Below are 48,625 nucleotides of genomic sequence, written 5' to 3'. Positions count from 1 at the left end.
GCCGCTTCGCGCCACAGCGCACCGCACCCGCGACACCGCACACGTCAGGCGGGTTGGACCAGTTCGATCAGGACGCCGCCGGCGTCCTTGGGGTGGACGAAGTTGATCCGGGAGTCGGCGGTGCCGCGCCGGGGCGTCTCGTACAGCAGGCGTACGCCGCGCTCGCGCAGCGCCGCACAGGCCACGTCGATGTCCGCCACGGTGTACGCGACCTGCTGCACGCCCGGTCCGTTGCGGTCGAGGAACTTCCCGATGGTCGACTCCGGCGTCAGCGGGGCGAGCAGTTGCACGCAGCCGCCCTCGGCGGTCGGCCCGACCGTCAGCATCGCCTCGCGGACCCCCTGCTCGGCGTTGACCTCGGTGTGCACGCACCGCATGCCGAAGGTCCGTTGGTAGAAGTCGATCGCGGCATCGAGGTCGGCGACCGCGATCCCGACATGGTCGATGCGGCGTAGACCGATGTCTGTGACATAGTCGGCAGCGGGCTCGACGGGGGAGTTCTCAGGCATGACGCTAGTCTGGCCGAACGATAGTTAAGGCGTACAGGTCGGCACCCCCTCGGAGGCAGTCATGGCTTCGGTGATCGTCAGTGGCGCGCGTACCCCGATGGGGCGTCTGCTGGGCAACCTGAAGGACCTACCGGCGACCAAACTCGGCGGTATCGCCATCTCCGCGGCACTGGAACGTGCCGGCGTGGCCCCCGACCAGGTCCAGTACGTGATCATGGGGCAGGTGCTCCAGGCCGGTACCGGTCAGATCCCGGCCCGCCAGGCGGCGGTGGAGGCGGGCATCCCGATGTCGGTGCCCGCGCTGACCATCAACAAGGTCTGCCTCTCCGGGCTGGACGCGATCGCGTTGGCCGACCAGTTGATCCGGGCCGGCGAGTTCGACGTGGTGGTGGCCGGCGGCATGGAGTCGATGACCAACGCCCCGCACCTGCTGCTCGGTCAGCGGAGCGGCTACAAGTACGGCGACGTGGTGGTCAAGGACCACATGGCGCTCGACGGGCTGACCGACGCGTGGGACTGCTGCTCGATGGGCGAGTCCACCGAGCGCCACGGCGCCGAGCGGGGGATCAGCCGCGAGGAGCAGGACGCCTTCGCCGCCGCCAGCCACCAGCGGGCCGCCGCCGCGCAGAAGAACGGCCACTTCGCCGACGAGATCACCCCGGTGGTCATCCCGCAGCGCAAGGGTGACCCGCTGGTGGTCAGCGAGGACGAGGGCATCCGCCCGGACACCACCGCCGAGACGCTGGCCAAGCTCCGTCCGGCCTTCGCCAAGGACGGCACCATCACCGCCGGCAGCTCGTCGCCGATCTCCGACGGTGCGGCCGCGGTGGTCGTGATGAGCAAGGCGAAGGCCAAGGAACTCGGGCTGACCTGGCTGGCCGAGGTGGGCGCGCACGGCAACGTGGCGGGCCCGGACAACTCCCTGCACTCGCAGCCGTCCAACGCCATCCAGCATGCCCTGCGCAAGGGTGGGCTGAGCATCTCCGACCTTGACCTGATCGAGGTCAACGAGGCGTTCGCCCAGGTCGGCATCCAGTCCACCCGTGACCTCGGGATCAGCCCGGACAAGGTGAACGTGAACGGTGGCGCGATCGCGCTGGGGCACCCGATCGGCATGTCCGGCGCCCGGCTGGTGCTGACCCTGGCGATGGAGCTCAAGCGGCGCGGCGGCGGCACCGGCGCGGCGGCGCTCTGCGGCGGCGGTGGTCAGGGCGACGCGCTGATCATCCACGTCCCGGCCCCGGCCGAGACCGACCTGTGAGCACGAGGAACGAGCCGATCGTGCGAGCCCCGCTGTCGGGCCCGACGCGCAGCACGGTGAGCGAGCGAGCCCGGCCGTCGGGCACGACGCGCAGCGTGCGAGCGTCGCGGTCGAGGGCGGCGGTATGAGCGAGACGAGGGGGAGCGCGCCGGCTGCGGCCGGTTCGGTACGGCGTAGTCGGGACGTACCGATGCTCGTCGAGCGGGCCCGCGAGGGTGACCCGCGCGCGGTGGCCCGGCTGATCACCCTGGTCGAGTCGGGTGACGAGACGCTGCCGCGCATCGCGGCGGCGCTCGCGCCGCACACCGGACGGGCCCAGGTGGTCGGGCTGACCGGTTCGCCGGGGGTGGGCAAGTCGACCACCACCAACGAGCTGGTCCGCGCGCTGCGGGCGCGGGGACACCGGGTCGGTGTGCTGGCGATCGACCCGTCCAGTCCGTTCACCGGCGGGGCGATCCTCGGTGACCGGGTGCGGATGCAGGACCACGCCACCGACCCCGGTGTGTACATCCGGTCGATGTCCAGCCGGGGGCACCTGGGCGGGCTGTCGGCGGCCACCCCGCAGGCGGTGCGGGTGCTGGAGGGTGCCGGCTGCGACGTGGTGCTGGTGGAGACCGTCGGGGTCGGGCAGGCCGAGGTCGAGGTGGCCTCGCTCGCCGACACCACGTTGGTGCTGCTCGCGCCGGGCATGGGCGACGCGATCCAGGCGGTGAAGGCCGGCATCCTGGAGATCGCCGACATCTTCGTGGTGAACAAGGCCGACCGGGACGGCGCCGACGCGACGGTCCGGGACATCCAGGGCATGATCGCGCTCGGCGAGCGCGGACCGGGGCAGTGGCGGCCACAGGTGGTGCGGGCCGTCGCCGTCCGGGGCGAGGGGATCGACGACGTCGCCGCCGCCGTCGACAAGCACCGGGGCTGGCTGGTCGAGCACGACGAGCTGCGCCGTCGCCGGGAGGCGCGGGCCGCCGCCGAGATCGAGGCGATCGCGCTGGGTGCGCTGCGCGCCCGGATCGGTTCGCTGCGCGACGGTACGCAGTTGCCGGCACTCGCCGCCGAGGTCGCTGCCGGTGCGATCGATCCGTACGCCGCCGCGGATACCCTGCTGGCCCAGCTCTCCGGCTGAAATCCAGTCCACTGCGGACCGTCTCGGACGGTTACGCTCGCACCGCCTTCGCAGAGCGCGTGGGGTGGTGTGACGGCTGCTGGAGAGAGATGGACCACGAGATGACGCAGGAGTTGCCGATGACGCCGGACGCGGTGGCGGGTGGTCGCACCGACATCTCGGACGAGGTGGTGGAGAAGATCGCGGTGGCCGCGGCGAAGGCCGTACCCGGTGTGGTCGAGTTGGGCGGTGACATCGCGCGGTTCTTCAACGCGGTGCTCGACCGGGTCGGGCTGGACCAGGTGGGTGACGCCCGACGCGGGTGCTCGGCGCACGTCACCAACGGCGCGGCAGTGGTCAACCTGGTGATCGTGATCGACGCCGGGCACGCGGTGCCCGAGGTGACCTCGGCGGTACGCACCGGCGTGACCCAGGCGATCGAGGCGTACGGGCTGCGGGTCGACGAGATCAACATCCGGGTGGACGACGTCGCCATCGGTGGTCCCGCCGCCTGAGGGGCCGGTCGACATTACCGGCCGGTAGGAGTTTCCTTAGCGATCGTTCAGGTAAGGGCTCTACACTCGACGTGCAGTCGAGGACTCGAGGAGGAGCCCGGGGATGAACGCCGACGAGATCGCCGCCGGACGGGCCCGCTGGCAGGCCCGGTACGACGCCGCGCGCAAGCGGGACGCGGACTTCACCACGCTCTCCGGGCTGCCCGTCGAGCCGGTCTACGGGCCCCCGGAGGGTGCCGCGTACCCGGGCTTCGACCGGATCGGCTGGCCGGGCGAGTTCCCGTACACCCGGGGCCTGCACCCGACCGGCTATCGCGGGCGGACCTGGACCATCCGGCAGTTCGCCGGGTTCGGCAACGCCGCCCAGACCAACGAGCGCTACAAGATGATCCTCGGCGCCGGCGGCGGCGGTCTCTCGGTCGCGTTCGACATGCCCACCCTGATGGGCCGCGACTCCGACGACCCGCAGTCGCTCGGCGAGGTGGGCCACTGCGGGGTGGCGGTGGACAGCGCCGTCGACATGGAGGCGCTCTTCGACGGCATCGACCTGGCGGCGGTCACCACCAGCATGACCATCTCCGGCCCGGCGGTGCCGGTGTTCTGCATGTACCTGGTCGCCGCCGAGCGGCAGGGCGCCGACCTGTCGACGCTCAACGGCACCCTGCAGACGGACATCTTCAAGGAGTACATCGCGCAGAAGGAGTGGCTGTTCGACCCCGAGCCGCACCTGCGCCTGATCGGCGACCTGATGGAGTACTGCGCCCGGGAGATCCCGCGCTACAAGCCGCTCTCCGTCTCCGGCTACCACATCCGCGAGGCCGGCTCGACCGCCGCGCAGGAGCTGGCGTACACGCTCGCCGACGGGTTCGGCTACGTCGAGCTGGGGCTCTCGCGCGGGTTGGACGTCAACGTCTTCGCCCCCGGGCTGAGCTTCTTCTTCGACTCGCACGTCGACTTCTTCGAGGAGATCGCCAAGTTCCGCGCCGCCCGCCGGATCTGGGCCCGCTGGCTGCGCGACGTGTACGGCGCCACCAGCGAAAAGGCGCTCTGGCTGCGCTTCCACACGCAGACCGCCGGAGTGTCGCTGACCGCCCAGCAGCCGGTCAACAACGTGGTGCGTACGGCCGTCGAGGCGCTCGCCGCGGTGCTCGGTGGCACCAACTCACTGCACACCAACGCGCTGGACGAGACCCTGGCGCTGCCCACCGACTCCTCCGCCGAGATCGCCCTGCGGACGCAGCAGGTGCTGATGGAGGAGATCGGGGTGACCAACGTGGCCGACCCGCTCGGCGGCTCGTGGTACGTCGAGGCGCTGACCGACCGGATCGAGGCGGAGGCGGAGGAGATCTTCGCCCGGATCCGCGCGCTGGGCGGCGAGGGCCCGCACACCATCGGCCCGATGACCTCCGGCATCCTGCGCGGCATCGAGGACGGCTGGTTCACCGGCCAGATCGCCGAGTCGGCCTTCGTTTACCAGCAGGCACTGGAGAAGGGCGACAAGAAGATCGTCGGCGTCAACTGCCACACCGGCACGGTCGCCAAGGAGCTGGAGATCCTGCGCATCTCGCACGAGGTGGAGCTGGAGCAGCGCCGGTTGCTGGCCGAGCGCAAGACCGCCCGGGACGCCGCCCGGGTCCGGGCGGCGGTCGAGGCGATGGTGGCGGTGAGCCGTACCGGGGAGAACATGATCCCGGCGATGCTCGACGCCGTCCGGGCCGAGGCCACGCTCGGCGAGATCTGCGACGCGATGCGCGCGGAATGGGGCGTTTACCGCGAGCCCGCCCGGTTCTGACACCCGCTCCGGCGCGGGTGTCTGGGCAGCGGTGACAGTGGCAACTGCGCGGGCGGCGCTTGATCTGAGTTCGGCAAATCGCGTGCGAGACTAGGTAACCATGAGCGACCCACGGATCACCTCGTCGATCTTCACCCGCGGCGCGGTCGACCTCAGCGCGTTGCGCCCCGCCGCGCCCAGTCCCACCCCGGCACCGGCCCAGTCCGGCCCGCCCGCCGCCGTGCCCGGCGGCTCCGTCGGCGGTGGCGTCACCGTCATCGACGTGACGGAGGCGACCTTCCAGTCCGAGGTGCTGGAGCGCTCGCTGACCACACCCGTGGTGGTGGACTTCTGGGCCGAGTGGTGCGAGCCGTGCAAGCAGCTCTCCCCGGTGCTGGAGCGGCTGGCGGCGGAGGGCGGCGGCGCCTGGGTGCTCGCCAAGGTCGATGTGGACGCCAACCCTCGGCTGGCGCAGATGTTCCGGGTGCAGGGCATCCCGATGGTGTACGCGGTGGTCGGCGGGCAGCCGGTCGACGCCTTCTCCGGCGTGGTCCCCGAGGCGCAGCTCCGCCAGTGGATCCAGGCGGTGCTCAAGGCCGGTGGCGTGGCCGTGGCCGAGCCGGAGGACCCGCGCCTGGACGAGGCGGACGACGCCCTGATGACCGGTGACCTGGACGCGGCCGAGCGGGCGTACCGCAAGATCCTGGCGGAGACCCCGGCGGACGCGGCGGCGGAGGCCGGGCTGGCCCAGGTCGGGCTGGCCCGCCGGGTGGCCGGCGCTGACCCGCAGGCGGCGCTCGCCGCCGCGGCGGCCGACCCGGACGACGTCGGCGCGCAACTGCTGGCCGCCGACATCGAGGTGCTCAGTGGTCTGGCCGAACAGGCGTACCAGCGGCTGGTGTCGGTGGTCCGCCGGACCGCCGGGGAGGACCGGGAGAAGGTACGCCAGCACCTGGTCGGCCTCTTCACCATCGCCGGTCCGGAGGATCCGGCGGTCGCGTCGGCGCGTCGGGCCCTGGCCAGCGCTCTGTTCTGAGTCACTTACCACGCCAGCGCGGGCCGGCGTGATGCCGGCCCGCCCGACATCAGAGGACGGGAGCCCATGTGAGCGCGAGGAGTGAGCTTGCGAGCCCCGCAGCCGCGAACGAAAGCGGTCGGTGATGCGCCGGATCGCCGTCCTCGACGCGCCGAGCAACCTCGGCCTGCGTCCACCCACGCCCACCTCGGTGCCGGGCTGCGGCAAGGCCCCGGGCGCACTGCGTGACCAGGGTCTGCTGCCCCGGCTGCGGGCTCGCGACGCCGGTCACCTGACCCCGCCCCGGTATGACGCCGGGGACTGGCGGCCGGGTGACGGGGTGTGCCATGCGCGGGAGATCGCCGACTACTCGGTGGGGCTGGCGGACCGGATCGGCGCGATCATCGACCGGGGCGAGTTCCCGGTGATCCTCGGCGGCGACTGCTCGATCCTGCTCGGCTCGGCCCTGGCCATGCACCGGCTCGGCGAGGCGGTGGGCGGCCGGATCGGCCTGGTCTTCGTGGACGGGCACTCCGACTTCCGGCACCCGGGCAACGCCTCGTACGTGGGCGCGGCGGCCGGTGAGGACCTCGCCCTGGTGACCGGCCGGGGCCAGGCCGACCTGGCCGCCATCGAGGGGCGACGCCCGTACTTCCGGGACATCGACGTGGTGGTGCTCGGCATCCGCGCCCAGGACGAGTACCGGCTGGACCTCCAGGCCGCCGGGATCCTGACCCGGCCGGTCCCGGCGCTGCGGGCCGAGGGCGCCGCCCGGACCGCCCAGTGGGCGCATGAGCAGCTCGCGGACTGCGCCGGCTACTGGGTGCACGTGGACGTGGACGTCCTCGACCCGGCCGTGATGCCGGCGGTCGACGCCCCCGACCCGGGCGGGATCGCCTTCGCCGAGCTGGAGATCCTGCTCGCCGGGCTGGTCGACACCCCGCACTGCCTCGGCGTCGAGCTGACCGTCTTCGACCCCGACTACGACCCGGACGGCGCGTACGCGGCCGAGATCGTCAACACGTTGGTGGCCGGGCTGCGCCCGGTGACCGCCCCCGGCTCGATGCCGCCCCGGCTGCGTCCGGAGACCGTCGAACGTCCCGCTCCGGCACCGCGCCGGGGCGTCGACCCGGCCGACGTGCCGTCGGCCGGACCGCGCTTGCTGGCGGCGGCACCGGTCTCCGTCGGCCCGTCGACCGCCGCGCGTCCGGGCGGCCCGGAGGAGGACGCCCGGACCGACCGGGAACCGGAACCGGACGTCGCCGACTGGGCGCCCGAGTCGGACGCGGCCTACCAGGAGCCGGACCCGGACGCCGCCGATCCCGACGAGGACGGGTTCGACGACGTCGACCCGGCCGGCGACGTCGCCCGGCCCACGTCCGCGCCGGGCGGCCTGACCGCCTGAGCGGTCAGCGGGACAGGGCGCGCAGGAAACGCTCGGCGATCGGCACGGCGGTGCCGCTGCCCGAGCCGCCCTTCTCCACGAAGACGGCGAAGGCGACGTCGCCCTGCCACCCGACGAACCAGGCGTGGGTGTTCTCCGGGTTGTCGTCGTACTCGGCGGTGCCGGTCTTGCCGTGTACCGGCCCGCCCGGGGCGTCCTTCAAGGCGGTGCCGGTGCCGCTGGTCACGACCTCGCGCATCATCTCGCGGACCGCCGTCACCGCCTCGGCGTTCAGCTCCGGGCCCGGCTCGGTCGCCCCCTCCGGGGCGGGGTCGAGCACCAGCTTCGGCGGGGTGAAGCCGCCCTTGGCCACCGCCGCGGTCGCCGCCGCCATGGCCAACGGGCTGACCAGGGTGGTGCCCTGGCCGATCGCGGCGGCGGCCTGTTCGGTGGCGCCACCGTTCGCGGAGACCTTGCCGGTGAAGGCGTCGAGCCCGACCGTCCACTGGCCCTCCAGGCCGAGCGTCTTGCCGGCGGCGGCCAGCCCGTCGCCGCCGAGCTGCGGTGCCAGGGCGGCGAACGTGGTGTTGCAGGACCGGGCGAAGACGGTGCGGAAGGGCACCTCGCCGAGGGCGAAGTCGTTGGAGTTCTTGAACGATCGGCCGTCGACGACCTGGGTCTTGGGGCAGTCGACCCGGGTGTCCGGGGTCACCGCGCCGCGTTCCACCAGCCCGAGCGCGCTGACCATCTTGAACGTGGAGCCTGGCGGCACCTGGGCGGTGAAGGCCAGGTTCTCCCCGGCGGCGCCGGGACCGTTGGCGGCGGCGAGCACCGCGCCGTCGCCGATCCGGACGGCGACCAGGGCGGAACGTCGCCGCTCGCCGCGCAGTGCCTGGTCCGCCGCGTTCTGGGTGGCCACGTCGAGGCTGGTCCGCACCGGCTCGCCGGGCCGTGGGTCGTGCTGGAACAGTTCGGTGCCGGTGGGCTCCACCGTGCCGGCTCCGGACGCCCGCTTGACCACCACGGTGAGGCCCGGCGCGCCACGGAGCCGTTCGTCCCAGCGTCCCTGCACCCCGCCGTGCCCGACCAGGTCACCAGGGGAGTAACGGTCGGGGAAATTCTTCAGGTCGTCGGCCTGGGCCGGACCGACCGTGCCGAGCACCGCCCGGGCGAACTCGCGGGTGGGGGCGAGGTCCAGCTCGTCGGTGGAGAAGACGGCCCCCGGCAGGTCCTTGATCCGGGACCTGATCTGCCGGTACGCCTCGTCGCGCAGCGTGACGACCTCGACGAACGCGTCCGGCTTCGCCTCGTCCAGCCGCTTGGCCAGACCGGACAGGTCGACCGGTGGGGTGATCGCCGGCCGGATCGCCCGGAACGCCGCGTCCAGTTCGCGGGTGACGGCCTTCACGTCGGTCACCGCGCGGGGCTCCAGCCCGACCCGGACCACCGCGCGCGGGGCCACCAGCGGCGCGCCCGCACCGTCGAGCACGCCGGCGCGCGGCGCCGGGTCACGCCGCAGACCGAGCCGGTCGCCACGGGTGAGCTGCTCGGCGAGGACCTGCGGCTCCCAGATCACCTGCCAGTCGTCGTCGCGTCCCTTGACCAGCCGAACCGGCCGGTCGTACGTCCAGGTGACGTCGCCGGGCAGCGTCCACTCGACGCGGATCGTGCTGGTCGCGGTGTCCTGTTCCACCGTGGGCTTGCCCTGCCGGCTCAGCTTGGGCGGCGTCTCGACCAGCTCGCCGGAGAGCTCCCTGATCTCCCGCGCGACGTCGGCGGCGGGCAGCCGGCTGCCGGTCGGGTCGACGAAACCGACCGCCTGGAGATCACCTGTGGGCCAGCCGGCGAGGAAGGCGTCCACGCTGCGCTCCGGGCCGTCCTCACCGGAGCAGGCGACCAGAGTGGCCGAGATCACCAGGCAGGCGGCAAGGGCGGCCAATCGTGACGAGATGTGACGGTTGCGGTACGCGCGGTGCATCGGGCTGGTGTCCTCCTGCTCGGGCTGCCCTGCACGCTAGTACGCCCTGACACCTGGGGCTGCCCCGCCGTACCCCGTTCGGCGAAAGACGGGACCGCGCTCGTGTGATGAACAACATCTGGCGGGGTACTCCTGATCCGGCCGAACCTCGTACCGCAACGTGCGAAAGGACGACGTCACGCACCGGAAGTCCGGCTGGTGGTACGCCGACGGGTCGACCGGTCGGTCTGGCCTAGGCTGGGCGGCGAGAGTGACCCACAACGCGGTGGGTCGAGGGGAGTGGCACCGAATGGACCGGCGTCCGGCGATCAAACCGGGACCCGACCTCCGGCAGGATGACACCGGCCGGGACGACAGCTTCGACACGGCGACCGACGGAGACGGCTACGGCCGACTCGACACAGGAACGACCGGGATGACCGGTTCGAGCATCGACACCCTCTACGACCTGGGCCTGCCACCAGAGGCGTTGGCGGACGACGTGGAGGACGCCGAACTCGACGAGCCGGTGCCCAACGCCGAGCGGTTGGTGGCCCATGCGGTCGCCCTGGCCGGCGACGACCACGACGCGGCGACCCTGGTGGGTCGGTTCTGGCGGTTCGCGCCGGACGAGGAGCTGATCGGCTTCACCGCCGAGGAGATGCTCGACGCCGCACGCGCCCACCGCCAGCTCGCCGAGCAGCGGGTGCCGGGCGAGTTGAAGCTGCGGATCCACTCACCCGACGCCGAGCAGCATCACAGCGTCGTCGAGATCGTCACCGACGACATGCCGTTCCTGGTCGACTCGGTGACCGCCCTGCTCAACAGCCACCACCTGGACGTGCACCTGCTGGTGCACCCGCTGGTCGTGGTGCGCCGGGAGCCGCTGGGACGACTGGTCGAGGTCGCCGCCGACGTGGAGCCGGACGACGCGATCGACGGCGACCTGGTCGAGAGCTGGATGCGGATCGAGATCGACCCGGTCCGCGACCCGGAGGTGCGCGACAAGCTGCGCCGCGAGTTGCAGCGGGTGCTCACCGACGTGCGCGAGGCCGTCGAGGACTGGCCCAAGATGCGCCAGCGGGCCCTCGCCCTCGCCGACGAGCTGGCCGCCGCGCGGACCAGCGACAACCGGCCGCCGGTGCCGGAGAAGGACATCACCGACTCGGTCGAGCTGTTGCGCTGGCTGGCCCACGACCACTTCACCTTCCTCGGCTACCGCGAGTACCGGCTGGTGCAGGACTCGACTGAGGGCGGGCCGGCGCTGGAGGCGGTGCTCGGCACCGGGCTGGGCATCCTGCGGCAGGACTCGCCGGAGGCGCGGGCGCTGTCGTCGATGACGCCCGAGGCGCACGAGAAGGTCACCGAGAAGCGCCTGCTGATCATCACCAAGGCGAACTCGCGGGCCACCGTGCACCGCTCGGCGTACCTCGACTACATCGGCTTCAAGATCTTCGACGCCGACGGTCGGGTGGTGGGCGAGCGGCGGTTCCTCGGCCTGTTCTCCACCGCCGCGTACCGGACCAGCGTGCAGGAACTGCCGGTGGTCCGACGCAAGGTCGCCGAGGTGCTGGACCGCTCCGGGCTGAGCCAGCGCAGCCACTCCGGCAAGGACCTGTTGCAGATCCTGGAGACGTACCCGCGCGACGAGCTGTTCCAGATCAAGACCGACGACCTCTACCACGCGGTGATCGGCGTACTGCGGATGGCGGGTCGCCGGCAACTGCGGGTGTTCCTGCGCCGGGACGCGTACGGGCGGTTCATCTCCTGCCTGATCTATCTGCCCCGGGACCGGTTCACCACGCAGAACCGGCTGCGCATGCAGGACATCCTGTTGCGCGAGCTGAACGGTGTCGGGGTGGACTACACCACCCGGGTCACCGAGTCGATGCTGGCCCGGGTGCACTTCATCGTGCGCACCGACCCGGGCAGCCCGCCCGGAGACATCGACGCCGACCTGCTCGCCGAGGAGCTGGCCGACGCCACCCGGCTCTGGGACGACGACTACCGGCTGGTGCTGGAGCGCAAGCTCGGCGACGAGCAGGCCAAGCACCTGTTCGCCCGGTACGCCGACGCGTTCCCGGAGGGCTACAAGGACGGGCACACGCCGTACGAGGCGATGAAGGACCTGGCCAAGCTGGAGCTGCTGGAGGAGTCCGGCCAGCTTGAGATGCACCTGTTCCGCAAGCAGCCGTTGCCGCGTGCGGTCGTCCGGTCCGATGTCGACGAGTCGATGGACGTCCGGTTCAAGGTCTACCGCTACGGCGAGCCGATGATGCTCTCCGCGGTGCTGCCGGTGCTGCACTCGCTCGGCGTCAAGGTGGTCGACGAGCACCCGTACGAGGTGGAGCGCGTCGACGGCCGGATCTGGCTGTACGACTTCGGGCTGCGTCTGCCCGAGGGCCACCAGGAGCTGGCCGAGGTCCGCCCGCACGTGGAGAACGCCTTCGCGGCGGCGTGGCGGGGCGAGGCCGAGGTGGACGGCTTCAACGAGCTGGTGCTGCGCGCCGGGCTCACCTGGCGGCAGGTGGTGGTGCTGCGGGCGTACGCGAAGTACCTGCGCCAGACCGGCACCGTCTTCTCCCAGGACTACATGGAGTCCACGTTCATCGCGTACCCGGGGATGGCCACGCTGCTGGTGCGCCTCTTCGAGGCGCGGTTCGAACCGGGGACGCTCACCGCCGAGCAGCGGGAGCAGCGGGCCGCGGAGTTGGTCTCCGAGATCGACGCCGCGCTCGACGACGTGGCCAGCCTGGACCAGGACCGCATCCTGCGGGCGTACCTGAACCTGATCCAGGCCACCCTGCGGACCAGCTTCTACCAGAAGCCGATCGGCGGGCGGCCCAAGTCGTACGTGGCGTTCAAGCTGGACCCGCAGGCCATCCCGGACCTGCCGGCGCCCCGGCCGAAGTTCGAGATCTTCGTCTACTCGCCCCGGTTCGAGGGTGTGCACCTGCGGTTCGGGCCGGTGGCCCGGGGCGGGCTGCGCTGGTCCGACCGGCGGGAGGACTTCCGGACCGAGGTGCTCGGCCTGGTCAAGGCGCAGATGGTCAAGAACGCGGTGATCGTGCCGGTGGGTGCCAAGGGCGGCTTCGTGCTGAAGCAGAAGCCGGGCGACCGGGACGAGGCCGTGGTCTGCTACAAGGAGTTCATCTCCGCGCTGCTGGACGTCACCGACAACATCGTGGCCGGTGACATCGTGCCGCCCGACGACGTGGTCCGGCACGACGGCGACGACCCGTACATGGTGGTGGCGGCGGACAAGGGCACCGCGACCTTCTCCGACATCGCCAACGAGATCTCCGTCGCGCACAACTTCTGGATGGGCGACGCGTTCGCCTCCGGCGGTTCGGCGGGCTACGACCACAAGAAGATGGGCATCACCGCCCGGGGCGCGTGGGAGTCGGTCAAGCGGCACTTCCGCGAGCTGGGCCACGACACCCAGAGCCAGGACTTCACCGTGGTCGGCGTCGGCGACATGTCCGGCGACGTGTTCGGCAACGGGATGCTGCTCTCCGAGCACATCCGGCTGGTGGCCGCCTTCGACCACCGGCACATCTTCCTGGACCCGAACCCGGACGCTTCCACCTCGTTCGTCGAGCGCAAGCGGTTGTTCGAGATGTCTCGTTCGACCTGGGAGGACTACCACGCCGAGCTGATCTCGGCCGGCGGTGGCGTCTACCCGCGTACCGCGAAGTCGGTGCCGGTGTCGCCGCAGGTCCGCGCGGTGCTCGGGCTGCCCGACGACGTGACGCAGATCAGCCCGCAGGAGTTGATGAAGGCGATCGTCACCGCGCCGGTCGACCTGTTCTGGAACGGCGGCATCGGCACCTACGTCAAGGCCTCCACCCAGACCAACGGCGAGGTGGGCGACAAGTCCAACGACGCGATCCGGGTGGACGGTCGCAACCTGCGCTGCCGGGTGGTCGGCGAGGGCGGCAACCTGGGCTTCACCCAGCAGGGCCGGATCGAGTACGCCCAGTCGGGCGGCCGGATGTACACCGACTTCATCGACAACGCGGCCGGGGTGGACTGCTCCGACCACGAGGTGAACATCAAGATCCTGCTGAACACGGCGGTCGCCGACGGCGAGCTGTCCGTTCCCGAGCGGGACGACCTGCTCGCCCGGATGACCGACGAGGTCGCCGAGCTGGTCCTGCGGGACAACTACGACCAGGCCCGTGCGATCAACAACGCCCAGGCACAGGCCGCGTCGCTGCTGCCGGTACACCGCCGGATGATCACCGATCTGGAGCGCTCCGGCGAGCTGAACCGGGCGCTGGAGGCGTTGCCGCCGGACGAGGAGCTGGCGGTACGCGCCGAGTCCGGGCTGACCGCGCCGGAGTTCGCGGTGCTGCTGGCGTACGTGAAGATCGCCCTGGAGAAGGAGATCATCGCCGAGGGGTTGGCCGACGAGAAGTGGACCAACGAGGTGTTGGTCAACTACTTCCCGACCCCGATGCGGGAGCGGTTCGCCGACCGGATGGACCGGCACCGGCTGCGTCGCGACATCGTGACCACGGTGCTGGTCAACGAGGCGATCAACCGGGGCGGCATCTCGTTCGTCTACCGGGTGGTCGAGGAGACCGCCGCCACCGCCGCAGACGTGATCCGGGCGTACGTGGTGGTCCGCGAGGTGTTCGGGCTGCGGGAGGTCTGGGACGCCATCGAGGCGCTGGACAACCGCGTCGACCCGGGGTTGCAGACCAGCGCCTACCTGGACACCCGGCGGCTGCTCGACCGGGCGGTGCGCTGGCTGGTCACCAACCGGCGCTCGCCGCTGGACGTGCCGGCGGAGATCGCCCGGTTGCGGGAGGGCGTGTCGGAGCTGCTGCCGAAGCTGGAGACGCTCTTCTACGGCACCGAGCGGGAGGGCATCGCGGCGCACATCGACTCGATGACCGAGCGGGGCGTGCCGCGTGAGCTGGCCGAGCGCAACACCCGCCTGATGTACAGCTTCGGTCTGCTGGACGTGGTGGAGACCGCGGCCGGCAGCGGGCGGAACGTGAGCGAGGTGGCCTCGGTCTACTTCGTGCTCTCGAACCGGTTCCGGGTCGACTCGCTGCTGTCGAAGATCTCCCTGCTGCCCCGGGAGGACCGCTGGCAGACGCTGGCCCGGATGGCGCTGCGCTACGACCTGTACGCCGCGCTGGCCGCGCTCACCGGGGAGGTGCTCGACTCCACGCCGGGTGATCTTCCGCCGTCGGAGCGGGTGCAGCAGTGGGAACAGTCGAACGCCACCTCGATCCACCGCGCCGAGCGGGCGATGGGGGAGTTCGACGAGTCCCGCGCCGACCTGGCCGCGCTCTCGGTGCTGCTGCGCCAGATCCGCACGCTGGTCCGCACCTCCTCAGCGAGCTGAGATGTAAGGAAGGGCCCCTTTCTAACGCCTCGTGCATAGGAAGGGGCCCTTCCTAACGTTCCGGTCAGCTCGCCAGCGAGGCGAAGACGATCACGTTGTCCGGGTAGTCGCGCTTGGCCTCGTCGAACTGTCCGCCGCAGGTGATCACGCGCAGCCCGGGCCGGTCGGACGGGCCGTACACCTGCTCGGTGGGGAAGGCGTTCTTGGGGTGGGCGGCCACCGAGTCCACCCGGAAGTCGACCGAGCCGCCGTCGGCCCGGCTGACCGTGATGACGTCGCCGGGTTGCAACGCACCGAGGGAGAAGAAGACGGCCGCGCCGATCGCGGCGGAGTCCACGTGTCCGACGATCACCGAGTTACCCACCTCGCCCGGGCTGGGACCCGGCTCGTACCAGCCGGCGAGCATGGCCTGGTCCAGCGGGGGGACCTCCACCGTGCCGTCGGGGTTGGTGCCGAGCATCATGATCTTCGCGTCGACGCCGATGCGGGGGATGGTGATCGTGGTCGGGGCGGACCGGGGCAGCCCGGTCGCGGGGCGGGCCGCGCCGGAGTCACCGTCGTCGAGATCCGCGTCGTCGACCGGTACGGACGCGCGGGGCTCGGGGGTGCTCGGCCCGGCCTGCGCCAGGGGCTGCGGTGGGCGTACCGGCTCGACGGGCCGCAGTGCCGCGCCGACCAGCCCGGAACCCACCATGGCCAGCAGCACGACGACGGCGGCGCCGACGGCGCGCCACGGAGAACCGTGACGGCCGCCGGCCCGTCTCGCCGTCGCGTCAGGCCGCGAACTCATCGGCCCGGCGCCGACGCATCAGCACGAGGCCACCGAGGGCCGCCGCACCGACCATGCCCGCTCCGGCGGTGGCCAGGCCACCGTTGGCGCCGGTGGCGATCCCACCGTCACCGCCGTCGACCCCACCGTGCGGCAGGACCACCAGCTCGCCGACGCCGCAGGAGCCCTTCAGCTCGTACGTGCCGGGCTTGGCGTCCTTGGCGACGCGGGCTTCGCCGTAGTAGACGAAGTCCTTCTCGTGCTCCCAGCGGTCACCCGAGTCGTCCTTGCCGTACTCGCCCGAGTCCTTGCCGTACTCGCCCGAGTCCTTGCCGTGCTCGCTCGACCGCTCCCACTCGCGCTCGCCCTCGGCCTTGCCCTCGCTCGACCAGTCCTTCTCGCCCTCGCGAGACCAGTCCTTCTCGTCGGACGACTCGTGCTCGCTCTTGCTCGACCATTCGTGCTCGGACTTGGCGCCGCGCTCCTCCTCGGCGGACGGGGCCTTGTGGTCCCGCGCCCCCTCCGCGTCCTGGCCGTGCTCCTCGGCCTTCCAGTCGCGGTCCTTGCCACTCTCGTCGGCCGCGTCGGCCGCACCGCCGCCGGTGCCCTTGGACTCCGGCGCCGACTCGGCCTCGCCCGACCAGTCCTTGCCCTCCGAGCGGTCCTTGCCCTCCGACGAGTCCTTGCCCTCCGAGCGGTCCTCGCCGCCGGACTGCCAGTCCTTGCCGTCCTGCGAGTCCTTGCCGTCCTGCGAGTCCTTCTTGCCCTCCCAGTCCTTCTTGTCCTGCGGGTCCTTGTTGTCCTCCCAGTCCTTGCGGTCCTGTTTCCAGTCCCGGTCGTCACCCTTGTCGCCCCGGTCGTCACCCTTGTGGGCCGCTTCGAGCTCGACCTTGCCGGTGACCTTGGACCAGACGAAGGGGTGCTCCTGCGCCTCTTCGCAGACCTGCACCAGCTTGACCTCGTCGCCGGGCTTCACCGCGTGCGGCTTGGCGAAGACCTTGCCCTCGTCCTCGGGAGCGTGGCCGTCGGCGAGCGCGACCCCGGGCGCGAACACCAGCAGGGAAGCACCGCCGAGGGCGGCACCCGCAACGACCTTCCCCAGCATCTTCTTAGCCATGACCTGTGTCACTCCATCCCTGTTGTCCTGCGGCTCGTACAACCGAGCCAGAACTGACGTTAGACCGTTTCACGACCTATGCAGGGAAAGATTCGTTTTCTGGCATTCGTACGATTTACCCGATCGATCAGGCGCTGCTGAGGGAGGCGTGCCGGGGTGTCCCCGGTGGGGTGGTTCCACGCTTCGTGACCGGCGGGCGGCCGTTCGGTGGCGGTGTGTCACGTGGTGCGCCAGTCGAGCCCGGGTAGGGTTTCGAAAATATCGAACCATTGCCATGGAAGCGCTCCCATGCAAGAATCGCTGCACGCGGTGATCGGAGCCACACCGCACAGGCAGTTGTCGAGGGCATCCGGTGTCACCGGACGACCACTTGCCGTCGACCGGGCATGCCGGTCGTGCACCACCACCAACGCCCGCCCGGGTCGGGCGCTCCCGAAGAATCCCGTTGGCATCGGCGGTCGTCCGTGCAGGACGTCCCTCGGACGCCACGTGCCGGGCCGTACGCGGATCCGGTCTCGCCCAAGGAGATCAGTGGCATGAATGTGTGGAGAAGGCTGTCCAGTCGACGGCGAGCTGTCGCGCTGGCCGGCGCGAGCGCGCTGGTCGCGGGCGGTTTGGTGACCATTCCGGTCACCGCGGCGCACGCCGCGACGCAGTGCGACGTCGCGTACACGACCAACGACTGGCAGGGCGGCTTCACCGCCAACATCACCATCCGGAACATCGGTGACCGGCTCACCAGCTGGACCCTCGGCTTCACGTTCCCCGACGCCAACCAGCGCGTCCAGCAGGGCTGGTCGGCCCGCTGGAGCCAGTCGGGCCGGAACGTGACCGCGCAGAACGAGTCCTACAACGGCAACCTGGCCACCGGCGCCAGCACCAGCATCGGCTTCAACGGTGCCTGGAGCGGCAGCAACCCGAAGCCCACCTCGTTCACGGTCAACGGGGTCTCCTGCAACGGCGGCACCACGCCGACCACGCCGCCGCCCACCACCCCGCCGCCGACCACGCCCCCGCCCACGACGCCGCCGCCCACCACCCCGCCGCCCACGACGCCTCCGCCCACGACGCCTCCGCCCGGCACCAAGGTGGACAACCCGTACCTGAACGCCCGGGGCTACGTGAACCCGGAGTGGAAGGCCAAGGCCGAGTCGGTCAGCGGTGGTAACCGGATCTCGAACACCCCGACGGGTGTCTGGCTGGACCGGATCGCGGCGATCGAGGGCACCGACAACAGCCAGTCCAACGGTCCGATGGGTCTGCGTGACCACCTGGACGAGGCGCTGCGGCAGAACGCCCAGTACATCCAGGTCGTCATCTACAACCTGCCCGGCCGGGACTGTTCGGCGCTGGCCTCCAACGGTGAGCTGAAGGCCGACGAACTGCCCAAGTACAAGGCGCAGTACATCGACCCGATCGCGGCGATCCAGGGTGACGCGAAGTACCGCAACCTGCGGATCATCAACATCATCGAGATCGACTCGCTGCCGAACCTGGTCACCAACACCACCGACCGAGACGGTGGCGTCCCGCTGTGCGACACCATGAAGGCCAACGGCGGGTACGTCCAGGGTGTCGGCTACGCCCTCGCCAAGCTGGGCGCGATCCCGAACGTCTACAACTACATCGACGCCGGCCACCACGGCTGGCTCGGCTGGGACACCAACCTCGTCCCGAGCGCGCAGATCCTGCGGGAGGCCTCGCGTGCCTCCGGCGCCACCACCGCCCACGTGCACGGCTTCATCGTCAACACCGCGAACTACTCGGCGCTGCGTGAGCCGTACGCCCGGGTCACCGACACGGTGAACGGCCAGACGGTGCGGCAGGCGAAGTGGATCGACTGGAACCAGTACAACGACGAGCTGTCCTTCGCCCAGGCGTTCCGGCAGGAACTGGTCCGGCAGGGCTTCGACAGCGGCATCGGCATGCTGATCGACACCTCCCGCAACGGCTGGGGCGGCAGCGCCCGGCCCACCGCCGCGGGCCCGACGACCAGCGTTGACGCCTACGTGGACGGTGGCCGGGTCGACCGTCGTATCCACAAGGGCAACTGGTGCAACCAGGCCGGTGCGGGTCTGGGCGAGCGCCCGAAGGCCGCGCCGGAGCCGGGTATCGACGCGTACGTCTGGATCAAGCCCCCGGGTGAGTCGGACGGCTCCAGCCGCGAGATCCCGAACAACGACGGCAAGGGCTTCGACCGGATGTGCGACCCGACCTACACCGGCAACGTCCGCAACGGCAACAGCCGCAGCGGTGCCCTGGCCGACGCCCCGATCTCGGGCGCCTGGTTCCCGGCGCAGCTCTCCGAGCTGATGCGCAACGCCTACCCGCCGTTGTCCTGACGGTCAGGCATACCGGCCGCCGGCAGTAGGTGAGGCGCTGCGGCGGCAGGTTCCCCGGGCCCCTGGTCCGACCGCACCGGTCGGACCAGGGGCCCCTCTCACCGCACGGGCGGGTCCACTCGAACCGGGTGGACCCGCCCCGTGCTCAGGGCACCGTCTTCTCGATCGCGGCCCGGCCGGTCTCGGCCAGCTCACGCCGGGCCCGCTCGATGTTCTCGGGGGTGAGGTCCTGGCCCCGGGCCATCACCAGGTCCTCCGGGTCCCACGGCTGCTCGGCGCCGGTCCGGATGTCGTCCCGGGCGGCTCCGGTGCCGGTGCCGGTCGCGCCGGTGCCCGCCGCGTACGGGTCGGCGATGACGTCCTCGGTGGGCGCGTCGAGGTCGATCCGCTCGCCCGGCCCGGCGAAGGCGGGGGTGTCCCGGTCGGCCCCACCGCCGGTCATCAGCTCGGGCACGCCGCTGTCGTCGTCCACCGCCGCGGCCACCTCGGGGCGCTCCTCCAGCGGTCGGTCACGATCCGTCATCCTGCCGCCCTCCTGTCCGCCACACGGTTCCTCCGGCCCCCTGCGGGTACCCGCCGGTCACCTGGCCATGCCTGCGACGGCACGACGAAGGCGGGCGTCCCGTTCGGGGACACCCGCCTTCGACGGTGATCAGCGGCCGAGCACCCGATCCAGGAAGTCGCGGTAACCGCGCACCGCCACCCGGAGCTGTTCGGTGTCGGGCGAGCCCGCCTCCTGCCACCCGCCGAGCTTGTCCTTGTGCTCCGCCAGCGCCGCGGACAGCGCCTGCATGGCCTCGTCGACGAGCGACTGCGCCTGACCGGCAGCGGCCTGCGGGTCGTCCACGAAGCGGAGCTGGACGTCACGCCAGCGGTCCCGGAAGCCCTGTGCGGTCGTCTCGTCGAAGAGGGTCGCCGCGCTGGCCGGAACCGTCGAGCCGGCGTCGGTGTCACCGGTCGGCGACGGCCCGTCCGGGTCGACCATCGTCGGGGCGGCGCTGCCGTAGCCGGGGCCGCCGGCCGCCGCCACGTCGGTGGTGTCGACCGTCGACGCGTCACCGGGCAGGTCCCGCGACGCGATCCGCCCGTCGAGGTCGTCGGCCCGGTGGCCGCCCGTCCCACGCTGCGCGGCCGTGTCCGGGTCGTCCAGGTCGAGATCGGTGCGGTCCACATCGTCGCCGGTCCGGTCGAACTCGGCCGTCGGGTCGGCCCGCAGCCCCTCCCGCTCGCCGTCGACCGCGCCGTCGCCCGGCGCCGCGGTGCGCTCCTCGCGCGGGTCGATCTCGTCCTCCGGACGCCGGCTGGCCAGCGCGGACGCGGCCACCGCGCCACCGACCGAGGTGGCGCCGAAAGCGGTCGGCACCGGAGCGGGATCGGTTACCTCGGCATCCCGGTCGTCGTCGCCCGGCCGGCCGTCCCAGGGGCGGTTGCGGTCGGCGGACTCCACCCGGTCGCGGTCCGTCGGCTCGTCAGCGCGGTCGAGGTCGTCCGGTACGTCCCGGTGGGCACCGTTCGGCGGCACTGCCACCGGGGCAGACCGGACGGCCTCGGGGTGGTCGTTGTTGAGCTGCTGCTCTTCTTGCCGCATAGTGCTCTCCTCAGCGGTTCGTGGCGTCATGGGCGGCCTCGGGGTGGCGCTGTTCGGGCGTGGTGGCGGCCGCGACCGGTTCCTCGCCCAGCAGGTCGGCGAAGAGGGCGCGGTAGTGCACGACGGCCTGGCGGAGGTCCTCGGTGCTGGCCTCGCCCCGCGAGTTACGCAGGTGGATCTCGTGCGCGTCCCGGTAGTGGCTGAGCGTCCGGGCGTGCTCGACGGACAGGTGGGCGATCTGGTCCGAGAAGTCACCGGTGGGGTAGCCCCGCTCGGCGACGAGCCGCGTGACCAGTTCGTCGGCCTGGCCGACGGTCTCGGCGGGGGAGTCGATGAAACGCACCTGGAGTTCCTCCCAGGCGGCGGCGTACCGGGCGCGGGACTCCGGGTCCAGCGGGACGAGTTCGAGTTCGGCGTGCCGGCGTTCCCGGTCCCGCAGCTCCCGCTCGGCGGCGCTGCGGCTGTCCCGCTCGGCGACGACATGGTCGTACTCCGGGCCGAACCGTTGCCGTAGCGACCGACGGCGGCCGGCCACGACGACGGCCGCGGCCACGGCGGCGACCACCAGGATGACGAGGACGGTGACGACTATCTGCGTGGGCGACATGGCTCCTCCTTCGCCTTGAGGTATTCCCTCCGGGCACTGATCGCCAATCCCGTTCCGGAGCACTTTCCTCATCCGGATCGGCGGTGGGCAGGGCGGAGACCCGTGGAGGAGGGGACGAGCGGCGATTCGGAGCATCGGCCGAGGCCGGGAACCGGACGAGCGCCGTGTGATCGCCCGTTCCGGGCGACAGGGGCGTCCTCGGGACGTCCGGCACCGTATAGGTAGTCTCGACAGACGGTAGTGCGTCCGGCGCGGATTACGTATCCTGCCCAAGGCGCCCGAACCCCGGCGTCCCGGCGGACAGCCGGGGCGCGTGTCGGCGACGGTGCTGCCCGGCCGTGCCGGAGCCCTTCCAGCCACCCTCCCGGGCGAGGTCCGATTGAACACCCGCGACTGGCCGATCCGCTCCAAGCTGACCGCGCTGGTGGTCGTGCCGGTGACCGCGTTGCTGGCCCTGTGGATCTTCGCGACCACGCTCACCTTCGGCCCGGCACTGGATCTGCTCGCCGCCCGGACCCTTCTGTACGACCTGGGCCGGCCGGGCGAGACGGTGGTGGCCGAGCTGCAACGGGAGCGGCGGCTCTCGGTGGTGCATCTCGGCTCGCCCCGTACGGTCTGCGGTCAACCGCCGGCCAACTGCGTACTGCCGGAACTGGTCGCACAGCGGGGCCGCACCGACACCGCGATCGCCGAACTCCAGCGTCGGGTCTCCGGGGAGCAACTGCGCGACGCCGCCGGTGAGCTGCTGGAGACCCGGCTGGACCGACTCCTCGGCGAACTCGAGGCGCTGCCGTCGGGGCGGGAGTTCATCGATCGCCGCGACCTCGACCGGGCCGGGGTGATCGGCCTCTACAGTGGCATGATCTCGTCGGCGTTCCACACCTTCTCCGCCCTGGCGAACCTGCCGGACCAGGACCTCAACCGGGAAGCGCGGGCGTTGACCGACATCGGTCGCTCGCGCGAGCTGCTCGGTCAGACCGACGCGCTGCTGGCCGGCGCGCTGATCGGCGGCCGACTCGCCGAGGGCGAGCACACGCTGCTCGTGCAGGGCATCGCCAACCAGCGCTTCCTGGCCGAGAGCGCGGTGGCCGACCTGCCGGAGCCGGACCGGGCGGCGTACCAACGGTTGACCGAGCAGGACGAGTTCACGCAGTTGCGGCAGATGCAGGACGAGCTGGTCGCCGCCGACCCCTCGGCCCGGCTCCGGCTCGATCAGCAGGCCTGGCAGAACAGCTACGACACGGTGCAGCGGTCGCTGCGCGACTTCGAGCTGACCCAGGCCGACGGCCTGGCCGACCGCTCGGTGCCGATGGCGGTGCGGACCCTGGTCCGGCTGGCCGCCGCCGGACTGCTCGGCCTGGTCGCCGTCGTGCTCTCGCTGGTCGTCGCGCTGCGGGTCGGCCGATCGCTGGCGCAGCGGCTGACCCAGGTACGCGGCACCGTCAAGGAGGCCGAGGAACGCCTGCCCGAGGTGGTGGACCGGTTGCGCCGGGGCGAGCAGGTGGACGTGACCGGCGAGGCACCGTTGGCCGACCGGGGTGCGGACGAGATCGGCCAGGTGGCCCAGGCGTTCACCGAGGTGCACAAGGCCGCGATCCGGTCCGCCATGGTCGAGGTGAGCCTGCGTCGCGGCCTCAACGAGGTCTTCCTGAACATCGCCCGACGCAGCCAGGGCCTGGTACACCGGCAGCTCACCGTGCTCGACCGGATGGAACGCGACGCCGAGGACCCGGACCACCTGGCCGAGCTGTTCCGGGTGGACCACCTCGCCACCCGGTTGCGGCGGCACGCCGAGGACCTGGTCATCCTCGCCGGTGCGGCGCCGGGTCGGGGCTGGCGCAACCCGGTCGCGATGGTGGACCTGATCCGGGGTGCCATCTCCGAGGTCGAGTCGTACGACCGGGTGGACATCGTCAACGTCCAGGCCGCCGGCACCGTGGGCCGGGTGGTCGGCGACATCATCCACCTGCTCGCCGAACTGATCGAGAACGCCACCGCGTACTCACCGCCGGACTCCCGGGTGGAGATCTCGGGCGAGCACGTCGCGCACGGGTACGCCCTCTCGGTCACCGACCACGGGCTCGGTATGACGGCCGCCGCCATCGAGGAGGCCAACCGGAAGCTCGCCCGGTCACCGGACTTCGACCCGGCCGAGACCGCGCGGCTGGGGCTGTTCGTGGTCGCGCGGCTCGCCGCCCGGCACGACGTACGGGTGCGGTTGCGGGAGTCGGACGGGACCGGGCTGACCGCCGTGGTGCTGATCCCGGCGGCACTCATCACCGCCGAGCCGTCGCCCCTGCCCGACCTGGACACTCCCGCCGGGGACGACCAGGCCGCCACCCCGGAACAGCGCCGGCTGGCCCGGGCCACCCGGCTGACCACAGTGCCCCGACAGAGCACCCGATCGCAGGCCGAGCCGGAGAAGCTGGCCGCCACCGAGCCGGTGCCGGCCAGCACGAGCGGCAATCGGGGCGGCCCCACCGTCGGCTCCACGGTCGGCCCGGCCGAGGCCGACGGCCTGCCCCGCCGCATCCGCCAGCGGGGCCCGGCCGCCGCCACCACACCGCCGGCCGCCACCAGCCCTTCTGCCGGCACCGCATCGCCGGACACCGCTGTGCCGTCGGCCGCCGCTGCGGCGTCCGGCTCCGTGACGCCGGCCGCGGACGGCGACGCCGCACCGGCACCGCAGACCGTCGGACCGGCACCGGTCGGGTCGCCTCCGGTGTCGCCCACCGTCTCGACGGAGGTCGCGCCGACCGCCGCGACGACGGCGGTGCCCGGAAACGGAGCGTCCGGCACTGGAGCGTCCGGCAACGGAGCGTCCGGCCCGACCGGGCACCGGACGGCACCCGGCCGGGCGCAGGACGGCGTCGACGCGCCGACGGTGCAGATGCCGGCGGTGTCCTCGGCGATCGACGGGCCGACCGTACGGCAATCGGTGGTGGTCCCGCGCGGACCGATCCGGCCGCTCGGCGAACCGACCCCACGCAGCCCGGAGGAGGCCCGCCGGTTCATGTCGGCGCTCCAGGCCGGCACCGCGCGGGGCCGACGCGCCGCCGTCGCGCCGAACGACGACGCGGGGCACGCCGGACCGCCCTCGCCGGGCCGATCCGGTGCGGCCTCCGCCGACCAGGAGCAGGACCGACGCACCGAGCCGGCAGGGCCGCCGGCCGGTGACCCGGCGACTGTGCAATCCCCGACCGCGACTGAGAGGGACGTCTGATGCATTCGACGAGGCAGAGTGCCGATCTCGGCTGGTTGCTGGACGACCTGTTGGAGCGGGTACCGACCGCGCGGCAGGCGGTGGTGCTCTCGGCGGACGGGCTGCTGCTCGGCTGCTCCACCGGGATGGACAAGGCCGATGCCGAGCACCTCTGTGCGCTGGCCTCCGGGCTGTCCAGCCTGGCCCGGGGCGCGAGCCGCCACCTCACCGGTGGGCCGGTGCGCCAGACGGTGGTGGAGATGGAGTCCGCGTACCTCTTCGTGACGGCGGCGGGGCAGGGTGCCTGCCTCGCGGTCGCCAGTGACGCGGACGCCGACATCGGCCTGGTGGCGTACGAGATGGCGATGCTGGTGACCCGGGTGGGCGAGAATCTCGGGACACCCACCCGGGCGTCGGTGGGTGCCGCCGATGCGCACTGACTTACCGGGGAACCAGCACGAATGGCTCGACGCCGACGCCGGGCCGGTGGTCCGGCCGTACACGCTGACCGGTGGCCGGGTACGGGCCAGCGCGGACGCCTTCGACCTGGTGGCGTATGTGCTGGCGAAGCCGGACCCGGACCTCGGCGCCTATCCGGAGCTGTACCCGGAGCACCGGCTGCTGGTGGAACTGGCCGGTCGGGGAACGCCGGTGGTGGAACTCGCCGCCGATCTCAATCTGGCCATCGGTGTGGTCCGGGTGCTGCTCGGCGATCTACTCTCCCGGGGACTGGTCGCCGTGCACCAGCCGCCGCGTGCCACGTACCTGCCCGACAACGACATCCTCAAGGCGGTGGTCGATGGACTCCGTGCGTTATGACGGCGAGCAACGGGGACAGCGGATCCCGATCGCGCTGAAGATCCTCGTCGCCGGCGGCTTCGGCGCTGGCAAGACGACGCTGGTCAGCGCGTTGAGTGAGGTCCGGCCGTTGCAGACCGAGGAGATCCTGACCGGGGCGGGCATCGAGACCGACGACCTCTCCGGTGTGGAGACCAAGTCGACCACCACGGTGGCGATGGACTTCGGCCGGATCACCATCAACGACGATCTCCAGCTCTATCTGTTCGGTACGCCCGGGCAGGACCGGTTCTGGTTCCTCTGGGACGAGCTGGCGTTCGGGGCGCTCGGCGCGGTGGTGCTCGCGGACACCCGTCGGCTGGCCGACTGCTTCCCGTCGATCGACTACTTCGAGCAGCGCGGCATCCCGTTCGTGGTCGGCGTCAACTGCTTCGACAACTCGCAGCGGTTCAGCCTGGAGGCGGTACGTCGCGCCCTCGACCTCGACGGCAACGTGCCGATGGTGCTCTGCGACGCCCGCGACCGGCAGTCCGGCAAGACGGTGTTGATCTCCCTGGTCGAGCACGTGGCCCGGCAGCGGGGCGAGCCGGTGCCGGCGGCCTGACCCGGGTGCCGGACGCGGGCCGGGACCGGGCGGATCGCAGGTCCGTCGGCGATTCCAGGTCTAACCGGCCGGCATCGGGGCAAGGCTTCTGGTGAGATCGACGCAGGATTCGGCAGGGAGGCGGAACACGGTGGCGGTTCAGGGCGAGATCGTGCACATCGGCGGCTACACGGCGTCCAGCGGCGGCCGGGCCACCGGCATCGTCGCGGCCCGCCGGGATCCGTACACCGGTGAGCTGACCTCGCTGGGTACGGTCGCGGTCACCGCGTCGCCGTCCTTCCTCGCCCGCCACCCCCGCCTACCGATGCTGTACGCGGTCAACGAGCTGCCCACCGGTGAGATCAGTGCCTGGCGGGTGGGGGCCGACGGGGAGCTGGACGCGGCCGGCACCCAGGCGACCGGGGGCGCGGAGCCGTGCCACCTGGCGGTCACGCCGGACGGCGGACACCTCGTGGTGGCCAACTACGGCAGCGGCAGCGTGACCGTGTTCCCGCTCGACGCCGACGGTGTCCCGGGTGCGCGTACCGACGTGGTGGCCCACCAGGGGCACGGGCCGAACCCCGAGCGGCAGGAGCAGGCGCACGCTCACATGGTCTCGCCGGGCCGGGACGGCGCGCCGCTGCTCGCCGTCGACCTGGGCACCGACTCGATCTACCGGTACGACCTCGACGCGGCGGGCGCGCTGGCACCCCGGGGCGCCCGGGTGCGCACCGCCCCGGGGGTGGGTCCCCGGCACGTGGCCCGGCACCCGGACGGCCGGCGCTGCTACGTCGCCGGCGAGTTGGACGGCTCGGTCCTCGCCTACGAGGTGCTCGACGACGGCGGGCTCCAGGAGATCGGGCGGGTCGAGGCCAGCGGCCGGGCCGGGCACGTGCAGCCGTCGGAGATCGCCGTGGGTGCCGACGGGCGTTTCCTCTACGTCGCCAACCGGGGAGTGGGCACGATCACCGTCTTCTCCCTCGGCGCGAAACTGCCGGAGCAGGTGGCCGAGGTGGACACCGGCGGCGAGTGGCCGCGCCACTTCGTCGTCATCGGTGAGCACCTGTACGTCGCCGACGAGCGGGCGGACATGGTACGCACTTTTCTCGTCGATCGGGAGACCGGCGTTCCGGCGCCACTGGGCGAGCCGCTCGTGGTCGCCAGCCCGACCTGTGTTCTGCCCTGATCGTGGGCCTGAGACATAGATGTATCCACATTGCGCCGTTGCGTCGTCACATAAAGTTACCAATTCGGGGGAAACTGTTTCTCCTCTGTAACTTTCGACCGAACGGCCATGGCAGTCCCCCGGCGGGATACGCAAGATGGTCTGCGTGTCAGCAGGCCGCCATCGCATGCGTTCAGGTATTCACGGCGCCGCCGCCGCGGCGGCGGTCGGCGTACTCGTCGTCACGGCCGGGGGGTGGGTCGGCTATCGCCAACTCGCCGGTCAGGACTGCTCGGGCAAGATCGAGCTGTCCGTCGCCGTGGCAAGCGAGCTCGCTCCTGCGGTGGACCAGGCCGCCTCCGAGTGGGAGGAGAAGGGTGCCGCCGTCGAGGGGACCTGCATCGACGTGACGGTCTCGGCGGCCGACCCGGTCGAGGTGGCGGCGGTGGTGGCGGCCAAGCACGGCGCGACCCTGGCCGGTGTCGGCCAGGCCAGCGGCACCGCGGTGAGCCCCGACGTCTGGATCCCGGACTCCTCCACCTGGCTGCTGCGACTCAAGACCGGTGGCGCGGCGGCCTTCGAGCCGGGCAACGGTGCGTCGATCGCCAGCAGCCCGGTGGTCGTCGCGATGCCCGAGCCGATCGCCGCCCGGCTGGGCTGGCCGCAGAAGGAACTCGACTGGACCCAGTTGCTGGCCCGGGTCAACAGCGACCGGCCGCTGCGGACCGGGATCGTCGAGCCGACCAGGGACGCCGCCGGCCTGTCCGGCCTGCTGTCGCTGATGACCGCGGCCTCGTCCACCGGTGGTGCCACCGCCGAGCAGGACCGGGTCGGCGCGTTGCGGGCGCTGGCGTCGGGTGCCTCGGCGCTGCGCCAGGACCTGCTGGCGAAGTTCCCGACCGCGGCGGACAACACCACGCTGGCCAGTGCGCTCGGCGCGGCGGCCCTCTCCGAAGAGGACGTCATCCAGTACAACGCCCGCAAGCCTCCGGTGCCGCTGGCGGCGCTGTACCTCAAACCAGCACCGCTGCCGCTGGACTACCCGTACGCGGTGCTGCCCGGCATCGACCCGGCCAAGGCGTCGGCCGCCCGGGTGCTGTTCGAGGCGCTGACCACCTCGTCGTTCAGGGACAAGCTGGCCGAGCAGTCGCTGCGTGGGCCGGACGGGAACTGGGGGAGCGGCTTCGCCGCACCGCAGGGTGCACCCAGCCCGGCGGGTGGCGACTCCTCCGCCGCGCCGCCGCAGGGCGGGGTGGCCGCCGGTGGGCTGGCGCCGGATGCGGTGGAGCGGGCGGTGTCGAGCTGGTCGATCGCCACCCTGTCCGGTCGGATGCTCTGCATCATCGACGTCTCCGGCTCGATGAAGAAGACCGTGCCGACGGCCAACGGGGCGACCCGGCAGCAGGTCACCATCGAGGCGGCCCGACGCGGTCTGAACCTGTTCGACGACTCGTGGTCGATCGGGTTGTGGGTGTTCTCCACCAAGCTGGCGGGGACGCGGGACTACCGCGAGGTGGTGCCGATCGCGCCGCTGTCGCGGCAGCGTAGCGCCCTGGAGCGGGGACTGGACACGGTCACCTCGTCCAGCGGCGACACCGGCCTGTACGACACGCTGTTGGCCGCCTACAAGGACGTCCAGCGCAACTGGGAACCCGGCAAGGTCAACTCGATCGTGCTCTTCACCGACGGCAAGAACGAGAACCCGGACGGCATCTCGCAGCGCGAACTGCTCGCGGAGCTGGAGCGGATCAAGGACCCGGAGCAGCCGATCCAGGTCATCATCGTGGGCATCGGCACCGAGGTGAGCAAAGCTGAGCTGGACACCATCGCCGGGGCGGCCGGTGGCGGAGCGTTCATCGCCGCCGACCCCACCAAGATCAGTGACATCTTCCTCAGGGCGATCGCCCTGAGGAAGGCACCGGCCTGAGCGTAGGCGCAGGAACGGGGTCTGCGGTACCGGAGAAAGCGGTACGACAGGCCCCTTTCCGGTCGTCCTCCACACCGGAAAGTGACGGCAATACGTCCGAAGCAATCGGCCGCCATAGTTATCAAGGCAGGATGTCCTCGTGCACCGGCAGATCCGGCCTCCGTCCCGGCCGGTCCCGGGCCGTCGGCGAGCGAAGTGTGGGAGGGCTGGTGACCTCGGCGACGCTGTTGACCCCCGCCAGATCGTCATCGCGATCGGGTGAGGCTCCGCCATCGAGCGGGTCGGTGCGTGGCGACCAGCGGACGTACGTCCGTTCCCTGGTCGTGCTGGACGCCACCGTACTCTCCGTGGCGGTGCTCATCGGTTACGCGGCGCGATTCGGTGAATCCGTGCCACGTGGTACCCACGTGCCCTACGTCCTGTTCGCGCCGGCACTCGTGCTGGCCTGGTTGGTCTCCCTGAAGGCCCTGCGCTGTTACGACGACCGGGTGGTCGGCTACGGCGCGGACGAGTACCGGCGGGTGAGCATGGCCAGCCTCCGGTTGGCCGGCGCCGTCGCGATTCTCGGGTACGTCGCCGACGTCGGCGTGTCCCGTGGCTTCCTGGCGATCTCGTTCGCGGTGGGCATGATCGGGCTCGAAGTGGCCCGGTTCGCCGCGCGCAAGCGTCTGCACCGAGCCCGGTCGCGGGGGACGGGCTGGTCTCGGCGGGTGCTGGTGGTCGGCGACACCGCACACGTGTTGGAGCTGGTGCACACGCTGCGCCGCGAGCCGTACGCCGGCTACCAGGTGGTCGGCGCCTGCATCCCGGACGCGCTGCTGGCCCCGGTGGCGCAGCGGCTCGGTGACGTGCCGGTGGTCGGCTCGTTCCGGGGCATCCCGGAGGCCGCTGACGCCATCGGCGCGGACACGGTCGCGGTCACCGCCTGCGGTGAGCTGACCGCCACCCGGCTGCGTCGGCTCGGGTGGCAACTGGAGGGCACCGGCATCGACCTGGTGCTGGCCCCGGCGTTGACCGACGTCGCGGGCCCGCGTATCCACACCCGTCCGGTCGCCGGGCTGCCTCTGATCCACGTGGAGGCACCCGAGTTCCGTGGGGTGCGCAAGCTGGTCAAGGGGCTGGTCGACCGCTCGGTCGCGCTGGTGGCGCTGACCCTGCTGCTCCCGCTGCTGGCGACCATCGCGCTGGCGGTGAAGGTGAACAGCCGGGGACCGGTGCTGTTCAGGCAGACCCGGGTGGGGCAGGGCGGGCGCGAGTTCGGCGTCTTCAAGTTCCGCACCATGGTAGTGAACGCGGACGCCCTGCTGGCGGAGTTGACCGCCCGCAACGAGACCGACGGTCTGATGTTCAAGATGCGGGACGACCCTCGGGTGACCAGGGTCGGCCGGATGCTGCGCAAGTGGTCCCTGGACGAGCTTCCCCAGTTGGTCAACGTGCTGTTCGGGCAGATGAGCCTGGTCGGGCCCCGGCCGCCGTTGCCGTCCGAGGTGGCCCGCTACGACGGCGACGTGGCCCGGCGCCTGCTGGTCAAGCCCGGGATGACCGGTCTCTGGCAGGTCAGCGGCCGGTCCGACCTGAGTTGGGAGGACGGCATCCGGCTGGACCTCTACTACGTGGAGAACTGGTCACTCGCGGCCGACCTGACCATCCTCTGGAAGACCTTCGGTGCGGTGATCAACAGTCGGGGCGCGTACTAGAACGGGCCTCAGGGCTGCGGGCCGGTCCAGTCCAGGCAGACCACGACCGCGTCGTCGGTCAGGTCACCGGCGACGAAGGCCCGCAGGTCGCCGAGGAGGGAACGGACCGCGTCGAGCGGGGTCATCGGCGTGGTTCGGCGCAACATCCGGTCCAGCGCGGTCTCGCCGTAGCGGATGTTGCGCCCGGTCGCGTCGATCACCCCGTCGCTGAGCATGAAGAGACGGTCGCCGCGCTGGAGCTGGATGTACTGCTCGTGGTAGTTCGTCCCCTCGAACATGCCGAGCGGGAACTGCGCCTCCAGCGGCTGCACGGTGACCTGCCCGGCCCGCAGCAGCACCAGCCGGGGCGACCCGGCGTCGACGGCGGTGAGCAGGCCGGTACGCAGGTCGAGTTCGAGCAGCAGGGTGGAGAGATGTTGCTCACCCCGGTGCAGGTCGTAGATCGCCTGGTCGGCCAGGGTGGCCTGGTCGGCCAGCGGGATGCCGGCCCGGCGGGCGTTGCGCAGCGCGCAGGTGGCCAGCGTGGTGAGCATCGAGGCGGCCACCCCCTCGCCCATCCCGTTGATCGTGGCGGTCCAGACCCGTTCGCCGTCGTCGGACCAGTCGAAGCTGTCGCCGCGCACCGCGTACGCGGGTTCGAGCTGGCCGGCCAGGCTGAACGAGGGCCGGGTCCGGCTGCGCCCGGGCAGGAGTTCCCACTGCACCTCGGCCGCGAGCGTGAGCCGTCGGGTACGCCGGGCGATGCGGTAAACGTCGGTGCCGGGGTCGACCGCGGTCAGCTCGTGGGCCATCGCGGTGGCGATCTCCAGCAGCTCGCTCAGCAGCCCGTCGTCGCCCAGCGGTGCGACCCGGAGCACACCACGCCGTTCGCCGCGCATGTTGACCGGCAGGTAACCGGTGCCGTCCGCGTACACCGGGGTCTCGTGGTCGAAGCAGCGCCAGGCGGGGTGACCCGGGCTGGTCACCTCGTCACCGCCGGTGAGCGGGAGCAGCGCGGCCAGGCGGTAGTCGACCTGGAGCAGCTCGGTCTCGGTGATGCCGTACTCCCGCTCCAGCAGCTCCGCGATCCGCCGGACGAGCAGGTCTGCGGGGGCCGCCGTGAGTGTGGCACGGGCCTCATCGACCGGCTCGCTCATCGTCTCTCCTTGATCACAAGCCCATTCGCCGACAGAATCGGAGTACGCTCAGGCCCACCATGGCGGAACTGCATGGTCCACCGGGACCCGAGATGAGTATGGCTGCCGAGCTGGATACCGCGGCAGGCGCCCTGCTGACCGTCTGGGACGGTGCACGGGAACGCACGGCCAACCGGATCTCCACCGCCCAGCTACGGGCCGTCATGCTCGTCGAACGGCAGGACGGCATCAACCTGCGCCGGTTGGCCGCCGGGCTGGACATGCTGCTCTCCTCGGCCAGCCGGCTCTGCGACCGGCTGGTCGCCGCCGGGATGCTGGAACGCGAGCCGGGACGCGCCGACCGCCGGGAGATCTCGCTGCACCTCACCGCCGAGGCCCGCCGGCTCCTCGCCGAGCTGCGCGAGGACCGCCGCCAGCATCTGGCCACGATCCTCGCCGCGATGACACCGGAGGCCCGGGAGGCGCTGCTGCACGGGCTGCGGGAGTTCGACGCGGCAGCTCGGGCGCGGGTGATGCGGCAGGTGTCGCCGCTGGTGCCGCAGCAGGAGGCACACCCGGAGCAGCTACCGGCGGGTCGGCCGGCGGCGGAGCACGGTGCCGAGCCGCAGTCACTTAGCTGGTCGGCGGGGGAGACCTCGGTCTCACGTACCGCCTGACCGACCGACGGTCAGCCGGGTGCGGCCGGGCCCACCGCCAGCATCGCCACGTCGTCGTGCCGGTGCCCACCGCACCACTCGTCGACCAGGTGGAGCACGCGGTCGACAAGCGTCGCCGGTGCGGATCCGGCGGCCTCGACCAGGGCCCGGTGCAGCCGCCGCTCACCGAACATCTCGGTGCCGTGCGGCCCGCCCCGGGCCTCGGTCACCCCGTCGGTGCGGGCCAGCAACAGCTCACCCGGCCGCAGCCGGACCTCGGCCTCGTCGAACCGTGCCCCAGGCACCGCGCCCACCGGTATGCCGCCCACCTGGACCGGGGTCACCGTCCCGGCGCCGTCGACCAGCAGGGGGACCGGATGTCCGCCGCCGGCCACCCGGACCCGCAGCCCGCCGTCCGGCTCGGGATGCAGCGTGCCCAGCAGCAGGGTGGTGAACTGGCCGCGACGGGCCGCGTCCGGGATGTCCAGCAGGGCCTGATCGAGCAGCCCGAGCAGTTCCCGGGGGCGGTGCTCGACCAGCCGCAGCGTCTGCAACGACTGGCGGACCCGGCCGGTCAGCACGGCCGCGCCGACGCCCTTGCCGCTGACGTCGCCGAGGGCGAACAGCGCGCCGCCGTCGGTCGGGAGCACGTCGTAGAAGTCACCGCCGATGCGCAGGCTGTCGCCGGCCGCGCGGTACCCGCCGGCGAGCCGTACGCCGTCGACGGCGGGCAGGTCCGGCGGGAGCAGACTGTTCTGCAGTACCCGGGCCAGGTGGGTCTGCTCGTCGTAGAGCTGGGCGGTGGCCATGGCGGCACCGGCCCGGGCGGCGAACTCCCGGACCAGCTCGACGTCGCGCCGGTCGAACCCGTCGCCCGCCCCGGCCCGCACCAGCACCAGCGCGCCCGCCGTCCGGCCGGCCCCCGGCATCGGGCTGACCAGCAGCGTCGCCGCCGGATCGAGGTCGTCGGGGATCAGCGGCCCGACGCCGTCGCGCTCCGCAGCGGGCCAGGGCCGTGGCACGCCGGCCTCTCCGTCGAGCGCCTCGACCAGCCCGGGTACGGCGCTGACCGTGTCCCAGTCGATGGCACCGAGGGCCGGCGTCGACTGGTGACCGGTGTACCGGATCCACTGCGGCTGGTACTCGACCGCCCCGGTCGGCAGGTACACGACCAGGGCCAGGTCGGCGAGGTACGGCACGGGCAGCGTCGCGGCGGCCTGGAGCGCCTGGTCGCGGTGCAGCGCCAGGCCGAGTCGACGGCCGGCCTGGGCCAGGAAGTCGGTCCGTCCCCGCTCGGTGCGCAGTGCCTCGGCGCGCTGGTGGTCGTCGGTGACGTCCCGCACGTACCAGGCCGACCGGTCACCGGCCAGCGGGCGGCGGATGCCCCGGAGCCGCCGGTCCCGGTGTTCGCCCTCGACGTCGTCCGCCCCGGTCGTGTACGCCTCGGCCAGCATCGCCACCGGGGAACCGGGCAGGCCGACGCCCGGGTGCAGTTCCGGCAGCAGGGCGGTGGCGGTGGCGTTGACCAGCACGACCTGCCCGACACTGTCGGTGATCAGCACCGCCTCGGCGAGCCCGTCGAGGAGTTCCCGCGTGAGATCGGGGTCCACCGAGCCACCGGAGCCCGGGCGGCCGGTTCGCCCACGGCCGGTGGAGCCGGCGGCCGGGCCCCGTCGGGTCCTGGTCACCGGCGGTCGTCCCGCGCGCTGCGCTGTCGACCTGTACGCATGCCGGTGCTGTGCTCCTCGGGTTCACGGGGTTTATTGCCTCGGGACAAGGGTACCGAGGCCATCCGAGGGCTGCCTGTGCAGGAACGCCAGAGGTCTAGAGCCGGGCCAGCCAACCGGCCGGGCGGGCGATGATCCGGCGTACCACCGAGCCTGCCGCGCCCACCGCGGCGGCGGTGGCGCCGAGGGTCGCCGGTCGTACGGTCACCGGTGACCAGGCGGCGGTGAGCACCCGGCGTTCGATCTCGGCGAGCACCGGTGGCCGGATCCAGGGGGCGAGCGGGGCGTAACCGCCACCGAGGACCACGGTGTCCAGATCCAGCAGGTTGATCACGCTCGACACGGTGATGCCGATGGCTGTACCCGCCTCGTGCAGGGCGTGCCGGGCGGCGGGCTCGCCGGCTTCGGCGAGCTGGGCCAGCCGCATCGGCGCGGTGTCGGCCGGCAGGTCGGCCCCGGCCAGGCCGGCGGCGGCGAGGATCGCCTCCTGTCCGGCGTAGCGTTCCAGGCAACCCCGGCCGCCGCACCGGCACGGCGGCCCGTCCGGCCGCACCGGGATGTGCCCGATCTCGCCGCTCCAGCCCCGGACGCCCCGGAACAACGCGCCGTCGAGCACGATCCCGGCACCGATGCCGACCTCACCCGAGAGGTGCAGGAAGCTGCCCGGTCCGGCACCGGCGTGCAGTTCGCTGAGCGCGGCGAGGTTGGCCTCGTTGTCCACCACCAGCGCCGGTACGCCCTCCACGGTCTCGGTGAGCGGCGGGTGCGCGGCCAGCAGCTCCGGCACCGGTACGTCCCGCCAGCTCAGGTTCGGCGCGAGGCGGACCCGGCCGGTGTCGTCGACCAGCCCGGGTACGCCGAGGGCCGCGCCGGCCAGGGTGAGGCCCTGCGCGTCGGCGTCGGCGCGGGCGCGGGCGGCGAGCCGGGCCAGCCGGGCCAGCGCGTCGGTGGGGGAGACCGGACGCAGGTCGGCCCGGTGCACGGTGTGGTGCCGGACCTCGCCGGAGAGGTCGACCACGCAGGCGGCCAGGTAGTCGACGTTGATCTCCAGCCCGAGCCCGGCCGGGCCGTCACCGGCGAGCACCAGACCCCGGGCGGGTCGACCGGCACCGGCGCGCGGAGTCGGCTCGGCCTCGGTGACCAGTCGACCGGCGACGAGGTCCTCCACCACGGCCGAGACGGTGGCCCGGGTCAGGCCGGTCTCGGCCGCCAGCGCGGCCCGGGAGGGCGGGCGGTCGGCCGCGGCGATCCGGCCGAGGACGAGGGCGAGGTTCAGCTCACGCAGGCTGCCCTGGCGTACGCCGCCGGCCGGGGCTGCGAGTCGGGTCACCCCTTGACACTGCCACATCGCGGCCATTTAATTCAACCACTGAACAAATAGCGGACGACACCACCGGAGGTCTGTAATGGCATCCCGTCCCACCCCCGCCGACAAGTTCTCCTTCGGCCTCTGGACGGTCGGCTGGCAGGGCCGAGACCCGTTCGGTCACGCCACCCGCCCCGCGCTGGACCCGGTGGAGTCGGTGCACCGGCTCGCCGAGCTGGGCGCGTACGGCGTCACCTTCCACGACGACGACCTCGTGCCGTTCGGTGCGGACGCCGCCACCCGCGACGGCCAGATCGCCCGGTTCCGCAAGGCGCTCGACGAGACCGGCCTGGTGGTGCCGATGGTCACCACCGACCTCTTCCAGCAGCCCGTCTTCAAGGACGGCGGCTTCACCAGCAACGACCGCGACGTCCGGCGGTACGCGTTGCGCAAGGTGCTGCGCAACATCGACCTCGCCGCCGAGCTGGGCGCCCAGACCTTCGTCATGTGGGGCGGCCGCGAAGGCGGCGAGTACGACGTGGCCAAGGACGTGCAGGCCGCGCTGGCGCGCTACCGCGAGGCGGTCGACCTGCTCTGCCAGTACGTCGTCGACCGCGGCTACGACCTGCGCTTCGCGCTGGAGCCCAAGCCGAACGAGCCGCGCGGCGACATCCTGCTGCCCACCGTCGGGCACGCCCTGGCCTTCATCTCCACGCTCGCCCACCCCGACCGGGTCGGCGTCAACCCGGAGGTCGGCCACGAGCAGATGGCCGGGCTGAACTTCGTGCACGGCATCGCCCAGGCGCTCTGGCAGGGCAAGCTGTTCCACATCGACCTCAACGGCCAGCGCGGCATCAAGTACGACCAGGACCTGGTCTTCGGCCACGGTGACCTGCTCAACGCGTTCGCGCTGGTGGACCTGCTGGAGCACGGCGCGCCGGGCGGCGGCCCCGGGTACGACGGACCCCGCCACTTCGACTACAAGCCCTCCCGCACCGAGGACATGGACGGGGTGTGGGTCTCCGCCGCCGCGAACATGCGGACCTACCTGCTGCTCAAGGAGCGGGCCGCGGCGTTCCGGGCCGACCCCGAGGTGGTCGAGGCGCTGGCCGCCAGCAAGGTCGGCGAGCTGGGCGTACCGACCCTGGGCGAGGGTGAGGGCTACGCCGAGCTGCTCGCCGACACCAGCGCGTTCGAGGGCTACGACGTCGAGGCGGCCGGTGCCAAGGGCTTCGGCTTCATCCGGCTCAACCAGCTCGCCGTCGAGCACGTGCTCGGCGCGCGCTGAGGCGGACGGCATGCCGCTCGTCGCGGGGGTGGACTCCTCCACCCAGTCCTGCAAGGTGGTCGTCCGGGACGCGGAGACCGGTGACCTGGTCCGCCAGGGCCGGGCGCCGCACCCGGACGGCACCGAGGTCGACCCCTCGGCCTGGTGGTCGGCCCTCCAGACGGCGATCGACGCCGCCGGCGGGCTGGACGACGTCGCCGCCGTCTCCGTCGCCGGCCAGCAGCACGGCATGGTCTGCCTGGGCGACTCCGGCGAGGTGGTGCGGCCGGCGCTGCTGTGGAACGACACCCGCTCCGCACAGGCCGCCGCCGACCTGGTCGAGGAGGCCGGTGCCGGTACGGCGGGACGGCAGTTCTGGGCCGACGCGGTGGGCAGCGTGCCGGTGGCCAGCTTCACCGTCACCAAGCTGCGCTGGCTGGCCCGGCACGAGCCGGCCAACGCCGACCGGGTGGCTGCCGTCTGCCTGCCGCACGACTGGTTGACCTGGCGGCTGTCCGGATCGTCCGACCTGGCGGCGCTGCGCACCGACCGCAGTGACGCCAGCGGCACCGGCTACTGGTCGCCGGCCACCGGCGAGTACCGTCCCGACCTGCTGGAACGGGCGCTCGGTCGGACGGTGCGGGTGCCGACCGTGTTGGGTGCGTCCGAGGCGGCCGGCACGCTGCCCGGCGGCGCGCTGCTCGGGCCCGGCGCGGGGGACAACGCCGCCGCCGGGTTCGGGGTGGGCGCCGGCCCCGGCGACGTGGTCGTCTCGATCGGCACCTCCGGCACCGTGTTCAGCGTCGCCGACGCGCCGGCCGCCGACCCGACCGGGATCGTCGCCGGCTTCGCCGACGCCAGTGGCCGGTTCCTGCCGCTGGTCTGCACGCTCAACGCGGCCCGGGTACTGGACGCCGCAGCCGGGATGCTGCGGGTCGGGCTGGACGAGTTGGCCGAGCTGGCGCTGACCGCGCCGCCCGGCGCTGACGGGCTGGTCCTGGTGCCGTACCTGGAGGGTGAGCGGACACCGAACCGACCGCTGGCCACCGGGGCGGTGCACGGGCTGACCCTGGGCACCTCGACCCCGGCCCACCTGGCCCGGGCGGCCGTCGAGGGCATGCTCTGCGCGCTCGCCGACGGGCTGGACGCGCTGGCCGCCCAGGGGGCGACCGTCCGCCGGGTGATCCTGGTCGGTGGCGGGGCCCGCTCCGCCGCCGTCCGCCGGATCGCCGCCCAGGTCTTCGGCAGCCCGGTGGTCGTCCCGCCACCCGGCGAGTACGTCGCCGACGGCGCCGCCCGCCAGGCCGCCTGGCTGGCCCTCGGCGGCGCGGAACCACCATCGTGGTCGCCGTCCGGCACCGAGGAGTACGCCGCCGAGCCGGTACCGGCCATCCGGGAGCGTTACGCCGAGGCCCGGGAGCGCCACCTGGACCGTTCGACGACCGGATAGCGCACGCGGGTCCGGGCCGGGGCGCGACATCGCTCCCGGCCCGGCCCACGCCCGGCACCCACCGGACCCTCGGTCTCGTCGGTCTCGTCGGTCCGTCGGTCTCGTCGGTCCGTCGGTCTCGTCGGTCTCGTCGGTCCGTCGGTCTCGTCGGTCCGTCGGTCTCGTCGGTCTCGTCGGTCCGTCGGTCTCGTCGGTCCGTCGGTCTCGTCGGTCCGTCGGCCCCGTCGCGCCATGACGGGGCATCGGCCGTGCCGGGCCGGGCCGGGCCGGGCCGTGCCGAGGTGCCGGGTCGTGCCGGGGTGCCGGGTCGTGCCGGGGTGCCGGGTCGTGCCGGGGTGCCGGGTCGTGCCGGGGTGCCGGGTCGTGCCGAGGTGCCGGGTCGTGCCGGGTCGTGCCGAGGTGCCGGGTCGTGCCGAGGTGCCGGGTCGTGCCGGGCCGTGCCGAGGTGCCGGGTCGTGCCGGGCCGTGCCGAGGTGCCGGGTCGTGCCGGGCCGTGCCGAGGTGCCGGGTCGTTTGGCCGTGTCGCATTTCGGGCATCGCATCGGCTTCCCGCCGGCCCACTCGCTTGCTGACCTCAAGGTCGTGCTCGATCCTGGATCGAGTGGTCACTGCGGCGCTGCGATGCCACTCGATCCAGGATCGAGCGTGATCTTGGCAGCGCGGGCCGCACGATCATCGGGGCCTATGAGGGCGTCGGGCCCCGTCGGGTCGTCGGGCCTCGTCGGGTCGTCGCGCCTCGTCGGGTTGTCGGGCCTCGTCGGGTTGTCGGGCCTTGTGGGGTCGTCGGGCCTCGTCGGGTCGTCGGGCCTCGTCGGGTCGTCGCGCCTCGGTGGGGTCGTCGGGCCTTGTGGGGGTCGTCGGCCTCGTCGCCCCCGTCGCGCCGTGACGGGGCATCGGCCGTGTCGGGCCGTCGGCCTTCGTCGGCCTTCGTCGGCCTCGTCGGCCTGGTCGGGGCCAAGGTCGTCGGGGTGCGCGGATCGGTGGCGCCGGGTGGGGCCGTCCGCTGTCGTGGGGACGGCGTGGGTGGACCCGGTGACCGGGCCGTTCTCCGGTCCTGGTTGGCTGCCGGCATGACCTTGCGCACGGGCCGATCCGCGCGGGTGTGGGGCGGGAGCGCCACGCACCGGATCTACAGCGTCGTGGTCTTCGTGCTGCTCGCCTCGCTGGACAACGTGGCGATCGGTCTGGTGCCGCCGCTCTACGGCGCGATCGCCGACTCCTTCGCGGTGCCGCAGCGCCTGCTCGGCCTGGTTACCGCGATCAGTTTCCTGGTCAGCGCTGTGGCAGCGGTCGGCTGGGCGTACTTCGGAGACCGCACCAACCGTAAGCCGCTGCTCATGATCGGCACGCTGATCTGGGCGGTCGGCACCGGCGGCAGCGGCCTGGCCGGCGACTACCCGACGTTCCTGGCCGCGCAGTTGCTGGCGGCGATCGGGCTCGGTGCGGTCGGGTCGGTCGGCTTCTCGGTCGTCACCGACCTGATCTCGCCCCGCCGCCGGGGCCTGGTGATGAGCTTCTGGGGACTCTCCCAGGGCATCGGCACGCTGGCCGGCACGCTGGTCGGCGGGCTGCTCGGCGCGACCGACTGGCGCCGCCCATTCCTGCTGCTCACCGTCGTCGGCCTGGCCGCCACCGCGGCGTACCTGTTCACGTACGACATCCGGCGCGGGCAGAGCGAACCGGAACTGGCCGCCGCGCTGGCCGCCGGCGCCGAGTACGACCACCGGATCAGCCGCTCCGACCTGCCGGTCATCCTGGGCCGGCGGACCAACCGGTGGCTCGTCCTGCAGGGCCTCACCGCACAGGCCGCGTTCGGCTCGCTGGTCTGGCTGCCGGTGCTCTTCACCGAGCGGGCCCGGGAACAGGGCTACTCACCGGCGACGGCGATCGTGGTGGGCAGCGTCTTCGCCACCCTGTTCCAGCTCGGCGGCGTGTTCTCCATCGTCGGCGGTCTGATCGGCGATGCGCTGCAACGGCGTACGCCCTCCGGCCGTGCCCTGGTCGCCGCGGTCGGCATCCTCGCCGCGGTCCCGCTCTATCTCGTGTTGTTCTTCGTGCCGATCCGCATCGACGTGCCCGACGGTGCCGGCACCGGCGCGGTGGTGGCGGCCGTGGTGGGCAGCGTGTTCACCGAGCCGACGGTCGGGCTGAGCCTGCTCACTGCGCTACTGGCGTTGGCGTTGACCTCGGCGAACTCACCGAACTGGTTCGCGTTGATCGCCGACGCCAACCCGCCCGAGCACCGGGGCACCGTCTACAGCCTCGGCAACCTGGTCAACGGGGTGGGCCGGGCGGCCGGCAACGGGCTGGTCGGCGTGGTCTTCCACGCCCTGCGGGGGGCCTTCCCGCCGCCGCTGAACTACGCCGTCGGGCTGGCCGCGTTCCAGCTCTTCTTCATCCCCACCGGGATCATGTACTGGCTCGCCGCCCGGACGTCCCCCAAGGACATCGCCGACGTCCGCGACCTGCTGCACTCTCGCGCCGAAAAGCTGTGACAGATGTAAGGAAGGGCACCTTGTTAACGCCTCGTGCATAGCAAGGGCCCCCTGTTAACAGCAGCCACCCGTACCCGAGCATCCCTGGGACGGCGGCCCCGGTCTGCCGCAGTCCGCGACGGGCGGTGTTAACAAGGGGCCCTTCCTCTACCTGAGGCGTTAATAAGGTGCCCTTCCTTACACCCATACCGCCTGATCAGGGGGAGTGGAGCCAGACGGTTGCGTCGGTGGGGAGGGAACCGTCCTCGTTCAGCGGAGCGCTGCTGTGCACCAGTTTGCCGTCGGGCAGCGGAATCGCCTCCGGGCCGAAGTTGGTCGACACGACCAGGTCGCCGTTGCGGAAGGTCAGCACGTCGTCGTCGGAGGCGAGCCACTCCAGGGTGCCTCGACCCAACCCGTGGGTACGCCGTAGCCGCAACGCCGTCCGGTACATCTCGTACGTCGAGCCGGGCACGTCGCGCTGGCGGTCCCGGGCGTACTCGGCCCAGACCGGCGGCTGTGGCAGCCAGCTCGCGTCGGTGGGCCCGAAGCCGTACGACGGCGCGTCGGCCTCCCACGGGATCGGCACCCGGCAGCCGTCGCGGCCCCGCTGGGTGTGCCCACTGCGTTCCCAGGTCGGGTCCTGTCGCGCCTCGTCGGGCAGGCTGGTGTGCTCCGGCAGCCCCAACTCCTCGCCCTGATAGAGGTAGGCCGAACCGGGCAGGGCGAGCATCAGCAGGGTGGCCGCCCGGGCCCGGCGCAGCCCGAGCGCCGCGTCCGGCTGCTCGTCGCCGACGCCGATGCCGTTGGGTCGGGCGGTGCCCACCGGCAGCCCGAGCCGGGAGGCGTGCCGGACCACGTCGTGGTTGGAGAGCACCCAGGTGGTGGGCGCGCCGACCGCGTCGGTGGCCTCCAGCGACCGGGTGATGACGGCGTACTGGGCCGGGGCGGTCCAGGAGGCGACCAGGTACTCGAAGTTGAACGCCTGGTGCATCTCGTCGGGGCGGACGTACCGGGCCAGCCGCTCGGCCGGCTCCACCCACGCCTCGGCGACCAGGACACGTTCCCCGGGGTAGCCGTCCAGCAGCCGCCGCCAGTCGCGGTAGATCTCGTGTACGCCGTCCTGGTCCCACATCGGCGGGCGGGGCTTGTCGGCCTCCTGCCCGGAGAGGATCTCCTGCGGCTCCCGCCAGTCGGCCAGATCGGCCTGCTTGACCAGCCCGTGCGCCACGTCGACCCGGAAGCCGTCCACGCCCCGGTCCAGCCAGAACCGCAGCACGTCCAGGAACTCGGCGCGTACCTCCGGGTCGTCCCAGTTCAGGTCGGGCTGGGCGGTGTCGAACAGGTGCAGGTACCACTGCCCGTCGGGGACCCGGGTCCAGGCCGGTCCGCCGAAGACGCTCTGCCAGTCGTTGGGCGGCTCGACGCCGTCCGGGCCCCGGCCGTCACGGAAGACGTACCGCTGCCGCTCGGGGCTGCCCGGCGCGGCGGCCAGGGCGGCCTGGAACCACCGGTGTGCCGACGAGGTGTGGTTGGGGACCAGGTCGACGATCACCCGCAGCCCTCGGGCGCGGGCCTGCGCGATCAGCTCGTCGGCGTCGGCGAGCGTGCCGAACAGCGGCTCCACGTCCCGGTAGTCGGCCACGTCGTAGCCGGCGTCGGCCTGCGGCGACGGATAGAACGGGGAGAGCCAGACCGCGTCCACCCCCAGCTCGGCGAGGTGTTCCAGGCGGGCGGTGATCCCCGGCAGGTCCCCGATGCCGTCGCCGTTGGAGTCGGCGAACGAGCGCGGGTAGATCTGATAGATCACCGCCTCGGTCCACCAACCGGTGATCGGGGCGGAGGGCGCGGTCTGCTGCGTCGCGTTGTCGTTCAGGACGGACTCCCGTGGTCGAGCCGGCCCGGCGGGTCGCCGGACGACGAGGTGATCGGGTCAGTGTGCCCGCGCCGGCGCGGTCGATTCACGCACGACCAATCGAGTGTTCAGGATCACCGGCGACGCCGCACGGTGCGGCCCGGGTTGCGGGGACTGCCCGGCGAGCGGGTCGAGCAGTAGCTTCGCGGCCAACCGGCCCTGCTCGGCGGCGGGCTGGGCGATGGTGCTCAGCCCGAGCACACCGGCGAGCGCGTGGTCGTCGATGCCGATCACGCTGACGTCCTGGGGTACCCGCAGGCCGGCGTCGCGCAGCGCGGTCAGCGCGCCCATCGCCATCTCGTCGCAGGCGGCGAAGATCGCCGTGGGCGGATCACCCCGGCGCAGCAGTTCCTCGGTGGCCCGGGTGCCACCGGCGATGTCGAACCGGGACTCCACGTCGAGGCTCGGGTCGGGAGACAACCCGGCGGCGCGCAGCGCCTCCTGGTAGCCCCGGCGTCGGTCCAGGTGCGCGGTGAAGGCCAGCTCGTCGTCGGGGTCGCCGGAGATGTGGGCGATGCGTCGGTGGCCGAGGTCCAGCAGATGTCGGGTGGCGGTCCGCGCGGCGACCACGTCGTCGATGCGTACGCAGGGCCAGCCCGGCACGTCGGTGCCGGAGCTGACGGTCACCCCGGGCAGGTCGAGCGCGGCCAGGGCGGTCAGTTCGGGTGCCCGCAGCGGCGTGGCGACCAGCATCACCGCGTCCACCCGCTTGTGCAGGTTGGCGGGATGCAGCAGCCGTTGCCGGTTCTGCTCCCGGCCGCCGAGGTTGTGCAGCAGCAGGTCGTAGCCGGCCTGGTGCAGGAAGTCCTCGACCGCTTCGACGACGACGCCGAAGAACCACCGGGTGATCCGGGGGACCACCACCGCCACCGTGCCGGTACGACCGCCGGCCAGCCGGGAGGCGCTCGGCGACACGGCGTACTGCAACTGCTCGGCGGCGGCCAGCACCCGGTGGCGGGTGGCGGCCGACACGGTCGGCAGTCCGCGTAGCGCCCGGGAGACGGTGGCCGTGGAGACTCCGGCCAGCCGGGCGACGTCGTCGATCCTGGTCACGCTTACCCCGCTCGTGTCCCGGGTGGTGCCGCCGTCACCGTCGGCGGCGGCACCACCCGGGGTATCAGCCCTTGACGCTGCCGGCGAGCAGCCCTCGAACGAAGTAGCGCTGCAACGACAGGAACACGATCAGCGGTACGACGATCGAGACGAACGCCCCGGCGGTCAGCCGTTGCCACTCGTTGCCCCGGGTGCCGGCCAGTTCGGCCAGCCGGACGGTGAGCGGCGCGGTGACGTCGCTGCCCCCGGCGAAGATGAGCGCGACCAGCAGGTCGTTCCAGACCCAGAGGAACTGGAAGATGCCGAACGCGGCCAGCGCGGGAGCGACCAGTGGCAGCACGATGGTGCGGAAGATCCTGGGGTGGGTCGCCCCGTCGACCCGGGCCGCCTCCATCAGGTCCTTCGGTAGCTGCGAGATGAAGTTGTGCAGCAGGAACACGGCGAACGGCAACGCGAAGCAGGTGTGCGCGAACCACACCTGGGCGAAGTTCTGCGCGCCGTCGAGGTTCCAGGCGGGCATCAGGGTGACGCCGCCGATGCTGACTCCCCGCGAGAAGAAGCTCAGCAGCGGCACCAGCGCCATCTGCAACGGCACGATCTGGAGCGCGAAGATGCCGATGTAGACCCAGTCCCGGCCGCGGAAGTTGATCCACGCCAGCGCGTACGCGGCCAGGGCGGCGAACGCGAGCGGGAACAGCACCGACGGCAGGGTGATGACCAGCGAGTTGACGAAGTAGTTGGCGAGCTGTCCCGAGCCGGACGCCTGCCCGAACAGCACGTCCTGGTAGTTCTGCAGGGTGAACTGCGGGTCCCGGAAGAACGTCCACCAGCCGGTGGTCTTGAGCTGGGGCTCCGGCCGGAACGAGGAGACGAACAGGCCGAACGTCGGGATGGTCCAGACGACCGCGATGACGATCGCGACGATCGTCGCGGTACGGCTGTTCAGCCGCTTGCGTACCCGGGACGCCCGCGTCGACGTGCCACTGGTGTCCTGGGCGCCGGCGGCGACCGGGGGAGTGGTGGTGGTCATCTCAGCCCTCCCGTCGCTGCTGACGCAGGTTCCGGATCTGGAAGATCACGATCGGCAGCACCAGGACGAAGAGGAAGACCGCCAGGGCGGACCCCTGACCGTTCTGGCCGTACCGGAACGCCTGGTTGTACATCTCGTTCGCGATCACGCTGGTGTCGTAGTTGCCGTTGGTCGTGGTGCGGACGATGTCGAAGACCTTCAGCGTGGCGATCGAGATGGTGACCACGACGACGATCATGGCTGGCCGGATGCTGGGCACGGTGATCTGCCGGAACATCTGCCAGGGGGTGACCCCGTCGAGGCGGGCCGCCTCCACGATGTCGGCCGGAATGGACTTGATCGCCGCGGAGAGCACCACCATGGCGAATCCGGCCTGGATCCAGACCATGATCACGATGAGCAGCAGCGTGTTCAGTGGCGAGTCGAGCAGCCACTGTCGCGGCTCGCCACCGAGGCTGACCACGATCTGGTTGAGCAGACCGATCTGTTCCTGGTCCTCACCCCGGTAGGCGTAGACGAACCGCCAGATGATGGCGGCGCCCACGAACGAGATCGCCATCGGCATGAAGATCAGCGACTTCGCCAGCGCCTCCATCCGGGCCTTGTCGACCAGCACGGCGTAGAGCAGACCCATGGCGGTGGCGACCAGCGGGACCAGGGTCACCCAGACCAGCGTGTTGATCAGTACCCGGACGATCGCGTCCTCGGCGAACATCCAGCGGTAGTTGTCCAGCCCGACCCAGTTCTGGCTACCGCCGTCCATGAAGGACAGGAGCGTGGTGCGGATCGCCGGGACGACCAGGCCGATCATCAGCAGCAGTACGGTCGGCAGCAGGAAGAAGAGTGCGAACAGCCCCTCCCGGGGCTTGGTCCGCCGGGGCATCGGCGCGCTGCCGGCGGAGGCGGCGACGAGTTGCGCCTCGCGACGCCGGGCGAAGAACGCCGGCACCGCGTCGAGCAGGACGAGCAGGCCGCCGACCACCACTGCGAAGGCGACCAGCCCCCACAGCAACATCATCAGTTTCGGCGCCTGGGCGGCGAAGTCGAAGTTCATCAACCCTCCCGGAGGTGTCGACAGAGCCGGTGGGCCGGCCCGCGTGCGCGGACCGGCCCACCACTGGACTCAGTTCGGCCAGCTGCTCTCGATGCCCTGGAGGACCGTGGCGGTGTCCCGCCCGTTGATCCAGTCGACCATGCCCTTCCAGAAGGTGCCCTGGCCGACGGCCGCCGGCATCAGGTCGGAGCCGTCGAAGCGGAAGACCGAGCTGTCGTCCTGGAGGATCTCCACGGACAGCTTGTCGATCGGGTTCGCGACGTTGGCCAGGTCGAGCTTGTTGTTCGCCGACACCCAGTCGCCGATCTTCGCGCGGCTGTTGGCGTGCTCACCGGAGGCGAGGTACGTCTGCACCGCCTGCACCTCGGGACGGTCGCTGAACGCCGTCACGAACTCGCCGCCGCCCAGGACCGGCTTGCCCTTGGCCGGGTCGATGGCCGGGAAGTAGAACGCGAACACGTCGCCGTCCTCGGCCACCCGGGTGCCCTGCGGCCACTGGTTGGCGTAGAACGAGGCCTGCCGGTGCAGCGCGCACTTGCCGGCCGTGATCGGCACGCCGGCCTCCTGGAACGAGGTGGTGGCGATACTGCGCACCCCGCCGAAGCCGCCGTTGACGTACTTCTCGTTCTTCAGGATGGTGCCGGCGCGGTCGAGCGCCTCGGCGACCCGGGGGTCGTTGAACGGGATCTCGTGCTTGGTCCACTGGTCGTAGACCTCGGGGGTCTGCGTACGCAGCATCACGTCTTCGATCCAGTCGGTGGCCGGCCAGCCGGTGGCCTCGCCGGACTCGATCCCGGCGCACCACGGCTTCGTGCCGCTGTCCGCGATCGTGTCACTGAGCTTGATCATCTCGTCCCAGGTGTTCGGGACGGCCCAGCCCTTCTCCTGGAACATCTTCGGCGAGTACCAGACGAAGGACTTCACGTTCGAGCCGAGCGGCGCGCCGTAGAAGGTGCCGTTGACCGTGCTGTAGGTCAGCCAGTCGGCCGGGTAGTTCTCCTCGGCCATGGCCTTGGTCTCGGCGCTGGCGGCCTTGATCTGGTCGCGCTCGGCGAACCGCTGGATCAGACCGGGCTGGGGGATGAACGCCAGGTCGGGTGCGTTGCCGCCGTCGACGCGTACGGGCAGCTGCGCCTCGAACTCACCACTGCCCTCGTGGTTGATGTCGATGCCGGTGCACTCTTCGAACTGCTTCCACGACTCGTCCAGCCGGTCGGCCTCGATGTCCCGGATCGACGAGTAGATCGTCACCTTCTTGCCGTCGTGGCCCTGGTACTTCTCGTACGGGGCACACTCGGCGGAATCGGCGTTGGTGTTGTTGCCGCTACTGCTGCTGCTACCGGTACCGCAGGCGGTGGCGCCGAGCGCCAGCCCGAGCGCGCCGGCGATCACGAGGGCCTGGCGTGGCCTGGCAAAGACTGCCATGCCGTCCTCCTTCCTAGCCGGCGCCGGCCGGGATCGCATCCGGTGACCTGGCGCCGGTCCGATGGGCGTTTTCACATGTAAGCGCTTGCATCTCGCGCGGTCCAGCCCTGGGAGGGACACGACCGAGTAACAATCCGGAAACCTGTCGCCCCTGCGTGGGCGCGCTCCCACCGCGCCTGATGACCCCTGTCGATCCGGAGCCCCCGACCGCCAAGGTCGACGGACCGCCCCTGCGCGAGGTGCCGCACTTCCACCAGACCGACGGCCGCCGCACCCCGGACGAGCTGCGCACTCCCGACGCGCGGGCACCCCGACGGGCTGCCCACTCCCCGACGGGCTGCGCACTCCCCGACGGGCCGGGCACTCCCGATGGGCTTCGCGCTCCCGGCGTGCCGGTCTGGTCGGAGTTGACCAAGGGGTTTGCGCCCTCAGACCTGCCCTTCCGTGACCAAAACTTCTTGATCAACGCGGGTGTCGGCGTGTGGGCGGTGCGCTTGTGCGTGGACACGGGCAAGATCCGCGCAACTTCAGGGATACTGCTGTCTCCGAGGGTGCCTGAGGCAGCAGTATCCCTGAAGTTGCGCGGATCATGATGAGTCGCGAGGGGTGCGGCACCGGCTCGATCTGAGATCGGAGCCGGGACGGGTCAGCCGTTCAGTCGCCAGATCGAGTAGTTCAGCGCTGCGGCGAAGGTCACCCAGGCCCAGTAGGGCAGCAGCAGGACGGCTGCGGCGGTGCTGACCCGTCGGAACAGCAGGACGGTCACGCCGATCGCCAACCACAACAGCACGATCTCGGCGAAGGCCAGACCGTACTGCCCGGCGCCGAAGAACAGCGGAGTCCAGGCGGCGTTGAGCACGAGCTGCACCGCCCAGGCGAGCACGGCCGGGCCGAAGCCCACCCGACGCCAGACCAGCCAGCCGGCCAGCGCGATGGTCACATAGAGCACCGTCCAGACCGGGCCGAACAGCCAAGACGGGGGCGCCCAGGAGGGCTGTTCGATACTGCGGTACTCGTCCGCCGCGCCGACGGCGGCGAGGTTGCCGATGACGGCCGCCGCTATCACCGCCGCCGCGAAGCCGGCCAACGCCCACCACTGCCGGGCACCGCCTCGCTGGGTGTCGTTCGCACTCGTCCGCATGCTCACAGCTTCTCCGTGGGGCGGGCCGGCAAACCTGCCGGGGCGGGCTTATCCGTGGGCCGGCGAGACCTGCCGTCGGAGCGGGGCTCCTGCGCGGCTCGAACCGGGAGAACCTGCCCGCGGCGCGGCGCGCGATGCGGTCCGGACCGGAAGGACCTGCCGGTCGAGTGGCGTGCGATGCGGCCTGGACCGGAAGGGACCTGCTGGCGGACTGGCGTGCGACGCGGGGTCGGAGTGGTGTGCGATGCGGTCCGGACCGGAAGGACCTGCCGGTCGAGTGGCGTGCGATGCGGCCTGGACCGGAAGGGACCTGCTGGCGGACTGGCGTGCGACGCGGG

At 71.9% G+C, this 48,625-nt stretch carries 35 protein-coding genes; 19 read left to right on the top strand and 16 right to left on the bottom strand.

The window, feature by feature from the left end:
- Positions 1-44: 44 nt before the first annotated feature.
- Complete coding sequence (gene mce, locus ABT008_RS00340) at positions 45-509, bottom strand: methylmalonyl-CoA epimerase (protein WP_350692383.1); 465 nt, start codon at positions 507-509, stop codon at positions 45-47.
- 61 nt (positions 510-570) lie between these two features.
- Between mce and ABT008_RS00335 the strand changes: the two genes are divergently transcribed.
- The 6 genes from ABT008_RS00335 (at position 571) to ABT008_RS00310 (ending at position 7,581) form a co-directional block, all read left to right on the top strand.
- A complete protein-coding gene (locus ABT008_RS00335) occupies positions 571-1,770 on the top strand; it encodes an acetyl-CoA C-acetyltransferase (RefSeq protein WP_350692381.1) in 1,200 nt (399 codons plus the stop codon).
- 124 nt (positions 1,771-1,894) lie between these two features.
- Positions 1,895-2,896, top strand: a complete 1,002-nt coding sequence (gene meaB / locus ABT008_RS00330; protein ID WP_350692380.1) for a methylmalonyl Co-A mutase-associated GTPase MeaB — start codon at positions 1,895-1,897, stop codon at positions 2,894-2,896.
- 101 nt (positions 2,897-2,997) lie between these two features.
- Positions 2,998-3,390, top strand: a complete 393-nt coding sequence (locus tag ABT008_RS00325) for an Asp23/Gls24 family envelope stress response protein (protein WP_502890304.1) — start codon at positions 2,998-3,000, stop codon at positions 3,388-3,390.
- 103 nt (positions 3,391-3,493) lie between these two features.
- Positions 3,494-5,182 (top strand): coenzyme B12-dependent isobutyryl-CoA mutase large subunit, encoded by a 1,689-nt coding sequence (icmA, locus tag ABT008_RS00320; protein ID WP_350692379.1) that lies wholly within the window; start codon positions 3,494-3,496, stop codon positions 5,180-5,182.
- Between the two features lie 100 nt (positions 5,183-5,282).
- The gene (locus tag ABT008_RS00315) at positions 5,283-6,197 is read left to right on the top strand and encodes a tetratricopeptide repeat protein (RefSeq protein WP_350692378.1); all 915 of its coding nucleotides are present in this window, start codon (positions 5,283-5,285) and stop codon (positions 6,195-6,197) included.
- A 121-nt stretch (positions 6,198-6,318) separates the two neighbouring features.
- Positions 6,319-7,581 carry an arginase family protein gene (locus tag ABT008_RS00310; RefSeq protein ID WP_350692377.1) on the top strand — a complete coding sequence of 421 codons (1,263 nt, stop codon included), beginning with the start codon at positions 6,319-6,321 and terminating at the stop codon, positions 7,579-7,581.
- Positions 7,582-7,585: 4 nt separating this feature from the next.
- On the opposite strand, the gene ABT008_RS00305 is transcribed toward ABT008_RS00310, so the two are convergent.
- The gene (locus tag ABT008_RS00305; RefSeq protein ID WP_350692375.1) at positions 7,586-9,538 is read right to left on the bottom strand and encodes a penicillin-binding transpeptidase domain-containing protein; all 1,953 of its coding nucleotides are present in this window, start codon (positions 9,536-9,538) and stop codon (positions 7,586-7,588) included.
- 289 nt (positions 9,539-9,827) lie between these two features.
- Between ABT008_RS00305 and ABT008_RS00300 the strand changes: the two genes are divergently transcribed.
- Positions 9,828-14,879 (top strand): NAD-glutamate dehydrogenase, encoded by a 5,052-nt coding sequence (locus ABT008_RS00300; protein WP_350692373.1) that lies wholly within the window; start codon positions 9,828-9,830, stop codon positions 14,877-14,879.
- Positions 14,880-14,943: 64 nt separating this feature from the next.
- Here the strand turns inward: ABT008_RS00300 and ABT008_RS00295 are convergent, their stop codons facing one another.
- Together ABT008_RS00295 and ABT008_RS00290 are read right to left on the bottom strand one after the other, a co-directional pair.
- A complete protein-coding gene (locus ABT008_RS00295; RefSeq protein ID WP_350692371.1) occupies positions 14,944-15,669 on the bottom strand; it encodes a class F sortase in 726 nt (241 codons plus the stop codon).
- Positions 15,653-16,765: a hypothetical protein gene (locus tag ABT008_RS00290; RefSeq protein ID WP_350692370.1), complete on the bottom strand. Its 1,113-nt coding sequence runs from the start codon at positions 16,763-16,765 to the stop codon at positions 15,653-15,655. The genes ABT008_RS00295 and ABT008_RS00290 overlap by 17 nt, the downstream gene beginning before the upstream one ends.
- 536 nt (positions 16,766-17,301) lie before the next feature.
- Between ABT008_RS00290 and ABT008_RS00285 the strand changes: the two genes are divergently transcribed.
- Positions 17,302-19,107 (top strand): glycoside hydrolase family 6 protein, encoded by a 1,806-nt coding sequence (locus ABT008_RS00285; protein WP_350692368.1) that lies wholly within the window; start codon positions 17,302-17,304, stop codon positions 19,105-19,107.
- 145 nt (positions 19,108-19,252) lie between these two features.
- Here ABT008_RS00285 and ABT008_RS00280 read toward each other — a convergent pair whose 3' ends face one another.
- From ABT008_RS00280 to ABT008_RS00270, 3 genes are all read right to left on the bottom strand, one after another.
- Positions 19,253-19,630 carry a hypothetical protein gene (locus ABT008_RS00280; RefSeq protein WP_350692367.1) on the bottom strand — a complete coding sequence of 126 codons (378 nt, stop codon included), beginning with the start codon at positions 19,628-19,630 and terminating at the stop codon, positions 19,253-19,255.
- Positions 19,631-19,759: 129 nt separating this feature from the next.
- A complete protein-coding gene (locus ABT008_RS00275; RefSeq protein ID WP_350692365.1) occupies positions 19,760-20,695 on the bottom strand; it encodes a hypothetical protein in 936 nt (311 codons plus the stop codon).
- A gap of 10 nt (positions 20,696-20,705) precedes the next feature.
- On the bottom strand, positions 20,706-21,302 hold the full coding sequence (locus tag ABT008_RS00270) for a hypothetical protein (protein WP_350692363.1): 597 nt from the start codon (positions 21,300-21,302) through the stop codon (positions 20,706-20,708).
- 379 nt (positions 21,303-21,681) lie between these two features.
- Between ABT008_RS00270 and ABT008_RS00265 the strand changes: the two genes are divergently transcribed.
- From ABT008_RS00265 to ABT008_RS00235, 7 genes are all read left to right on the top strand, one after another.
- Positions 21,682-24,525 carry a sensor histidine kinase gene (locus tag ABT008_RS00265; RefSeq protein WP_350692361.1) on the top strand — a complete coding sequence of 948 codons (2,844 nt, stop codon included), beginning with the start codon at positions 21,682-21,684 and terminating at the stop codon, positions 24,523-24,525.
- Complete coding sequence (locus ABT008_RS00260) at positions 24,525-24,944, top strand: roadblock/LC7 domain-containing protein (protein WP_350692360.1); 420 nt, start codon at positions 24,525-24,527, stop codon at positions 24,942-24,944. Before ABT008_RS00265 ends, ABT008_RS00260 begins: the two co-directional genes overlap by 1 nt.
- The gene (locus ABT008_RS00255) at positions 24,934-25,323 is read left to right on the top strand and encodes a DUF742 domain-containing protein (protein WP_117225943.1); all 390 of its coding nucleotides are present in this window, start codon (positions 24,934-24,936) and stop codon (positions 25,321-25,323) included. Before ABT008_RS00260 ends, ABT008_RS00255 begins: the two co-directional genes overlap by 11 nt.
- Complete coding sequence (locus ABT008_RS00250) at positions 25,304-25,906, top strand: GTP-binding protein (RefSeq protein WP_350692358.1); 603 nt, start codon at positions 25,304-25,306, stop codon at positions 25,904-25,906. The genes ABT008_RS00255 and ABT008_RS00250 overlap by 20 nt, the downstream gene beginning before the upstream one ends.
- Positions 25,907-26,036: 130 nt before the next feature.
- Positions 26,037-27,071 (top strand): lactonase family protein, encoded by a 1,035-nt coding sequence (locus ABT008_RS00245; RefSeq protein ID WP_350692357.1) that lies wholly within the window; start codon positions 26,037-26,039, stop codon positions 27,069-27,071.
- 145 nt (positions 27,072-27,216) lie between these two features.
- Positions 27,217-28,977 (top strand): substrate-binding domain-containing protein, encoded by a 1,761-nt coding sequence (locus ABT008_RS00240; protein ID WP_350692355.1) that lies wholly within the window; start codon positions 27,217-27,219, stop codon positions 28,975-28,977.
- A gap of 209 nt (positions 28,978-29,186) precedes the next feature.
- Entirely contained in the window at positions 29,187-30,674 is a 1,488-nt protein-coding gene (locus tag ABT008_RS00235; RefSeq protein ID WP_350692354.1) for a sugar transferase, read from the top strand.
- A gap of 8 nt (positions 30,675-30,682) precedes the next feature.
- Here ABT008_RS00235 and ABT008_RS00230 read toward each other — a convergent pair whose 3' ends face one another.
- Complete coding sequence (locus ABT008_RS00230; protein WP_350692353.1) at positions 30,683-31,810, bottom strand: PP2C family protein-serine/threonine phosphatase; 1,128 nt, start codon at positions 31,808-31,810, stop codon at positions 30,683-30,685.
- Between the two features lie 92 nt (positions 31,811-31,902).
- Here ABT008_RS00230 and ABT008_RS00225 point away from each other — a divergent pair, with 92 nt between their 5' ends.
- A complete protein-coding gene (locus tag ABT008_RS00225; protein WP_350692352.1) occupies positions 31,903-32,466 on the top strand; it encodes a MarR family winged helix-turn-helix transcriptional regulator in 564 nt (187 codons plus the stop codon).
- Between the two features lie 11 nt (positions 32,467-32,477).
- Here the strand turns inward: ABT008_RS00225 and ABT008_RS00220 are convergent, their stop codons facing one another.
- Positions 32,478-34,055: a PP2C family protein-serine/threonine phosphatase gene (locus ABT008_RS00220; RefSeq protein WP_350692351.1), complete on the bottom strand. Its 1,578-nt coding sequence runs from the start codon at positions 34,053-34,055 to the stop codon at positions 32,478-32,480.
- A 214-nt stretch (positions 34,056-34,269) separates the two neighbouring features.
- Complete coding sequence (locus ABT008_RS00215; protein ID WP_350692349.1) at positions 34,270-35,529, bottom strand: ROK family protein; 1,260 nt, start codon at positions 35,527-35,529, stop codon at positions 34,270-34,272.
- A 49-nt stretch (positions 35,530-35,578) separates the two neighbouring features.
- On the opposite strand from ABT008_RS00215, the gene xylA reads away from it, so the two are divergent.
- The 3 genes from xylA (at position 35,579) to ABT008_RS00200 (ending at position 40,690) form a co-directional block, all read left to right on the top strand.
- On the top strand, positions 35,579-36,766 hold the full coding sequence (gene xylA / locus ABT008_RS00210; RefSeq protein ID WP_350692348.1) for a xylose isomerase: 1,188 nt from the start codon (positions 35,579-35,581) through the stop codon (positions 36,764-36,766).
- Between the two features lie 10 nt (positions 36,767-36,776).
- A complete protein-coding gene (gene xylB, locus ABT008_RS00205; RefSeq protein WP_350692347.1) occupies positions 36,777-38,195 on the top strand; it encodes a xylulokinase in 1,419 nt (472 codons plus the stop codon).
- Between the two features lie 1,070 nt (positions 38,196-39,265).
- Complete coding sequence (locus ABT008_RS00200; RefSeq protein WP_350692345.1) at positions 39,266-40,690, top strand: MFS transporter; 1,425 nt, start codon at positions 39,266-39,268, stop codon at positions 40,688-40,690.
- Positions 40,691-40,886: 196 nt separating this feature from the next.
- Here the strand turns inward: ABT008_RS00200 and ABT008_RS00195 are convergent, their stop codons facing one another.
- The 6 genes from ABT008_RS00195 to ABT008_RS00170 all read right to left on the bottom strand — a co-directional run bounded on the left by ABT008_RS00195 (position 40,887) and on the right by ABT008_RS00170 (position 48,287).
- Positions 40,887-42,545, bottom strand: a complete 1,659-nt coding sequence (locus tag ABT008_RS00195; protein WP_350693136.1) for a glycoside hydrolase family 13 protein — start codon at positions 42,543-42,545, stop codon at positions 40,887-40,889.
- A gap of 57 nt (positions 42,546-42,602) precedes the next feature.
- Complete coding sequence (locus ABT008_RS00190; protein ID WP_350692343.1) at positions 42,603-43,637, bottom strand: LacI family DNA-binding transcriptional regulator; 1,035 nt, start codon at positions 43,635-43,637, stop codon at positions 42,603-42,605.
- Between the two features lie 64 nt (positions 43,638-43,701).
- Positions 43,702-44,667: a carbohydrate ABC transporter permease gene (locus ABT008_RS00185; RefSeq protein WP_350692341.1), complete on the bottom strand. Its 966-nt coding sequence runs from the start codon at positions 44,665-44,667 to the stop codon at positions 43,702-43,704.
- 1 nt (position 44,668) lies between these two features.
- The gene (locus ABT008_RS00180) at positions 44,669-45,721 is read right to left on the bottom strand and encodes a carbohydrate ABC transporter permease (RefSeq protein ID WP_350692339.1); all 1,053 of its coding nucleotides are present in this window, start codon (positions 45,719-45,721) and stop codon (positions 44,669-44,671) included.
- Between the two features lie 69 nt (positions 45,722-45,790).
- Positions 45,791-47,146, bottom strand: a complete 1,356-nt coding sequence (locus tag ABT008_RS00175; RefSeq protein WP_350692337.1) for an ABC transporter substrate-binding protein — start codon at positions 47,144-47,146, stop codon at positions 45,791-45,793.
- A 646-nt stretch (positions 47,147-47,792) separates the two neighbouring features.
- The gene (locus tag ABT008_RS00170; protein ID WP_350692336.1) at positions 47,793-48,287 is read right to left on the bottom strand and encodes a TspO/MBR family protein; all 495 of its coding nucleotides are present in this window, start codon (positions 48,285-48,287) and stop codon (positions 47,793-47,795) included.
- Between the last annotated feature and the right edge of the window lie 338 nt (positions 48,288-48,625).

The organism is Micromonospora sp. NPDC002389 (assembly GCF_040296095.1).
In the GTDB taxonomy this organism is placed as follows: Bacteria; Actinomycetota; Actinomycetes; order Mycobacteriales; family Micromonosporaceae; genus Micromonospora.
This window is presented reverse-complemented; position numbering and strand designations above follow the sequence as displayed.

Coding starts and splice junctions, on each gene's coding strand:
- mce (WP_350692383.1), bottom strand. CDS start 509: ATGCCTGAGAACTCCCCCGTCGAGCCCGCTGCCGACTATGTCACAGAC.
- ABT008_RS00335 (WP_350692381.1), top strand. CDS start 571: ATGGCTTCGGTGATCGTCAGTGGCGCGCGTACCCCGATGGGGCGTCTG.
- meaB (WP_350692380.1), top strand. CDS start 1,895: ATGAGCGAGACGAGGGGGAGCGCGCCGGCTGCGGCCGGTTCGGTACGG.
- ABT008_RS00325 (WP_502890304.1), top strand. CDS start 2,998: ATGACGCAGGAGTTGCCGATGACGCCGGACGCGGTGGCGGGTGGTCGC.
- icmA (WP_350692379.1), top strand. CDS start 3,494: ATGAACGCCGACGAGATCGCCGCCGGACGGGCCCGCTGGCAGGCCCGG.
- ABT008_RS00315 (WP_350692378.1), top strand. CDS start 5,283: ATGAGCGACCCACGGATCACCTCGTCGATCTTCACCCGCGGCGCGGTC.
- ABT008_RS00305 (WP_350692375.1), bottom strand. CDS start 9,538: ATGCACCGCGCGTACCGCAACCGTCACATCTCGTCACGATTGGCCGCC.
- ABT008_RS00300 (WP_350692373.1), top strand. CDS start 9,828: ATGGACCGGCGTCCGGCGATCAAACCGGGACCCGACCTCCGGCAGGAT.
- ABT008_RS00295 (WP_350692371.1), bottom strand. CDS start 15,669: ATGAGTTCGCGGCCTGACGCGACGGCGAGACGGGCCGGCGGCCGTCAC.
- ABT008_RS00290 (WP_350692370.1), bottom strand. CDS start 16,765: ATGGCTAAGAAGATGCTGGGGAAGGTCGTTGCGGGTGCCGCCCTCGGC.
- ABT008_RS00285 (WP_350692368.1), top strand. CDS start 17,302: ATGAATGTGTGGAGAAGGCTGTCCAGTCGACGGCGAGCTGTCGCGCTG.
- ABT008_RS00280 (WP_350692367.1), bottom strand. CDS start 19,630: ATGACGGATCGTGACCGACCGCTGGAGGAGCGCCCCGAGGTGGCCGCG.
- ABT008_RS00275 (WP_350692365.1), bottom strand. CDS start 20,695: ATGCGGCAAGAAGAGCAGCAGCTCAACAACGACCACCCCGAGGCCGTC.
- ABT008_RS00270 (WP_350692363.1), bottom strand. CDS start 21,302: ATGTCGCCCACGCAGATAGTCGTCACCGTCCTCGTCATCCTGGTGGTC.
- ABT008_RS00260 (WP_350692360.1), top strand. CDS start 24,525: ATGCATTCGACGAGGCAGAGTGCCGATCTCGGCTGGTTGCTGGACGAC.
- ABT008_RS00255 (WP_117225943.1), top strand. CDS start 24,934: ATGCGCACTGACTTACCGGGGAACCAGCACGAATGGCTCGACGCCGAC.
- ABT008_RS00250 (WP_350692358.1), top strand. CDS start 25,304: ATGGACTCCGTGCGTTATGACGGCGAGCAACGGGGACAGCGGATCCCG.
- ABT008_RS00230 (WP_350692353.1), bottom strand. CDS start 31,810: ATGAGCGAGCCGGTCGATGAGGCCCGTGCCACACTCACGGCGGCCCCC.
- ABT008_RS00225 (WP_350692352.1), top strand. CDS start 31,903: ATGAGTATGGCTGCCGAGCTGGATACCGCGGCAGGCGCCCTGCTGACC.
- ABT008_RS00215 (WP_350692349.1), bottom strand. CDS start 35,529: ATGGCCGCGATGTGGCAGTGTCAAGGGGTGACCCGACTCGCAGCCCCG.
- xylA (WP_350692348.1), top strand. CDS start 35,579: ATGGCATCCCGTCCCACCCCCGCCGACAAGTTCTCCTTCGGCCTCTGG.
- xylB (WP_350692347.1), top strand. CDS start 36,777: ATGCCGCTCGTCGCGGGGGTGGACTCCTCCACCCAGTCCTGCAAGGTG.
- ABT008_RS00200 (WP_350692345.1), top strand. CDS start 39,266: ATGACCTTGCGCACGGGCCGATCCGCGCGGGTGTGGGGCGGGAGCGCC.
- ABT008_RS00185 (WP_350692341.1), bottom strand. CDS start 44,667: ATGACCACCACCACTCCCCCGGTCGCCGCCGGCGCCCAGGACACCAGT.
- ABT008_RS00180 (WP_350692339.1), bottom strand. CDS start 45,721: ATGAACTTCGACTTCGCCGCCCAGGCGCCGAAACTGATGATGTTGCTG.
- ABT008_RS00175 (WP_350692337.1), bottom strand. CDS start 47,146: ATGGCAGTCTTTGCCAGGCCACGCCAGGCCCTCGTGATCGCCGGCGCG.
- ABT008_RS00170 (WP_350692336.1), bottom strand. CDS start 48,287: ATGCGGACGAGTGCGAACGACACCCAGCGAGGCGGTGCCCGGCAGTGG.